The 57,671-nt window shown below is 60.7% G+C and carries 50 protein-coding genes and 2 pseudogenes (2 of these 52 cut by a window edge); 37 read left to right on the top strand and 15 right to left on the bottom strand.

The annotated features are described in order from the left end of the window. The 3 genes from CAF87_RS04430 to CAF87_RS04420 form a co-directional block, all read left to right on the top strand. Positions 1–128, top strand: partial view of a phosphoethanolamine transferase CptA gene (locus tag CAF87_RS04430; protein WP_085731091.1) — the end only. Its footprint begins 1,621 nt before the window's first position; only the last 128 of its 1,749 coding nucleotides appear in the window; its start codon lies off the left edge, out of view; it ends in the stop codon at positions 126–128. 145 nt (positions 129–273) lie between these two features. After that, a complete protein-coding gene (locus CAF87_RS04425; protein WP_085731092.1) occupies positions 274–2,520 on the top strand; it encodes a TonB-dependent siderophore receptor in 2,247 nt (748 codons plus the stop codon). Between the two features lie 179 nt (positions 2,521–2,699). After that, a complete protein-coding gene (locus tag CAF87_RS04420; RefSeq protein WP_085731093.1) occupies positions 2,700–2,906 on the top strand; it encodes a hypothetical protein in 207 nt (68 codons plus the stop codon). Positions 2,907–2,990: 84 nt separating this feature from the next. On the opposite strand, the gene CAF87_RS04415 is transcribed toward CAF87_RS04420, so the two are convergent. The 7 genes from CAF87_RS04415 to CAF87_RS04385 form a co-directional block, all read right to left on the bottom strand. Next, entirely contained in the window at positions 2,991–3,488 is a 498-nt protein-coding gene (locus CAF87_RS04415) for a GNAT family N-acetyltransferase (RefSeq protein ID WP_085731094.1), read from the bottom strand. A 98-nt stretch (positions 3,489–3,586) separates the two neighbouring features. Continuing rightward, positions 3,587–4,168: a DinB family protein gene (locus CAF87_RS04410; RefSeq protein WP_085731095.1), complete on the bottom strand. Its 582-nt coding sequence runs from the start codon at positions 4,166–4,168 to the stop codon at positions 3,587–3,589. A 16-nt stretch (positions 4,169–4,184) separates the two neighbouring features. Then, complete coding sequence (zapE, locus tag CAF87_RS04405; protein WP_085731096.1) at positions 4,185–5,303, bottom strand: cell division protein ZapE; 1,119 nt, start codon at positions 5,301–5,303, stop codon at positions 4,185–4,187. Positions 5,304–5,325: 22 nt separating this feature from the next. Then, complete coding sequence (locus CAF87_RS04400) at positions 5,326–5,667, bottom strand: nuclear transport factor 2 family protein (RefSeq protein WP_085731097.1); 342 nt, start codon at positions 5,665–5,667, stop codon at positions 5,326–5,328. Between the two features lie 52 nt (positions 5,668–5,719). Then, positions 5,720–6,436 carry a YafY family protein gene (locus CAF87_RS04395; protein WP_085731098.1) on the bottom strand — a complete coding sequence of 239 codons (717 nt, stop codon included), beginning with the start codon at positions 6,434–6,436 and terminating at the stop codon, positions 5,720–5,722. Between the two features lie 97 nt (positions 6,437–6,533). After that, on the bottom strand, positions 6,534–7,493 hold the full coding sequence (gene speB, locus CAF87_RS04390; RefSeq protein WP_085731099.1) for an agmatinase: 960 nt from the start codon (positions 7,491–7,493) through the stop codon (positions 6,534–6,536). A 29-nt stretch (positions 7,494–7,522) separates the two neighbouring features. Then, positions 7,523–8,614 (bottom strand): polyamine ABC transporter substrate-binding protein, encoded by a 1,092-nt coding sequence (locus CAF87_RS04385; RefSeq protein WP_085731100.1) that lies wholly within the window; start codon positions 8,612–8,614, stop codon positions 7,523–7,525. Between the two features lie 99 nt (positions 8,615–8,713). Between CAF87_RS04385 and CAF87_RS04380 the strand changes: the two genes are divergently transcribed. The 4 genes from CAF87_RS04380 (at position 8,714) to CAF87_RS04365 (ending at position 12,330) form a co-directional block, all read left to right on the top strand. After that, positions 8,714–9,613: a LysR family transcriptional regulator gene (locus tag CAF87_RS04380; protein ID WP_085731101.1), complete on the top strand. Its 900-nt coding sequence runs from the start codon at positions 8,714–8,716 to the stop codon at positions 9,611–9,613. A gap of 99 nt (positions 9,614–9,712) precedes the next feature. After that, the gene (locus tag CAF87_RS04375) at positions 9,713–11,179 is read left to right on the top strand and encodes a nucleobase:cation symporter-2 family protein (RefSeq protein WP_085731102.1); all 1,467 of its coding nucleotides are present in this window, start codon (positions 9,713–9,715) and stop codon (positions 11,177–11,179) included. Between the two features lie 70 nt (positions 11,180–11,249). Continuing rightward, positions 11,250–11,723, top strand: coding sequence for an LEA type 2 family protein (locus CAF87_RS04370; protein ID WP_085731103.1), 474 nt, complete (start codon positions 11,250–11,252; stop codon positions 11,721–11,723). Positions 11,724–11,775: 52 nt separating this feature from the next. Next, positions 11,776–12,330, top strand: coding sequence for a GNAT family N-acetyltransferase (locus tag CAF87_RS04365; protein WP_085731104.1), 555 nt, complete (start codon positions 11,776–11,778; stop codon positions 12,328–12,330). On the opposite strand, the gene CAF87_RS04360 is transcribed toward CAF87_RS04365, so the two are convergent. Next, positions 12,320–13,243, bottom strand: a complete 924-nt coding sequence (locus tag CAF87_RS04360) for a carbon-nitrogen hydrolase family protein (protein ID WP_085731105.1) — start codon at positions 13,241–13,243, stop codon at positions 12,320–12,322. The two genes, CAF87_RS04365 and CAF87_RS04360, sit on opposite strands and share 11 nt — an antisense overlap. An 84-nt stretch (positions 13,244–13,327) precedes the next feature. On the opposite strand from CAF87_RS04360, the gene CAF87_RS04355 reads away from it, so the two are divergent. Continuing rightward, entirely contained in the window at positions 13,328–14,242 is a 915-nt protein-coding gene (locus tag CAF87_RS04355; RefSeq protein WP_085731106.1) for a LysR family transcriptional regulator, read from the top strand. Here the strand turns inward: CAF87_RS04355 and CAF87_RS04350 are convergent, their stop codons facing one another. Continuing rightward, positions 14,243–14,497, bottom strand: coding sequence for a hypothetical protein (locus CAF87_RS04350; RefSeq protein WP_007957535.1), 255 nt, complete (start codon positions 14,495–14,497; stop codon positions 14,243–14,245). A gap of 153 nt (positions 14,498–14,650) precedes the next feature. On the opposite strand from CAF87_RS04350, the gene CAF87_RS04345 reads away from it, so the two are divergent. Further along, positions 14,651–14,968, top strand: a complete 318-nt coding sequence (locus CAF87_RS04345) for a YqjD family protein (protein WP_085731107.1) — start codon at positions 14,651–14,653, stop codon at positions 14,966–14,968. Between the two features lie 52 nt (positions 14,969–15,020). Here CAF87_RS04345 and CAF87_RS04340 read toward each other — a convergent pair whose 3' ends face one another. Further along, complete coding sequence (locus CAF87_RS04340; RefSeq protein ID WP_085731108.1) at positions 15,021–16,052, bottom strand: Ldh family oxidoreductase; 1,032 nt, start codon at positions 16,050–16,052, stop codon at positions 15,021–15,023. Between the two features lie 211 nt (positions 16,053–16,263). Between CAF87_RS04340 and CAF87_RS04335 the strand changes: the two genes are divergently transcribed. After that, a complete protein-coding gene (locus CAF87_RS04335) occupies positions 16,264–21,045 on the top strand; it encodes a dermonecrotic toxin domain-containing protein (protein ID WP_085731109.1) in 4,782 nt (1,593 codons plus the stop codon). A 64-nt stretch (positions 21,046–21,109) separates the two neighbouring features. Here CAF87_RS04335 and CAF87_RS04330 read toward each other — a convergent pair whose 3' ends face one another. Further along, positions 21,110–21,379: a PepSY domain-containing protein gene (locus tag CAF87_RS04330; RefSeq protein ID WP_085731110.1), complete on the bottom strand. Its 270-nt coding sequence runs from the start codon at positions 21,377–21,379 to the stop codon at positions 21,110–21,112. Between the two features lie 154 nt (positions 21,380–21,533). On the opposite strand from CAF87_RS04330, the gene CAF87_RS04325 reads away from it, so the two are divergent. Then, on the top strand, positions 21,534–22,538 hold the full coding sequence (locus CAF87_RS04325; protein WP_085731111.1) for a FecR family protein: 1,005 nt from the start codon (positions 21,534–21,536) through the stop codon (positions 22,536–22,538). Positions 22,539–22,601: 63 nt separating this feature from the next. Here the strand turns inward: CAF87_RS04325 and CAF87_RS04320 are convergent, their stop codons facing one another. After that, positions 22,602–24,944, bottom strand: a complete 2,343-nt coding sequence (locus CAF87_RS04320) for an acylase (RefSeq protein ID WP_085731112.1) — start codon at positions 24,942–24,944, stop codon at positions 22,602–22,604. 296 nt (positions 24,945–25,240) lie between these two features. Here CAF87_RS04320 and CAF87_RS04315 point away from each other — a divergent pair, with 296 nt between their 5' ends. After that, positions 25,241–25,618: a fe2+ zn2+ uptake regulation protein gene (locus CAF87_RS04315; protein ID WP_085731113.1), complete on the top strand. Its 378-nt coding sequence runs from the start codon at positions 25,241–25,243 to the stop codon at positions 25,616–25,618. Between the two features lie 18 nt (positions 25,619–25,636). On the opposite strand, the gene CAF87_RS04310 is transcribed toward CAF87_RS04315, so the two are convergent. After that, positions 25,637–25,825, bottom strand: a complete 189-nt coding sequence (locus CAF87_RS04310) for a hypothetical protein (protein ID WP_085731114.1) — start codon at positions 25,823–25,825, stop codon at positions 25,637–25,639. A gap of 157 nt (positions 25,826–25,982) precedes the next feature. On the opposite strand from CAF87_RS04310, the gene CAF87_RS29210 reads away from it, so the two are divergent. From CAF87_RS29210 to CAF87_RS04285, 6 genes are all read left to right on the top strand, one after another. Continuing rightward, complete coding sequence (locus CAF87_RS29210; RefSeq protein WP_170929569.1) at positions 25,983–26,123, top strand: hypothetical protein; 141 nt, start codon at positions 25,983–25,985, stop codon at positions 26,121–26,123. 263 nt (positions 26,124–26,386) lie between these two features. Then, entirely contained in the window at positions 26,387–27,640 is a 1,254-nt protein-coding gene (locus CAF87_RS04305) for an MdfA family multidrug efflux MFS transporter (protein WP_085731115.1), read from the top strand. Positions 27,641–27,649: 9 nt separating this feature from the next. Beyond that, positions 27,650–28,780, top strand: coding sequence for an acyl-protein synthase (locus CAF87_RS04300; RefSeq protein ID WP_085731116.1), 1,131 nt, complete (start codon positions 27,650–27,652; stop codon positions 28,778–28,780). A 1-nt stretch (position 28,781) separates the two neighbouring features. Further along, positions 28,782–31,232, top strand: a complete 2,451-nt coding sequence (locus CAF87_RS04295) for an aldehyde dehydrogenase family protein (protein ID WP_085731117.1) — start codon at positions 28,782–28,784, stop codon at positions 31,230–31,232. Continuing rightward, the gene (locus tag CAF87_RS04290; protein WP_085731118.1) at positions 31,216–32,505 is read left to right on the top strand and encodes a phenylacetate--CoA ligase family protein; all 1,290 of its coding nucleotides are present in this window, start codon (positions 31,216–31,218) and stop codon (positions 32,503–32,505) included. The genes CAF87_RS04295 and CAF87_RS04290 overlap by 17 nt, the downstream gene beginning before the upstream one ends. Next, a complete protein-coding gene (locus tag CAF87_RS04285) occupies positions 32,505–33,425 on the top strand; it encodes a GNAT family N-acetyltransferase (protein WP_085731119.1) in 921 nt (306 codons plus the stop codon). The genes CAF87_RS04290 and CAF87_RS04285 overlap by 1 nt, the downstream gene beginning before the upstream one ends. A 37-nt stretch (positions 33,426–33,462) precedes the next feature. Here CAF87_RS04285 and CAF87_RS04280 read toward each other — a convergent pair whose 3' ends face one another. Continuing rightward, the gene (locus CAF87_RS04280) at positions 33,463–33,996 is read right to left on the bottom strand and encodes a hypothetical protein (RefSeq protein WP_085731120.1); all 534 of its coding nucleotides are present in this window, start codon (positions 33,994–33,996) and stop codon (positions 33,463–33,465) included. Positions 33,997–34,377: 381 nt separating this feature from the next. Between CAF87_RS04280 and CAF87_RS29670 the strand changes: the two are divergent. The 19 genes and pseudogenes from CAF87_RS29670 to CAF87_RS04190 form a co-directional block, all read left to right on the top strand. Then, positions 34,378–35,508: pseudogene (locus CAF87_RS29670) on the top strand (cache and HAMP domain-containing protein); the annotation flags it as partial. 333 nt (positions 35,509–35,841) lie between these two features. Then, positions 35,842–36,369, top strand: a pseudogene (locus tag CAF87_RS29665) (methyl-accepting chemotaxis protein); the annotation flags it as partial. A gap of 156 nt (positions 36,370–36,525) precedes the next feature. Next, the gene (locus CAF87_RS04270) at positions 36,526–36,972 is read left to right on the top strand and encodes a DUF411 domain-containing protein (protein ID WP_085731272.1); all 447 of its coding nucleotides are present in this window, start codon (positions 36,526–36,528) and stop codon (positions 36,970–36,972) included. Further along, the gene (locus CAF87_RS04265) at positions 36,972–37,406 is read left to right on the top strand and encodes a YqaA family protein (RefSeq protein WP_085731122.1); all 435 of its coding nucleotides are present in this window, start codon (positions 36,972–36,974) and stop codon (positions 37,404–37,406) included. The genes CAF87_RS04270 and CAF87_RS04265 overlap by 1 nt, the downstream gene beginning before the upstream one ends. Before the next feature lie 85 nt (positions 37,407–37,491). Continuing rightward, complete coding sequence (locus CAF87_RS04260) at positions 37,492–38,517, top strand: alpha/beta fold hydrolase (RefSeq protein WP_085731123.1); 1,026 nt, start codon at positions 37,492–37,494, stop codon at positions 38,515–38,517. A gap of 13 nt (positions 38,518–38,530) precedes the next feature. Further along, positions 38,531–39,484 (top strand): D-2-hydroxyacid dehydrogenase family protein, encoded by a 954-nt coding sequence (locus tag CAF87_RS04255; protein ID WP_085731124.1) that lies wholly within the window; start codon positions 38,531–38,533, stop codon positions 39,482–39,484. A 528-nt stretch (positions 39,485–40,012) separates the two neighbouring features. Beyond that, complete coding sequence (gene glgA, locus CAF87_RS04250; RefSeq protein WP_085731125.1) at positions 40,013–41,599, top strand: glycogen synthase GlgA; 1,587 nt, start codon at positions 40,013–40,015, stop codon at positions 41,597–41,599. An 18-nt stretch (positions 41,600–41,617) separates the two neighbouring features. Continuing rightward, positions 41,618–43,420: a malto-oligosyltrehalose trehalohydrolase gene (gene treZ / locus CAF87_RS04245; RefSeq protein ID WP_085731126.1), complete on the top strand. Its 1,803-nt coding sequence runs from the start codon at positions 41,618–41,620 to the stop codon at positions 43,418–43,420. Then, positions 43,417–45,495 (top strand): 4-alpha-glucanotransferase, encoded by a 2,079-nt coding sequence (gene malQ, locus CAF87_RS04240; RefSeq protein ID WP_085731127.1) that lies wholly within the window; start codon positions 43,417–43,419, stop codon positions 45,493–45,495. Before treZ ends, malQ begins: the two co-directional genes overlap by 4 nt. Beyond that, on the top strand, positions 45,492–48,266 hold the full coding sequence (locus tag CAF87_RS04235) for a malto-oligosyltrehalose synthase (RefSeq protein ID WP_085731128.1): 2,775 nt from the start codon (positions 45,492–45,494) through the stop codon (positions 48,264–48,266). Before malQ ends, CAF87_RS04235 begins: the two co-directional genes overlap by 4 nt. Before the next feature lie 29 nt (positions 48,267–48,295). After that, on the top strand, positions 48,296–48,616 hold the full coding sequence (locus CAF87_RS04230) for a DUF2934 domain-containing protein (RefSeq protein ID WP_085731129.1): 321 nt from the start codon (positions 48,296–48,298) through the stop codon (positions 48,614–48,616). 103 nt (positions 48,617–48,719) lie between these two features. Further along, positions 48,720–50,879 carry a glycogen debranching protein GlgX gene (gene glgX, locus CAF87_RS04225; protein ID WP_085731130.1) on the top strand — a complete coding sequence of 720 codons (2,160 nt, stop codon included), beginning with the start codon at positions 48,720–48,722 and terminating at the stop codon, positions 50,877–50,879. Position 50,880: 1 nt separating this feature from the next. Next, positions 50,881–51,879 (top strand): acyl-CoA dehydrogenase, encoded by a 999-nt coding sequence (locus CAF87_RS04220; RefSeq protein WP_085731131.1) that lies wholly within the window; start codon positions 50,881–50,883, stop codon positions 51,877–51,879. Further along, positions 51,876–52,634, top strand: coding sequence for a PIG-L deacetylase family protein (locus CAF87_RS04215; protein WP_085731132.1), 759 nt, complete (start codon positions 51,876–51,878; stop codon positions 52,632–52,634). Before CAF87_RS04220 ends, CAF87_RS04215 begins: the two co-directional genes overlap by 4 nt. Continuing rightward, positions 52,631–53,230 (top strand): class I SAM-dependent methyltransferase, encoded by a 600-nt coding sequence (locus CAF87_RS04210; RefSeq protein ID WP_085731133.1) that lies wholly within the window; start codon positions 52,631–52,633, stop codon positions 53,228–53,230. Before CAF87_RS04215 ends, CAF87_RS04210 begins: the two co-directional genes overlap by 4 nt. After that, on the top strand, positions 53,227–53,886 hold the full coding sequence (locus CAF87_RS04205) for a glycosyltransferase family 2 protein (protein WP_085731134.1): 660 nt from the start codon (positions 53,227–53,229) through the stop codon (positions 53,884–53,886). The genes CAF87_RS04210 and CAF87_RS04205 overlap by 4 nt, the downstream gene beginning before the upstream one ends. A gap of 174 nt (positions 53,887–54,060) precedes the next feature. Further along, positions 54,061–54,822, top strand: coding sequence for a PIG-L deacetylase family protein (locus CAF87_RS04200; RefSeq protein ID WP_085731135.1), 762 nt, complete (start codon positions 54,061–54,063; stop codon positions 54,820–54,822). 88 nt (positions 54,823–54,910) lie between these two features. Then, on the top strand, positions 54,911–55,708 hold the full coding sequence (locus tag CAF87_RS04195; RefSeq protein WP_085731136.1) for an endonuclease/exonuclease/phosphatase family protein: 798 nt from the start codon (positions 54,911–54,913) through the stop codon (positions 55,706–55,708). A gap of 431 nt (positions 55,709–56,139) precedes the next feature. Then, positions 56,140–57,210: an autotransporter outer membrane beta-barrel domain-containing protein gene (locus CAF87_RS04190; RefSeq protein WP_085731137.1), complete on the top strand. Its 1,071-nt coding sequence runs from the start codon at positions 56,140–56,142 to the stop codon at positions 57,208–57,210. A gap of 52 nt (positions 57,211–57,262) precedes the next feature. On the opposite strand, the gene glgB is transcribed toward CAF87_RS04190, so the two are convergent. Then, positions 57,263–57,671, bottom strand: partial view of a 1,4-alpha-glucan branching protein GlgB gene (glgB, locus tag CAF87_RS04185; protein ID WP_085731138.1) — the 3' end only. The gene runs 1,823 nt beyond the window's last position; only the last 409 of its 2,232 coding nucleotides appear in the window; its start codon lies off the right edge, out of view — the gene reads right to left on this strand; the stop codon is at positions 57,263–57,265.

Below are 57,671 nucleotides of genomic sequence, written 5' to 3'. Positions count from 1 at the left end.
ACAGCTTCAAACAGCGTCCACTGTTGATCGGCAACCCTTACGAACGTGAACAGCGAGCCTTGATCGACTTCAGCCTGATGAAGCCGAAAAAGCCCGAAGAAGCGCCGAAGGAAGTCGTCAAGCAATAACCAGAAAGGGCCGGAAACGGCCCTTTTTTCATGCCGTCGCAACACCTGGAAATGACAATACTTCTCGCTTGATACTAAATCGCACTCCCCCTCTTCGTCTTTGAACCAAAGGAAATTTTCTCTCGAAGACAAGGAGTCGGCTGCGATGTTCGCGCCCATCACCCGTTCCATGACCCTCACCCTGGGCTTGTGCAGTGCTGCATTGAGCCCGGATCTGCTGGCTGAAACCGACGCCGAAAAACAGCCTGAGGCCGTCGCTCCGGCCCTCGAACTGGCCTCCACCAACGTAACCGCCCAAAGCTTGGGCAGTACGACTGAAGACACCGCGTCTTACACCACCGGCGCCATGAGCACGGCGACTCGGTTGAACCTGTCGATCAAGGAAACCCCGCAATCGGTGTCCGTGGTGACCCGCCAGCAAATGGATGACTTCAAGCTCGGCACATTGTCCGAAGCCATGAGCCAGACCACAGGTGTTGTGGTCCAGCATTACGACTCGGACCGGGTCAACTATTCGTCTCGCGGCTACTCGATCAACAACTTCCAGATCGACGGGATGCTCAACACCTTCAGCCGGATGAAGTCCGATTCCGACACGATCATCTACGACCGGATCGAAGTGGTACGCGGCGCCACTGGCCTGACCACCGGCGCAGGTGATCCTTCGGCCACCATCAACATGGTACGCAAGCGCCCCACTGCGCAATTGCAGGCACTGGCCGGGGTCAGCGGCGGCAGTTATGACGATTACTACAGCTACGTGGACGTGGGTGGTCCGCTTGCCTTCGACGGCCGTTTGCGCGGACGCAGTGTGCTGGCGTATCGCGACAGCCAGTCGTTTCGCGACCATTACGCGCTGCAACGGGAAGTCGGTTACGGCATCCTCGAAGGCGACCTGACGGAATCGACCGTGCTCGCGGTCGGCTATGACTATCAGGACAAGCAAGTGCAAGGCAGTTCCTGGGGCACCGTGCCGTACTGGAACGCCGACGGTGGCAAGGCCGGTCTGGGCCGCTCGACCAACATGGCGACGTCGTGGAGCTCGTGGCCTATCAAGGACAAGACGGCCTTCGCCACCCTCGATCAGGCGCTGGCAGGTGGCTGGCACTTGAAAGCGGCGTACACCCATCGCCAGAGCGATACCGACGGCAAGGTCTACTACGGCGGAACCGGTTTTCCCGCGGACGACCGCAGCGGCATGGCGGCCTACATGTCACATATGATCGGCACGCAAAAGATGAAGACTTACGACTTCAACCTGTCGGGGCCCTACGCGCTGTTCGGTCGCGAACACGAAATGATGTTCGGTTATGGCGAAGCCGAGCGCAGCGAGCGCTCCCCGTATACGATTGACGGCCCGGTGCCACCGGGTTACGGACGGATTCGCGACTGGAAATACATGGGCGATATCGCCAAATTCCCCGACACAGTCACAGGCTTGACCGGCTCCACTTCCAGCACCCGCCAGAAAGCCGGATACCTCGCCACTCGCCTGAGCTTCACCGACGACTTGCATGCCGTACTCGGCAGCCGTTACGGCAGTTGGAAGGCGTCGAAAGCCGACAATACATATGACGACAATCGGCAGGTGAGCGCGGTCGATGCCAGCCGCCAGCAACACAACGACATGTGGACGCCGTACGCGGGACTACTCTACGACTTGACGCCTGAGTACACCGTGTATGCAAGCTACACCGACATCTTCAATCCTCAAGATAACCGCGATGGCAATCGCAAATTCCTTGAGCCGGTGGTCGGCAGTAACTATGAAATAGGCCTCAAGGGCAGCCTGCTCGACGAGCGCCTGAACCTGGCCACGGCGGTGTTCTGGAGCAAGCAGGACAACGTCGCCGAGCTCGACGATTCAGTACCACCTGATCCGGTTACCGGTGAGGAGTTCTACAAGAGCGGCGGCAAAGGCAACAAGGTCAACGGTTTCGAAGCCGAAGTCTCGGGCGAAATCCATGACGGCTGGAACATGACCGCCGGGTACACTTACACCCACGCGCTCAACGGCGAGAAAAACCGCACCAATACCAACCAGCCATTGAACATGCTCCGCCTCTCCACCGCTTACCGCTTGCCGGGCGCCTGGAGCGCCCTGACCGTGGGCGGCGCGGTGAACTGGCAGAGTGACGTCTATGGCAACTCCAACCGCCCGGTCGGACGCGGTGCGAATGGCCGGGTCATCACCGAACGGACACGGATCAGTCAGGGCGCTTACTCCGTGGTCAAGCTGATGTCACGCTATGAGTTCGACAAACATCTGTCGGCATCGCTGAACGTCGACAACCTGTTCGACAAGAAGTATTACGACAACGTCGGCTTCTACAACGGCGTGTTCTGGGGCGATCCACGCACGGTGACGCTGAGCCTAGACTGGAAACTCTGACGCCCTTCCCTGCGATCTGCACGCGTAAGCGGCGCGTGCAGCCTTCGTCCCGCCTGGAAACATTCGGTAAACCCTGCACAAAACGCGCGTTAACCCTTGGTTAATGCCCTCGGCGGACACTGCGCCTCGAGGTTCTGATTCATGGATGAACGGCTCCGACTTTTTTCGTAGGAGGCACCATGAAAACCACGACTGCAATCCTTGCCGGTCTACTCGCCATTGCATCCGCCAGCGCTTTCGCCGAGGGCGGTGCCGAGCGGATGCGATATCACTGGGAAAACTTCCCGGTCCACACCGAACAAAGCCAACAGACAGACACGAAAGCCAACGAGCTTCGCGTCCCGGACGACCAGACCGCGCAGGTCACCGAACATTACCGTCCTTGATGTAGACAGGTTTACCGATGGACCTGCGATGGCTCCGCTCTGGCTTCGCAGATGACAGTTGGGCGCCCTTTCGGGCGCCCTTTTTTATGCCTGCAGTTCCTTGATCCAGAACAGCATGCGCCCGTGATTCGGGTCGAACATGCCCGGCGCAAAACCGAATTTGGCGTAGGAACCCTGGGCGACGACGTTGCCCTCGAGTACTTCCAGGGTGATCTTGCAGCAACCGCGCTGAAGGGCGATGTCCTCGACCTTGCGCAGCATTTTCTGGCTCAGCCCCAGGCCTCGGAACTTCGTCACCACCGAAACATCGTGGACGTTGACCAACGGTTTACAGGCAAAGGTCGAAAACCCTTCAAAGCAGTTCACCAGCCCTGCCGGTTCGCCGCCGACAAAGGCCAGAACGCTGAACGCGTGAGGTCGCTTGGCCAGTTCTGCGGGCAGTTGCTGCAACAGTTCAGGGGCAATCGGATGGCCGCCACCCATCGGGTCTTCGGCGTAATGATTGAGCACCACACCAATGGCCTCGGCATGCACCGGATTGGTATAGCTGGCTTGAAGCACAAGAATTTCTGCGGAATCCATTTCCTTCCTCGATCGCACGGGGCCCCGGCACGTTTAATACGCACTGAAAGGCTGACCGACCTTAGCGCGAGGCAGCCCCCAGCCACAACCCGGCCGTTTCAGTGGCCCCAGATCAGTTCTTCCGTCCAGCCCAGTTCAGCGAAATCCTCGGCCCGCAAGCCGGACTCGCCAACGCAGAAGAACTCATCCAGTTGCGGCGGCTTCACCGGCGTGCCGCTGAGCATGGCGTGGACCTGCCCACGATGGTGGATCTGATGTTCGAACAGATGCGAGATCATCCGCAAACGGCTGTCATGCTGCGGCGTGTCGCGGGCGATGGTGACGATGCGTCCCAGATCGGCATCGCGCAGTTGTTCGCAATAGGCGATCAAGCGGCGATCGACATGGGCCTGTTCGCGGCGCAAGGCCTGCGCCTCGGTGAAGGGTTCGTCTGCATTGAAGAACACGTAGCAATCGGGATGCGGCTCATCACCACGCAACTCGCGCTCCAGCGCATCGACGTAGAACCAGTCGCAGGTGAGGATGTGATTGAGGGTCAGGCGAATGCTCGGGAAGAAACTCACCCTGGGCGCCGCCAGTTGCGCATCGTCGAGTTGCAGCCAGGCCTTGGCCAGTCGATGGTTGGCCCAGGCGTTCTGATAGGCCATGGTCAGCAAGTGATGGGAAAGTGGCTGAGTCATGTCGCGCCTCCATGTTTCAGGTCTCGGCGAAGCGTTGCAGCTGCATCTCCTGCAAGCGGCTGAGGGTCCGGCGGAACGGGAATTCCAGATAACCCTCGGTGTACAGCGCGTCCATCGGCACATCGGCCTCGATGTACAGCGGCACCTTGCGGTCGTAGCACTCGTCGACCAGCGCGATGAAGCGCCGTACGCCGTCATCGTGCACCGACAGTTGCGGCAACTCGCGATCCCCGGCAACGACACGCTCGGCGCCGTCCTCGGTACCACGGGCGATCCGCCCTTCACGCTTTTGCGCGCTCAGGTTCGGCACCTCGCTCAACAGAATAGCCCGGTAGGTGTCGCACAGCGCGATGAAGTCCATGGCCGCGAACGGTTGCTCGCACAGATCCGCGTAACGGCACCACAACACCGACTCGCTGGCCTTCACCACATTCAAGGCGCGATAACCGACCGGCACCGGTTCGGCGCTGACGCTCTGCCCGGCCGCCAACGCGTCGAACACCCCGGCCAGCGCGCTATCCTGCTCCGGCACAACCACCCAGTAGCGTTGCTCGAGGGCACCCGGATGCAAACGATGATCCTCGGCGCCGTTCACCGCGACCACCTGCATATGCTGCTTGATCGCCGTGATCGCCGGCAGAAAGCGGTCGCGGTTGAAGCCGTCGGCATACAACTGATCTGGCGGCAGGTTGGAGGTGCAGACCACCACCACGCCTTCATCGAACATCACCTGAAACAACCGGCCGAGGATGATTGCATCACCGATGTCATTGACGAACAACTCGTCGAAACACAGCACCCGCACTTCGGCCGCCAGTTCCCGGGCCAATGCCCGCAATGGATCGGCGATCCCGGTCAACTGAAAGGAACGCTGGTGCACCCAGCCCATGAAGTGATGAAAGTGCTGACGTCGGGCCGGCACCCGCAGGCTTTGATGGAACTGGTCCATCAGCCAGGTCTTGCCGCGCCCGACCGGGCCCCACAGGTAAACGCCGGTGACCGAACGGACACCGGCGTGCAGGGCTTCATGGCATTTTTGCAACGCCCAGACCGCGTGCTCCTGGGCTTCATCCTGGATGAAGCCCTTGTGCTCGACGGCATGTTGCCAGGCGCTTAGGGGAGAGTCGAAAGTCATGCGCGGCAGTATGCCACGATGGCTACACGGAAATATCCAGCCGTGCGATTTTGCCCTGCTCGTTGAGGCGAAAGGTGTAGCGCAGCTCCAGCGGGCTGCCGGGGAACGTCCCGGAGATCAGCCCTTGCACCAGCACTTTGCCGGTGCGCTGCTGGACGCCCAGCACCTCGACCCGCGGCTGATAGCGTCGGGCGGTGTCTTGCATCCAGTCGGCGATGGCTTGCGGGCCGACCTGATGATTGCCTTCATCGAACACGTGGGCATCCTCGGCAAAAAAACTGCCGACCCGGGACGTATCGCGAGCGTTGGCGGCGTTGATGTACTCAACGATGGCCGGGGCGAGTATCGAGGTGGGATGGAACATGGTTGCAGCTCCTTGTTTTCGGGTTCTGCCGCCATCCTAGAACAGCCCTGCGTCAGTTTTTGTCAGGAGTGAAACGCCCGCTTTCGTCCAGTTGCATTTGCTGCTGCCAGGTGCGCAGCAGGTCACTGCGACGTCCCGGATAACGCTCGCCCTGCAGACTGGCAGCGGAAATCCGGTCGGTTCTGAACGTGCGATACGCGCTGCGCAATTCGCACCACGCGACAATGATCCGCACCTCGTTGAGAAACCCCAGCGCCAAGGGCCAGATCAACCGCTGGCTCGGCACTTGTTGTGCATCGGCATAATCGATGTGCAGCTTGGCCTGATCGCGGATCGCCTGACGGAAAACGTTCAATGGCACCGCGTTCTGCGGAAAGCCGTAACCGGGCGGCCCGGGCATGACCGTCGGATTGCGCATTGCCTCCTGGGCCTGTGGATCCAGCACCGCCGCGATTTTCGCCAAGGCGTCGGCTGCGGCCTTGCTCAGGACCTCGTCGCCACGCTGATCGACATAGCGCAGGCCCAGCACGATGGCTTCGGTCTCGTCGGCGTTGAGCATCAAGGGCGGCAGAAAAAGCCCGCTGCGCAACACATAACCAATGCCCGCCTCACCATGAATCGGCGCGCCGAGCGCGGTCAGTTCGGCGATGTCGCGATAGAGGGTGCGTTCGGAGATTTCCAGCTCGGACGCCAGCGTCGCCGCGGTGACCGGGCGTTTCTTGCCGCGCAGCACTTGCAGCAAGGTCAGTAGACGAGTGGTGCGCGACACAGTGTGAAGCTCCGGGCAGAAATTTGCCGGAGCTTAGCAGAGCCTGGTGTCAGAATTTGTCAGGAGCCTTCGACGACCGAAAGCTCCCGATGAAGTCTCAAACGTCGACTTTGTGCCGGGCCGCGTACAGACACAGCATCTCCATCGCCAGGGTCGCCGCCGCCAGCGACGTGACGTCTGCATGGTCATAGGCCGGGGCCACTTCCACCACGTCCATGCCCACCAGATTGATCCCGCGCAATCCGCCGAGAATCTCCAGCACCTGCACCGTACTCAACCCGCCGCAGACCGGCGTGCCAGTGCCCGGTGCGAAAGCCGGATCGAGACAGTCGATGTCGAACGTCAGGTACACCGGGTTGTCCCCGACCCGCGCACGAATGGCCTCGACAATCGCCTCGCAGCCACGACGATGCACCTGCCGCGCGTCCAGCACCTGAAAGCCCTGATGATCGTCGTTGGTGGTGCGCAAACCGATCTGCACCGAACGCGCCGGATCCACCAGCCCTTCCCGCGCCGCGTGCCAGAACATGGTGCCGTGGTCGACCCGTTTGCCGCCCTCGTCCGGCCAAGTGTCGCTGTGGGCGTCGAAGTGGATCAGCGACAGTGTGCCGTGCTTGCGTGCATGAGCCTTGAGCAGCGGGTAGCTGATGAAGTGGTCGCCGCCAAACGTCAGCATGGCGCTGCCGGAACTCAGAATGTGCTCGGCGTGGGCTTCGATGCTCTCTGGAATCGTGTGCGGCGAGCCGTAATCGAAGTCGCAATCGCCGTAATCGATCACCGCCAGATGATCGAACGGGTCGAACGCCCAGGGCCAGTGACGCTCCCAGGCAATCCCGGTGGACGCCGCTCGAATCCCGCGCGGCCCGAAACGTGCGCCCGGACGGTTGCTGGTGGCGGTGTCGAACGGCACGCCGCTGACGGCCACGTCGACACCGCGCAAATCTCGGCTGTAGCGGCGGCGCATGAAACTGGTGATCCCGGCGTAGGTGCTTTCGGCAGCGGTGCCGTAGAGGCTGTCACGGGTCAGGGCCTGATCGTTCTGCATTGGCACGTCCATCGATGTGCTCCTTTGGTTTTTATCCAGCGTTATTGATGGCTACGGAAGGTGGTCCACAAGCGCGTGCGCTGACGCATGTCCTTGAGGCTCATGCTGCGGTCGGCGTACAAGCGCTCGCGCACCTCGGGTTTCGGGTAAATGTCCGGGTCGTTGCGCACCGCTTCGTCCACCAGCGGCGTCGCAGCCTGGTTGGCGGTAGCGAAGAACAGTGTGTTGGTCAGCGCCGCCACGGATTCAGGGCGCAACATGAATTCGATGAAGGCCCGCGCGGCCTCCGGGTGCGGCGCGTCCTTGGGGATGGCCAGGTTGTCCTGCCACACCAGCGTGCCTTCTTTCGGGATCCGGTAGGCCACCTCGAACGGCTTGTTGGCCTTGTGCGCCTGATCGGCAGCCATGCTCGCGTCACCGTTGTAGGTCAGCGCCAGGCACACGCTGCCGTTGGCCAGATCGTTGATCTGCCGGCCGGTGGCGACGTACAGCACATAGGGCTGCAATTTCTGCAACAAGGCTTCGGCGGCGGCCAGATCGGTCTTGTCGGTGCTGTAGGGATCCTTGCCGAGGTAGTGCAGCGCCAGACCGATCACTTCCTGCGGCGAATCGAGAATCGCGATCCCGCAGTCCTTGAGCTTGCTGGCGTATTCGGGCTTGAACAGCAGATCGAGGCTGTTGAGCGGCACGTCCGGCAGGCGCTGCTTGACTGCCTCGACATTCATGCCCAGACCGAGCGTGCCCCAGGTGTACGGCACACCGTAGCGATTGCCGGGATCGACGGCCGCCAGTTTTTCCAGCAGGTCCGGATCGAGATTGGCGTAGCCCTTGAGCCCGTCGTGAGGAATTTCCTTCAACGCGCCGGCGGCCAACCCGCGGGCCAGCACGCTGGACGACGGCACCACCACGTCGTAGCCGCTGCCGCCGGTAAGCAACTTGGTCTCCAGCACCTCGGAGGTATCGAAGGTGTCGTAGCGCACATGAATGCCGGTTTCCTTTTCGAAGCGCTGCAGGGTTTCCGGCGCCACGTAATCGGCCCAGCTGTAAAGGTTGAGCGTCTTGTCCTCGGCCTGGGCGGCGATGGAGACAGAGAGCAACAGCGCGGGTAAACACAGCTTGAACAAGGGAGCCATGACGAACACCTGACCAGAGGAAGTGGTTGCAGGATGCGCCGTCGGATACATTGGAAAAATATCAAGTTTGTTAACCTGACTTTATGCCGGAGTAATGTGATGCTCGGTCAGCTCCACGATGTCGATTTGCAGCTCCTGCGCCTGTTTCTCGGGGTGGTCGAGTCCAACGGGTTCAGTGCCGCCCAAGGCGAACTGGGACTGAGCCAGTCGAGCATCAGCCAGCAAATGGCCAAGCTTGAAACCCGTCTCGGCTATCGAGTGTGCAACCGTGGCAAGGGTGGTTTCAGCCTCACTCCCAAAGGCGAACAACTGCTGATTGCTGCGCGCAGCCTGTTCGATTCGATCGAAACCTTCCGCCATCAATCCAACGGCGTCGCCGGACGCCTGATCGGTGAAGTTCGCCTGGGCCTCTCGGAAGCGGTCGATCAATCGGTGCTGCAACGGGTGGCCGAGGCGATCCGGCGCTTTCGCGAACGGGACGAATCGGTGCGCATCGAGCTGATCAGCGCCATGCCCGGTGAAATGGAGCGCCTGTTGCTGCAACAACGGCTGGACCTTGCCATCGGTTACTTCTCCCAGGTGCAGAGCGCCTTTGATTACCGCGAACTGTTCAGCGAAACCCAGCATCTGTATTGCGCGCCCGGCCATCCGCTGTTTACCGACGATGCCCCCGATGACTCAGCGTTGCTGGCGTGTGACCGGGTCGATCACCCGTATCGGTTCCTGCGCAGTGACGAGCCGTTTCAGGGCAAGGTCTGCTCGGCGCGCTCGGAGCAAGTCGAGGGTACCCTCGCCTTCATTCTGTCCGGCAAACACGTCGGCTATCTGCCCAACCATTACGCCCGCCAATGGCAGGACAAAGGCTTGCTGCGCCCGGTGCGCGAAGCTGAGTTGAGCTTTGAAGTGGCGTTCCATCTGGCCCGCCATCGGGCGCAGGTGCCGGGGGATGCGCAGAAGGCATTTGAAGAAGATCTGCTGTCAGCCTTTGGTCGAACCTGACCTTTTGGGCAGTTTTAATGCGTTGCCCTCGCTCCCCGCTTGCGGCATCCTGCGCACCCATTTTCCGACCCGGCCCCGCATTGCGGCAAGCAAACCACCATGACCGTCTCTGAAAAAGCCCCGCGCAACAACGATTTGATCTACGGCCTCAACGACCGTCCGCACTTCACCGCGACGGTGTTTGCCGCGCTGCAACACGTGTTGGCAAGCTTCGTCGGCATCATCACTCCGACCCTGATCATGGGCGGCGCCCTCGGTCTGCAAAGCGAAATTCCGTACCTGATCAGCATGGCGCTGTTCGTTTCCGGCCTCGGCACCTTCGTTCAAGCCAAGCGCTTCGGCCCGGTCGGTTCGGGTCTGCTGTGCCTGCAAGGCACGAGTTTTTCCTTTATCAGCGTGATCCTCAGCGCAGGCTTCATGGTCAAGGCCCGGGGCGGCGGCACCGATGAGATCCTCTCGACGATTTTCGGCGTGTGCTTCTTTGCAGCGTTCATCGAGGTGGTGCTGAGCCAATTCATCGGCAAGTTGCGCATGCTGATCACCCCAGTGGTGACCGGCACCATCATCACGTTGATGGGTCTGTCGCTGATCAAAGTGGCGATGACCGACATTGCCGGCGGTTTCGGTGCGGCGGATCTGGGCGCGGCCAGCCATGTGTTCCTCGCGGCGCTGGTGCTGGGCACCATCGTGGTGTTGAACCGGGTCGACGTGCCGTTCCTGCGGCTGGGCGCGATCGTCATCGGCCTGACCCTCGGCTACGTGGTGGCGTGGCTGATGGGCACCGTGGACTTCGCCAACCTGCCCGAAGTGCCGGTGGTCAGTGTGCCGGTGCCGTTCAAGTACGGCTTCAACTTCGACTGGGTGGCGTTCGTGCCGGTGGCGGTGATTTTCCTGGTGTCACCGCTGGAAGCCGCTGGAGACCTGACCGCCAACTCGATGATTTCCCGGCAACCGGTCAAAGGCCCGCTGTATATCCGCCGGATCAAGTCCGGGTTGCTGGCCGACGGCCTCAACTCGGCGATGGCTGCGGTGTTCAACAGCATGCCGATGGTGACGTTCGCCCAGAACAACGGAGTGATTCAGCTCACCGGCGTCGCCAGCCGCTACGTGGCGTTCTTCATTGCCGGCCTGCTGGTGTTGCTGGGGCTGTTCCCGATGATCGGCGCGGTGCTGCAATTGATGCCGAAACCGGTGCTCGGCGGCGCAGAGCTGGTGATGTTCGGCACCGTGGCGGTGGCCGGAATCAAGATCCTCGCCGAAGCCGGCCTGCATCGGCGCAACATGCTGATCGTGGCGATTTCCGTCGGCATGGGCCTGGGCATCGCCGCCGTGCCGGAAGTGCTGCGCGAACTGCCGCAGGCGCTGCGCAATATTTTCGAGTCGCCGATCACTGTCGGTGCGCTGTGTGCGATCGTGCTGAACATCTTCCTCCCGGAAGAGTTCATCGAACTGGAAGAGGATGACTTCGACCCGGAAGCCTCTATCCTTCAGGTCATGGAAAACCCGGACGTGCCGGCCAAAGGTGAACCTGCCTCCCCGGCCGCTGTCGCACAGTTGAACCGTTGATCCTGTCCGCTCAATGAAAAAAGGGCTGATACCGGCAACGGTTCAGCCCTTTTTCAATGAGAGAGCATCAATGCGTCGTATCCAAGCCATCATCCTGTCCCTGCTTCTGCTCTCCCTCAGCGCTTGTGCGCTATTTCCCAACCGCGACCCGGTGAACATCAACGTGGTCGGCGTCGAACCGCTGCCGAGCCAGGACCTGGAAGTACGCTTCGCCATCAAGCTGCGGGTGCAGAACCCCAACGAAACCGCCATCGACTACAACGGCATTGCGCTGGATCTTGACGTGAACGGGCATTCGTTCGCGTCCGGTGTCAGCGATCAAAGCGGTTCCATTCCACGTTTCTCCGAAGCCATCGTCAGCGTCCCGGTGAGCATTTCGGCATTCTCGGTGTTGCGCCAGACCCTGGGCCTGAGCCAGACGCAATCCCTCGACAACCTGCCTTACGTGCTGCGCGGCAAACTGGCGGGCGGTGTGTTTGGCACCATGCGTTTTGTCGACAGCGGCAAACTCAGCCTGCCACGAGCCAGTGCCGCAACCTGGTGAAGATGCGGTAGCCTGCAGCGCTCACTGGCAGAAAAATGGAAGTCGCAGGTTTATGGAAGACACGCCCATGCTGTACACCGAACGGCTGATTCTGCGCCCGCTGGAACTGGCGGACGCCGAGGCCATCCAGCAGCAATTTCCTCATTGGGAAGTGGTGCGTTACCTGAACGCTTTGGTGCCCTGGCCTTATCCGGACGATGGCGCCCTCACCTACCTGCGTGACTTTGCGCTGCCGGCGATTGCGGCGGGCAAAGAGTGGCACTGGACGATTCGTCTCAAGTCGGCCCCGGCGCAATTGATCGGCAACATCAGCCTGATGGACGAACCGGACAACCATCGCGGGTTCTGGCTCGCCCCGGCCTGGCAGGGTCAGGGCCTGATGACCGAAGCCAGCGAAGCCGTGACCCGCTATTGGTTCGAAACCCTCAATCAGCCGCTGATGCGCGTGCCGAAAGCCGCGCCGAACCTTGGCTCGCGCAAGCTTTCGGAGCGCACCGGCATGCGCTTGATCCGCACCGACGAGGATGACTTCGTCAGCGGCCGCTTCCCACGGGAAATCTGGGAAATCACCCGCGAGGTGTGGCAACAACAGCGCCTCAAGCGGTGAAGCGCACACCGGGTTTGGCGCGCTCGTCCACGCTCAATTCGAACACATCCGGTCGTGCATAGTGGCCGACCACGTCGTAGTCGTAGCGGGCCCGCACCAGTTCATCGGTGTCGATCTCGGCGGTGAGCAGCCCGACCTCGCCCCGAAGCGGCCCGGCCAGCACATCGCCCATCGGACCAACGATCACACTGCCACCGGCGATCAGCGACCGATCCCCCGGCCAGTTGGCGATCTCCACGCCCAACTCATTCGGCGAGGCCTGCACCTGACAGGCGCTGACCACAAAGCAGCGCCCTTCATGGGCGATGTGGCGCATGCTGACCTGCCACATCTCGCGCTCGTCCACGGTCGGCGCGCACCAAACCTCAATGCCCTTGGCGTACATCGCCGTACGCAGTAGCGGCATCATGTTCTCCCAGCAGATCACTGCGCCGAGTTTGCCGACCTGAGTGTCCAGCACCGGCAACGTCGAACCGTCACCCTTGCCCCAGATCAGCCGCTCGGTGCCGGTGGGCATCAACTTGCGGTGCTTGGCCACGAGGCCTGCCTGCGGGTCGAAATACAGCGCGGTGCAATGCAAGGTGCTGCCGGCCCGTTCGATCACGCCGATCACAAGGTTGGCCCCGGTGCGCGCCGACAGCCAGGCCAGCGCTTCGGTTTCCGCGCCCGGCACATCGATGGCGTTGGCGAAATAACGGGCGAAGGCTACGCGGCCTTCCGGCAAGCGATAACCCAGCTGGGTGCCGAAGCCCTCGCCTTTCGGGTAACCGCCAAGCAACGCTTCGGGCATCACCACCAGCGCGGCACCGGATTCGATGATCGCGCTTTCCCAGCTCAGGATCTGTTCCAGGGTTTCAGCCTTGCCACCGGGCAAGGCGCCGATCTGCAGGGCGGCAACGATTGATTTGGGCATGGCGGTCACTCCGTGATGTTCAGGTGTTGCTCATTCTCCAGCGTCACGGGATCATGAATAAAGCCTGAGCCACTGCTGAATGATATGAGCCAAATGAATATCGCCACCGTCGACCTGAACCTGCTGAAAGTCTTTGAAGCGCTGCATGAAGAGTCCAGTGCCAGCCGTGCGGCATTGCGTCTGGGCGTGACGCAATCAGCGGTCAGCGCCGCGTTGCGCCGATTGCGCGAGGTGTATGGCGATCAATTGTTCGTGCGCACTGGTAGAGGGTTGGCGCCCACGCTCAAGGCCAACCAGCTGAAACCCGTGGTCAGCGATGCGCTGAACAAGTGCCGGCAGAGCCTGGCGATGGTCGACCCGGCGGCGAATCAGTACGACGGGCGCTCGGTCAGTGTCGGGCTGTCGGATGATTTCGAAATCGCCTACGGGCGGCGCCTGATCGAAGAGATCGGGCGACGGGCGCCGAAGCTGCGTCTGATCTTCCGCCAGACTCACAGCCAGATCGTCGCCCGGGCCCTGATGGAGCGCAGCATCGACCTGGCGATCACCGCCGGCGGATTCGCAGAACGGCTGCTCAGCCGTCAGGTATTGGGTGAAGGGGGTTACGCGTGTCTGGTGGACCCGACGAGCCTTGCGCCCGGCCAGCAGCAGATCGGTCTGGAAGAGTTTGTCGCCCGGGAGCACATTCTGGTGTCGTCGGGTGGTTTTATCGGGATCACCGATGAGGGGCTGGCGGCACTCGGCTTGAGTCGTCGGGTCTGCGCCTCGACCACGCATTTCGCGGCGTTGCCGCACCTGCTCAAGGGCAGTACCGCTGTGGCGACCATCCCGACCCACGCGGCGCAGGCCATTGCGTCACTGAGCGGGCTGGCCCTGCTGCCCTGCCCGCTGGCCTTGCCGCGTTATCCGGTCGAACTGGGCTGGCGCACCAATACCCAGATCGATCCGGTGGTGCTGAAGGTTCGCGAAGCGATTGTCGCCAGCTTCAAGACCGAATGATTACTTGTTGGCCGCCATCAGGCGATTGACTTCACTGCGGACCATGTTGGCGAACTCCGGCGGCGACATGCCGTCCAGTTCGGCACGCACGAACTCGGCCCATTTGCCTTTGCGCTTGGAGCGTTCGCCGAACAACCGCGCGGCTTCGCCCTTGGCTTTGCCCAGATTGTTCTGCCAGAGTTCGAACAGTCGTGATTTTTCATCTTCCAGCGCGGCGCGCTCTGCGAGGGATTTGTCGGCAAGATTGAAACTCATCGGGAATTACCTGCTGCATGAAATGGCGACATCTTACACGCTGCACGGAAACCTCTGACGCTGGTTTTTGATCCTGATGGAAAATCGCTGCAACTTTTCAAGTCGCTCCACACTCCATTGTTCACTGTCCATTCACCAGCAAGGAGTCAACCAATGGCCCGTAAAACCGCCGTGCAAGCCGCCGAAGACCAAATCAAGGATCAAGCGTTCAGCGAACTTCAGGCGCTGATCGAAGAGTCAGACAAACTATTGAAAAGCAGTGCCTCACTGGTCGGCGAGGAAGCGGAAACCCTGCGCGGGCAAATCGCCCTGAAGTTGCAGCAGGCACTGGACTCGGTGTCCAGCGTGCGCGATCGCACCAAACCGGCAGTCGATGCCACCGAAAGCTACATTGGCGGTCACCCGTGGCAGACCGTGGCGATCTCCGCCGGTTTTGGTCTGGTGGTGGGGTTGTTGCTCGGTCGGCGTTAAGCACGTGCAAAAAAGGCGAGCCGACGGCTCGCCTTTTTCATGTCTGTGAAAATCACTGTCCGGCCAATTCTCGCAACTGCGCCAGGGTCTGTTCGTCCAGCGTGATGCCTTCGACCGAAGACTTGGCCCGCTGCAAATGCCGACGATCTCCCGGCAGACGCTTGAGTCCGACACTGTGCATCTGCCGCACCAGCTCCTGACTGCGTTCGGCAAAACCCTGTCCGGCAGATTTGCTCGGGTCGATGACGATCAGCAACTGACCGGTCCAGGGAGTTTTCGCGCCTGGATGGTTCTTCCAGTCAAACTCAAACGAAAAATTGCCGCCCGTCAGAGCGGCCGCCAGCAGCTCGACCATCATCGACAGCGCGGAGCCCTTGTGCCCGCCAAACGGCAGTAATGCACCGCCTTCAAGAATCGCCTTCGGATCGCAGGTCGGCTGACCGAGGCTGTCCACGCCCATGCCCGGCGGCAGTTTCTCACCCTTGCGCGCAGCTATCTGCACATCGCCATGGGCGATGGCACTGGTCGCCAGGTCGAACACGATGGGCGCACCGTCGGCCCTTGGCGCGGCAAACGCGATCGGGTTGGTGCCGAACAGTGGCCGATCGGCACCGTGAGGTACCACACAGGTCATGCTGTTGACCACACTCAATGCCACCAGTCCCTCTTCGGCGAAGGGTTCTACGTCCGGCCACAAGGCTGCGAAGTGATGGGAATTGCGGATCGCCAACACCGCAATACCGGCGCTGCGTGCCTTTTCCACCAGCAACGCACGCGCCGCTGCGAGCGCCGGCTGGGCAAACCCATTACCTGCATCGACCCTTACAAACCCTGAGGCGACGTCTTCGACCTGCGGTACAGCGTGGCCGTTTACCCATCCGCTTTTGAGCGTCGAGACATAACCGGGAATCCGGAACACCCCGTGACTGTGAGCGCCATCGCGTTCGGCACCGGCGCAGTTGGCGGCCAGTGTACGGGCGACATCGGGCGAAGTGCCGTGGCGCTGAAAAATCGTTTCCAGAAGTCGTGTCAGGTCATCGAGGGACAGCGTGGACGAAAGAGCATGATCGTGTGGCGCAGACATCTGAAGCTCCAGAATAATTATTGGAGGGAACAACAGCGTACAAACAACTTGCGAGCCGATTAATCACGCCAGACCCGCCGTGTGTCAACCCTGCCTTGCCATGCATGCATACGCCTGTCTTTAACGTGCGGTATCTATGCGAGACCCGCCGACCCACCGCCCTTCCTAATCTCGAATCTTCTCCAATAACCTTTTGAGTCGAGATCCTCTGATGCCCACGTCCTCTACACCCCTGCTATTCCCCGAAGTGTTCGATACGCCCGGTTTGTGGCCCGCACTGGGTAAAAGCCATGGCCTGACGGAAAGGGATTTTCGATGGCTAGCCCATGCAAAACTGACCTTGGCCACCTTGCGCAAGGAGCAGATACCTTCGATGACGGCCGAGCGTATCCTGCTCAACGTCGCCGGACTGCCGGCCATGCCCCTGCCCGGCAGTTTCATCCTCGGCACCACTTCCGACGAAGATGGGCTGATTCTCTATACCCCGTATCACGGCCTGAAAAAGCATGAGAGTCGCGCCTCATTGAAAGCCGAGCTCGAGGACCGTCTCAACGACGAGGGAGAACAGGAGGATCTGCTGGCGTTTCTCGCATTGCCCCAGCGCAAGTCATTACTGGAGGGTGGAAGGATTTCGTTGTCGCTCGCATTCATCGAAGGCGACATATTCGACGAACTGGGCGAGGCGATCGCACGCACGAACTTCTTCAACGCACGGCTTCTGCATGAAGAACTCAGGCGATTGCCAACCCTTGGCGAAATGCTCCAGACCATTGTGAATGACCTTCTCAAAGCGCATTTCGGAACGCTGCAGCAGGGCCGAACACGCGTTGCCATCTACACGTCGACCGACAGTGCCGAGTCTGCGGGCGAAGTCGACGGGGACTGGGTCGGGTCCATGACCTTGACTGAAGCCGTTTTGCACCACTATCGCTATCAATGCTGGCCCGGCGGCCAATTACAAAAATATTCCAATCCCGACAGAACCCCCGAAGCCGGCGACCAGGAGCGCTGGGCAACCGCAGTCACGACGGCCTCAAGCAAACTGAAAACCTTGTTGTTTCAACAACTGGAGCTCTATTGGCAAGGCCCCTCGGCCGAGGGCCCGACACGCCGCACACTTTTCAGTCAGGTGATGAAGGAGCAAGCACGTGCCGAGCTGATGCTCAAACGCGAAGCCGCCATCATTGATGCGAAGCAATTCGAAACACTGCATCAGTTGATACGGCCGGCCACCACTGCCGTGCGCCTTCCCGTCTATGAGTGCGTGCGGCTGTGGGAGCACCCGGCCAACTATGTGGAATTGGCGGGTTCTCTGATGATCAGCGAGACCCGAGCTTTTCTTTACACCCCGGCTCAAGGTCTTCAGGTGCTGGAGAACGACGAAGATCTCAAACTCACTTTGCGCAGCAAATTCCTGGCGCGCGGGCATGAAGATGAACTGTACGCACTGCTGAGCCTGGAGGAGCGCAGCCGGTTTCTCGGGTTCAATGAGCCCCAGGTATCGGGAGACCGCATTGCTGGCGAGATCTTCGTCAGCCTGTTCGAAGCAATCATTACCAAACAGCGACAGAACATCGAATATGCCTTGCAGGTGTTCCGTCACAGTGATGGTGCGGTAAATCTGTCGGCGCTGTTCGACAAGGCCCTGGATATCCGCTCGATGGTTCATTCCCGGTTGGCGAATCTTGATGTCGAAGGACGCTGGAGTACCCGTCCGGTGATTACCGGCAACCAGAGCCCTTCGATGGTGCTGGCCGACAAGGCCAGCGCTGCAATCAAGACTTTTGCTGCAATCCAGGCGCCTCTGGTCGATGCCCTCGCCTCACAACCCCTGACGACCCCGGCCTTGCAGCGAACGTACCTGGAAGCATTGAAGCCAAACCTCGCCCATGCCTGGCTGGTCGGCGTGAACGCTGAAGCAAAACTGCGCGTAATGAACCGGTCGATGGATCACTCGCAACAGGCAATCGTCAACACCGTACTCGACGCCGACCGCTCGACCCGCAGTACACGTGCGCCTCTCAACGGATTTCGCCCCGACGCCTATACCCTCAGCGTGGAGTGCCCCGGACAGACCACACTGTTGCCGCTGGCCCATTGCATACTCATGACCGAACGCGGTGGCATCGATCCTCGACATTCCGGGCGCGCCATCTTGTGGACGCCCGCCTCAGGCCTGGAGGTGTTCGATAACGTCACCGTCGCCAGACGAGAGCTGACAGCGCGGCTGGGTGACAAAAACCGGCGCCTCGCGCTGCTGGAAAACCTTGGCCCCGGCCAATACCAGTTTCATCAGCGCTATGAGCCGGGCCCGCTCAGGCTGATCCAGGGCAACGTTCTGCATCATCTGATGCAATCGGGTATCGAGCACTTCCTGAACCGCTGCGAGCAGGTTCGTTCGCGAGTCGAAGACCCGATCGCCCGGCAAAAGAGCCTTTGCGCCGTGGATCCCTCCCCGCTTTTCAGCCAGTTGCGATTGGCGACCGAACACGCGCAGGCCATTCGCCAACAGCAAGCGCTACCCGCCTGGCTGGGCAAGGCGCCACTCAGCGAGCAGCAGTTGCAGATCGAACTGCTGGAGCAGTGGCGCCATAGTGTCGGCGACGCAGCAGATTACCTCAGTGGCGTGCCCTCGCTCGCCGGTTATGTCGCACAAACACTGAAATCGCTGATCTCAAGCCGATACCCAGACAACCCTCTCGACCCTCATGAGATCGAAATCACGCCGAATCTGACACTGGCAGGCAAGGCTTGCAGCCTGGTGGACTTCGCAATGAACCATATCAACATTGCCCAGGATACCGGGTTCAGGGTCACGTCCAGATCGGTTGCCGCACTGCCCGATGGATTGGGCCAAAAGCTTGTCACCCAACTTCTGACGTCGCTGGATATGCCGGTGTACATTCAAAAAGTGATCGATGCCCTCACCCGCCGCCCGGTAACGGCCCCCTCACCCAAAGAGTTGTTTGTGCGTCAGGTTCCCTGGCAATTGCTGCAACATGCTCACGCGATGAAACTGCAACAGCACCTCAGCGAAACGGCTTTCGGTTACATTCGACAGATTCTCGACATGCCGGACGCCATTGCCCGTGCCGCGACCCGAGGCGCACACGCAATGGTCTGTCCTCTATCGCTGATCAAGACCGTCGGGACTGCCGCGGTGAGTGCGCTCGGCCTTTACGTCATGGGTCCAGGCCCTGGCAACAAAGGGCCACGGGTACTCTACTCGCCCTACTCAACTCAGGTTTTCCACGAGTTCGAGGACAACAAGGAGTTGATTTCGGCGCTCAATACCCCTGGAACTCTGCAGGAACTGCTGATTCGGCGTTTGCCACAAGATCAACAGGCACTGTTTCGCAATTTGCTGCTGAGCACCGTCGGCGAAACGAGCGAATTGACCCTCGAGACGCGAGCTATCAACAGCAACTTTCTCGAGTACATGTTTACAGACAACCTCGAGTTGCTGAAGCAATTGCTCAATGCCAGAACGCAAATCGACGGGCAGTCGGATTGGGAGACTGCCAAACATCTGTTCAGTCCACATTTCGAGCCGGTAACCGGGCTGTTTCAGGGAAAGGCCGGCTTCTTGCCTTTTCTCTGGCAGGCCTACGAAGACTTCAAGGACTCAGCTGAAACGCTACAAAACCATCACTGGACCCGCGCTCTGAAATCCTTTATCGAAGGCGCCGCACAGATGGTCGAAACAGCACTGCTACCTGAATTGGCCGTCGAGACCCGCGTGGAGGAAGAAGTGGCGCAGGAAACACTGATTGCCCCTGCACTGGAAGATATCGACCTGACGTCACCCCGACGTACCACTTTGCAGGCGTTTGAGGGAGCGAACGTATCGCTCTCGGAACTTGAATACAGTTCCGTGAGCGCTACTTACACGCAGCCATCGACTAACCGGTGCTATGCAGCCATTGCCGGTAAGGTCTACACGGTTGCCCAAAAGGAGCACGGGTGGAGGCTGCAACGAGATGAGACCCTTGGCCCGGCGCTATTGAAGAAGGACTCCACGCTGACATTGGCTCCGAGCCAGATCGTCCATTACGGCATGACCCAGTCGAGGATGAATACGCGCCCTACTTTCTCACGCATACGCCAGACGATGATCAATATCGAAGCCCAGGGCATGAACGACATTCGCCGCAAGTACCCTGAACGCGCTCGCGTGCTGGTACACGCAATCGATCTCGCCCGTTTTTACGCGTTCAACTGCCTGCACAACCTTGCGTTGATCAACGGTGGTGCGGCACGAGGACGTGTTCATCTGTTCCTGGAAGACTTCTTTGACGTGAGTTCGATTACTGCCGACATTCTGAAAAAGATCGGAAAAACGATCATCCCGCTCTGCAATGCGCTGGTGGATGCGGATGATGACCTGATGCATACAGACCGTTTTGTGGTAGGTGCCAATCGCTTTTATGGCGATGTAATCGCGTTCGTGCTGAACGGCGACAATGAACGCAAAGTGCACTTCACCGAACACTTCTTCGATCAAAAACTGAGCGGATTCGAATCTTGTATGTCCCGACCGTTCGACATCAACGGCCACGCGCAGGCATCAACAATCATTCACGAATTCGCCCATCAATTCAGTAAAGCACTGGATATCGCAACGGTTCGTGCGCGGGAGCCTTTTTCGGACCTGGTATCCATTGACACGCCTCAGGGCGCACTTTTGCACGATGAGCTCGAAAGTGACCAGCGCAAGGCCCTTTCGCTTCAAACACCTTACGCCCAGTTGTTTTCAACGTGGAGTGCAACCAAAGGAAGGTGGCTGAGTTTTGAGCTCGATCCCGAAAGGGCATTGGTGTCCGACGAAATCATGAAAGCCACAGGGACCGGAAATCTGCACGAAGCGCGTAATGCCTTTCGTGACCGGATTTCTCCCGAGACCCGCATTGATGTCATTTTGCTAAACGCCGACTCTATCGCGCGCCTGATCTGTGAAATCGGGCGACAGCTGGATCCCGTGCCGACTGTTTGAAACCGCAATGCGCAGGTTTCGACCTGCGCATTGCCTGAATAATCAGCCGGACTGCCTGAAACACTCAATCTTTCTGATCACGCAGCACATTGCCCGATGTCCCATCGATGCGGAATTCATAGACGACACCATCGGCCTTGCGCCCTTCCCCCTTCCAATAGCCGTTGTTATCGGCCTCGATTTCATACACCTCGACGTAACCTGCCTTGGTCTTGACGATTTCAATGGCCTTTTCGATCGTGATCCAGCCGGCGCCCGGCCGGTCAGCCATTGCAGCACCAGCGCTGAGCAGGCCAACAGTGGCAATCAGGGCAGCACAGGTTTTCTTGATCATTTTTTCACTCCATTTGTGGATAGTGTTCAGCGCACGGTGTGCTTTTTAGGGCGCCGGCGTGAAAAATAAGTTCCACTTTGATGGGCAATTGCCATGACGGATGTTCTCGGCGCCTCGCCCTCAAGGTTAGAATGCAGTAAATCAGGACGAGTCAATGACCCAGCCCCCCCTTTCGGAAGCCGAATACGATGCAATCACCGATGCCGCCGCGCACTGGTGCATGCGTCTGCACGCCGTCGACTGCACCCCCCAAGAGCGCCTGGCGTTCGAACAATGGCGCGATGCTCATCCGCTTCACGCATTCGAATATGAGGCCATGCTGGAGATCTGGGACGTTGCCGAGCATTTGCCACGCCCCGAACCTGCCGCCGTAGCGCCAATAATCCGCCCACCCGTCAAATCATGGCGCCAGTACGCCGTAGCTGCTTCTGTCTGCGCGCTGGCATTGCCACTGGCGGCCTGGACCGGATGGAATCTGGGCTGGTTGCCCAACAGCTATCAGCATTTCGCCGCCACCGACAACGTGCACCATGTCACCCTGGGCGACGGCAGTCAGGTCGAACTGAACCTCAACACTGAGCTGACCTACAGCAACTACAAGGACGAGCGTCGCGTCACCCTGAAAAAGGGTGAAGCGTTCTTCGAAGTCACCCATGACGCGAGCCATCCGTTCGTTGTCAGGGCCGCCGAAGGCAAGATTCGCGTCACAGGCACTCGCTTCAATGTCTGGATGTACGAAGACCAGGTGAAAGTGAACCTGATCGAAGGTTCGGTACTGGTCACCAGCAATACCCGGCTGCCCGGAGACGGATTGCGTCTGGGACCTTCAATGCAAGCCCGCTACAAGCATGGCGATTACATCCCGCAAATCAGCCAGACCTACGCCAATGACACCTCTCTGGCCTGGCGCAGCGGCAAACTGGTGCTCGACAATCTGTCGTTGAACGAGGCCTTGCCGCAGATCAACCGATACCTGGACAAACCCCTGATGCTCGCCGACAACTCGACCGGCGCGATCCGGGTGGGTGGCATCTACAACATCAGGGAGCTGAACAGCTTCGCCAGCTCGCTGCCCAAAGTCCTGCCGGTATTTCTGACGCGCAACAAGGAAGGCAACCCGGTGATCAATCCGATGCCGCAACAACCGGCCAAAAACTGAAGGCCGTTCCCGTGAGGGAGCGGCCTTCGTCTGTTGCGATCATTGCGGTGCTACGACAACAGGTTAGTGCGCCGCTACTTTCCCCGCTTTTTCAAGATCATCACGCACGCTCTGAACCTGATACTGCGGATCGGCCTTGATCTGCTCCTCGGTGAACGGCATCACGCTCCACTGTTTCTTCGAGAAGGCTTCGGTCTGATCCCGGGAATACTTCGACGCTGGATCACTGGACAGCGAGAACGCGAGCAAACCCTGAGCATGCGGTCCTTTCTCGTCGAACGTCACGACTTGCAGATAGCTGGTGCCGCTGACCACTTCCAGTCTGCCGTCTTCACGCGGGACGCTCTGAATGGCGTTGTAAATACCCAACGTCCCCGGCCCGCCATGAATCGGCGTTTGTTGGCCACCGCTGCTGACCACCTGCACATCACCCCAACGGGTTTTGTCGGTCAGCCCCATTTTCGCGGCTGTCTCGGCCGACGCCAGCATGGCCTCACGCAAGGCCTTGGCGACCTCGGTTTTTTCAACGGCCAGCCCGTGTGGCGTGTGCTGCGCATCCTTTGGATCGAAGGTCACACGCCAAACATCCGGAGATTCCTGCAAGGCTTGCATGATGTTCTGGAAATGCACCAGGCCCATTCCCGAATCCAGGTTCGCCCGACCGTCCCAGGCCTTGAGGCTGGAGCACACCGATTTCAAAGCGACCTCGGCGGCGGTTTGCGATGCACAGAATTTCAACAGATCCGGCAGCACCTGAGCGGCGAGAAACACCTGATCATCCATCACCATGTGCTGCAGATCCTGCACCGACACCGAACCTTTTTTGTTCAGGGTCGCCAGGCGATCCAGCGCAAAACGCGAGCGCAGCCCCAGTGGCTGGCCTTCCTGACTGATCAGCGGCGAGAAACCGGTCAGCGGTTGCGCCGGGTTGGCCAGCCAGGCCGAATCGTTGGAGTGCTGGACGAAATCCTTGCGCAGCAATTGCGGCAACTGGTTCGACGCGTAGATGCCCTGCTGTGCCGCCTGCGGATCGATGTCCCACGCGCAGGCGCTGTTGGAACCGTCGAGGACAATCATTTGCAGGCCGACACGCGGGTCGCTGCACTTGGCCAGTTTGTCGGCGCTGACGTTCGGCACCACTGACAGGTTCATGTACAGCGTCTGGCCCTTGTCATCCACCGCCAGGGTGTTGACCCACGGAATGCCCTGGATCTTGTGCACCGAATCCTGCAGATCCTTGAGGTTGGCGGCGCGGTTCATCGCGTACCACTGCGTCAGCACACGATCATTGTCGAGGTTGGCATCGCGCAGGCTGTAGGCGTACTGATTGTCCCAGTCGAGCTTGCCCGGCCACTGCACGATCGGGCCGAACTGCGAACTATAGATATCACGCGACACCGGCGTCACCTGCCCGTCCGCCTGTTTGACCTGCACCGTTACCGTTTGCTTGTTCAACGGCAGCGACTTGCCATCGAGCAGGTAGCGGGTCGGGTTCTTCGGATCGAGTTGCAGGCGATACAAGGTGAAGTGCTTGGACGAGTCAACGGTGTGGGTCCAGGCCAGGTGTTGGTTGAAACCGATGTTGATCATCGGCAGGCCCGGCAGCGCCGCGCCCATCACATCCAGTTTGCCGGGAATGGTCAGGTGCATCTGATAGAAACGCATGCCACCCACCCACGGGAAGTGCGGGTTCGCCAGTAGCATTCCTCGGCCGTTGAAGGAACGCTCACTGCCCACGGCCACTGCGTTGCTGCCACGGTCCAGGGCGAAACGTTGCAGGCGCGTGGCGGCCAGGTCATAGGCACGAGAGTGGCTTGGGTTCTGCGCAGTGGCTTGTGGCGGTGTGGCGCCGGCCAGTGCCTCGGCGAACTGACCGACGCCGCCCTCGACCAGCAACCGACGCGTCAGCTTCACCAGGTCTTCGGCTGCAATATCACGCACCCATTCACCCTGGCACTGCTGCGGCAGCCCTTGCTGGCGACGCTCGGCCAGATACCGGTTGTAGCCGGCGGCATAACCCTCCACCAAATCACGCACTTCGACCGGCTGCGCCTGCCAGAAGGCATTCACCGCTTGCGGGGTATTGAGCCACTGGAAGAACACGTCACTGATGCGGTTCTCGCGCTCTTCGACGGTGAGTTGATCCGGCCCGAAGTAACGCGACCGCTCGCCATTGACCGTGACGATTTCGTTGGCCAGCAGGCACAGATTGTCCTGCGCATAGGCATAACCGATGCCGAATCCGAGGCCGCGTTCGTTTTCCGCGCGGATATGCGGCACGCCAAACCCCGTGCGACGGATGTCGGCCCCTGCCTGGGTCGAAGGACTGAACGCCTGCGCCGACAGACTCAGCCCGAGAAACATGCCGGCAAGGGTCAGTCCGGTTAACTGCCTGGAAATAATCACGCTCGCTCCTGATCGAAATGCCTGAGAGCGGAGCGCGCCGTGATCGAAAAGCCATGCGCAGCAGCTCCGCCCTGAAATCACCCACGCGTCCACGCGCAATGAGCCTGACCGGGAAACGAAACCGATGAAAAAAAATTTAGGCGATTACCAGACCGTTTAGAGCCCGGATCACGGAGAAAAGACGAATCAACGACAAATTTTCTACATATTTCGCTTCATGATTTGTCGGGCTGATACGTCTTGTTTAGAGAGAGCAAAAAACCTTTCCTGATCAGGCTCTGAAAAGGAGTAATCGCATGTACAACCCGCAACTACCATCGGACGGTAGCCAGGCACCACAAGGAGCTTCCATGGGTTCGCACGCCAGCGTATTCGGACAAAGGGCCGAGCGCCACGGCAATGAACGTATTCGTCTGCTGCTCAAGAGTTTCGGCCTGCGCACCAGCCTGATTCGCCTGAAAGTCATCGATGCCCTGCTGGTCGCCGCCCAGAGCGAACGCAGCCTGGGTGTGCGCGGTGTCCACAGCCAATTGCTGGAGCTGGGCATTCCGCTGTCTTTTCTCAGCGTGCGCGAAGTGTTGAAGCGCCTGTGCGCCGAAGGCGTGATCACCTTCAACGCCGACAAGAGCTACAGCCTGCATCCACAAGCTGCCGCTGTCCTCAATAGCGATTGATTCCCTTCTGGAGCGCCGTCAGGGTTTGACCTTGCGGCGCATCACTCCGTTGATCACCACCACGACCACCGCCACGCCAATGGCGATGTACTGGAACACTTTTTCGCTGATCATCCCGGCGTTCTGCAGCCAGGACAGGCCGAACATGATCGCCAGTACGGTAAGGGCGATCAGAATCGAGTATTTCAAACGTTGCGACTGAGTCATTGCGAATTCCTGAAACTTTCAAATGTATCGGGTTTGTATCGGCTTTCATGCCATGGGCATACCGTGTCACGGGGATGCGCGGCTGCAAACGGGGTCTCATGTTACAGCCGATGAAGAGCTTTGGCTCCATGCGGCGTTAACCATGAGGACTTTTGAAATGCTGCGTCGAATCACCTGGCTGATTCCTGTATTGGCCCTGCTCACGTTGAGCGGCTGCATTATTTTCCCCCACGGCGGCTGGCATGGCGACCATCGCTACTATGGCGCGCCCGGTCCAGGCTATTACCAACATCGGTAACCCCGAGATTTGAACGACACTGATATCCGCTTCTTCAAATGCAACAATTGATTGAACGCCCGTAAAAAATGCCCACGAGGATGTGGGCATTTTCCGTATATCTTGCCCTCAAAATGTCGGACGCTTCGCCAGCAGCAGTCAGTAATCAGCCTTCGGCAATACCCTGCAAAGCTGCGACATACAACGTCGCAGCAACGATGTAGGAACACGCCACGCCACGCCCCTACCCTTTGCGCTCTCCCCTTTGAAGGCCATGGAAGCGCATGCAAAGAACACTCATCGATCTCCCGCCGCTAAAAACGCTTGGCTTCTGTCTGGCCATAACGCTGTTCGAGTGGCTGACCTACATGGCCAGCGACATGATCATGCCGGCCATGTTGACCGTCACCGAAGACCTCGGCGCCGACCCACGGCATATCCCCACTGCTTTCAATCTGTACCTGATCGGAGGCGTCTGCCTGCAATGGCTCATCGGGCCACTGTCCGACCGGTATGGCCGTCGCCTCGTGTTGCTCATCGGTTGCGCACTCTTCGCCATGACCTGCCTGGCTGCAATCGCCACAACCGGCATTGATGTCTTCAATGCATTGCGGCTACTGCAAGGCATGGGGCTGGGGTTCGTGGTGGCTGTCAATTATCCCGCACTTCAGGAAGTATTCTGCGAGGCCGATGCCGTGCGGCTCATGGCGCTGCTTGGCAACGTTGCGCTGCTGTCGCCGCTGCTTGGCCCTTTGCTTGGCAGTCTGCTGCTGGAATGGCTGAGCTGGCGCGAACTGTTCCTGGCCCTGGGCCTGGCCGCCGCCATCACGTGGGCCGGGCTCTACGTCTGCATGCCGGAAACCATCGGGGTGGTTCGCCGTGATGGCGGCCAGCAGGCGCCGATTCCGTTGTCCTGGCGCCAGACGCTTCACCGATACCTGGCCTTGTTGCGCAACCCGAGATTCCTCGGCGCAAGCCTCGCGCTTGGGCTAATGAGCCTGCCGCTGATCGCCTGGATCGGGCTTTCTCCACTGCTGCTGATCCAGCGGCTTGGCTTGTCTACGCGTGAATACGCTTTGTGGCAGATCCCGATTTTCGCAGCGGTCATCGCTGGAAATCTTATTCTTGACCGACTGTTGGTATCACGTGAATTACCGCACCTGATTCGTCTGGCGCTATGGCCGTTTTGCCTTGGGCTGCTGACGCTAATGGCGGGCGCTCTGACCAATCTGTCCCTCGGTTTGCTGATTGCCGGCCTCGCGCTGTACGCGGTGGGGTTGGGCATGAGCAATGCCGCGCTGTATCGGCTGGCGCTGTTTTCCAGCGATGACAGAAAAGGCCTGGTCTCGGCCGCGGTGGGCATGATCTCGATTGCAGTGATGGGCACCGGCGGTTCGCTTATCGCGGCAATCGGTGGCGGCGCCCGTCTCGAATCCTTTGCCCTTTGGGCAGCACTGGGTGGGCTGCTGAGCCTGCCTCTCTTGTACCGGTTTCTGCGAGAACCTCCGACAGAAACCGCCTCTTCGACACATCAATAAGGACGCCTGATGTTCCATTTCCCCCACAGCGACGCGCTCTGTGCGTTGTCGCGACCCTATTGCCCGGATTCTTTGCCATCGGGGCTTTTCGACCAGGCCATGGCCGAAATCAGCCGCTTTCACAGTGAACACACGCCTGGGTATGAACACTGGTTGAACGCCAACGGAATGACCGTGGCGGATCTGGGCAGCCTCGACGACTGGTCGCGCCTGCCGCCGATCTTCGCCAGTTTTTTCAAACAGCAACAGTTGCTCAGCCCGACCGGTACACACGCACTTGAGTTGACGTCGTCAGGCACCAACGGCCAAAAAAGCCGCATGCGTTATGACAAGCGCAGTCTGGCCGCCGCCCAATACATGGTCGAACGGATCTTCCACCACTATGGCTGGGACAGTCCGCAAACGCCGTGCAACTACTTGCTGCTGAGCTACGAGCCTGAAGCCAGCATTACCTTGGGAACGTCGTTCACCGACCAGTTCCTGTGCCGGTTCGCCCCGGTCAACCGCGTGGCTTACGCCTTGCGCCGGACCGGTGGCGGCCATGAGTTCGACGGCTTCGGCGTCATCTCGGCGTTGCAGTCCTTTGCCGAAGAAGGCTTGCCGGTGCGGATCTTCGGGTTTCCTGCATTTCTCTGGCAAACCCTGCAACGCATGCAGACCATCGGCGTGGCCGATCTGCAACTGGCAGCGGATTCACTGACTCTGTTTGGCGGCGGCTGGAAAACCAGCGCCGCACAGGAGATCCCGCGCAGGCAGCTTTACGAGCGTATCCACCAGCAATTGGGAATAGACATCGCCCGCTGCCGGGACGGTTACGGTGCGGTCGAGCATCCGGTGCCTTACCTCGAATGCGCTCACCATCATTTTCATGTTCCGGTCTATTCGAAGGTATTTGTGCGTAGCCCCCCCGATTTCACCGTCCTGCCCTATGGTCGGCCGGGGCTGCTGAGTGCGGTCTCGCCCTACATTTCTTCGAGCCCCGCCCATGCGGTGGTCATGAGCGACCTCGTCACCCTGCACCCCGGCGCAAACTGCGGCTGCGGTCTGGACAGCGACTGGTTCGAACTGCATGGCCGCGCCGCCACCACAGCAGGCAGAAGCTGCGCGATGGCGGCGTCCGAACTCTTGGGGAGGCAGTGATATGTACCTGATCAATGGACAACTTCACGCTGACTTCGGATTCGATAACGCGCTGGATCAGTTGCGTCATGCCCTGCCCCAACGCCTGAACTCGCCTCTGCACAGTGAGACGGTCATCCATGCAGCCGCCGCGTTCGCCCTCCGGTTGGGCGATGTCAGCCTGGCCCTGCCACTGGACGCCGAACAACGTCAGTCACTGATCGAGTTCTGCCAGCCTCAAGGACTGCAGCGCAAAGTTGAACGGGAGCTCGGCGATCAACCCGCGGCGCTGCGGCGCTTCGATTATCGCCAACCACGTTTCGAGCGCTGGAGCCCGCTGGGCCTGGTGGTCCACATCACCCCCGGCAACGCGGCACTTCTGGCGTTCTGCGCAGTGATCGAAAGTCTGTTGGCCGGCAACGTCAACTGGCTGCGCCCCAGCAGCAGCGATCAGGGCCTGACCGCGCAATTGCTCCACGCGCTGACGCAATGTGACCCCAGCGGCCAACTCGCGGGGCATGTCGCTGTCGTTCCGGCAAGCACCGCACAAATCGGCCAGTTGTGCCAATGGGCCAACGGCGTCTCGGCCTGGGGTGGTGAATCGGCCCTGCACGCGATTCGCCAGCAAATCCCTGCCGGATGCCGCTGGATCGCTTGGGGACATCGCATCAGCTTCGTTTATCTGACGCCGGACGCCGCCTCGCCTCAGGCGCTGGATGCGGTGGTGGACGAAGTCTGCCGACTCGATCAGCAAGCGTGCTCGAGCCCGCAATGGTTGTTGGTGGACAGCGACGATGAGACCGTACTGCGCGGTATCGGCGAGGGTCTGGCCGAAGCGTTCAGCCGCCGTGCGGGGCAATGGCCACCATTGCTGCCAACCCTTCAGGAAGCCTCGCAAATCACCACCGACACGGCCATGGCCAGGCTTGCACACAGTTTCGCCAACGTGGCGGGAGCGGTCTGGACGGCACCGGGCTGGCGGGTGATCTGGACCCATGAGCAGCAATTGAGAACTTCGCCGCTGTTTCGCAGCCTGCGGCTCAATCCACTGCCGCGCAGGCTGATCGCCGAGACTTTGCTGTCATGGCGAAACGTGCTGCAAAGCTGCGCTCTGATCTGCCCGGAGCAACAGATCGCAGAACTTTCACAGACGTTGATCGCCGGCGGTGTCACCCGGATTACGCCGATGGAAGCCATTCACGATGGCTACGATGGCGAACCCCATGACGGCGTCTATGCCTTGCAGCGCTTGAGCCGGCGAGTTTCGTTGAGCCTGTCGCCGACAAAGCTTACCACCCACGCCACACTCCATAGCCCGTCGCCACAGCCATGCCTCGCGGGTCTGTCGATCACGAGCAAGGATGACTTCGTCGCACAGCCGATCAACCCTTCGGCCCAGCTGTATTTTCGGTCCGGCGGCAGCAGCGGCATACCGGCGCTGTCGGGCTTCAGCTATCGCGACTTCCACCAGCAGATGCGCGCTACGGCCGATGGCCTGTTTGCGGCCGGTCTCGATCCACGCCGCGACCGGGTGATGAACCTGTTTTTCAGTGGCGGTTTGTATGGCGGTTTTTTCAGTTTCGCCAAAGTGCTGGAACAACTGGACGTCACTCACCTGCCGATGGGCGCCCCGGCCGACGACGATTACCGTGAGATTGCGCAATTGATCGTCGATCAGCGGGTAAACACGCTGATCGGCATGCCTAGTACCTTGCACCGACTGTTTCTTAACGAACAAACGCACCTGCGCGCCTATGGCGGGATTGAAAAAGTATTCCTCGGTGGCGAACACCTCAGCGAACAGTGCCGCCAACTGATGCAGGACTGCGGCGTCACCCTGATCCGTTCGGCGATCTATGGCAGCGTCGACGCCGGCCCGCTCGGTCACGCGTGTGCAGCCACGGCCGATGGTGTGTTTCATCTGATGAGTGATATCCAGCACCTGGAGATTGTCGAGTTCGAGGCTGATCGACCCGTCCGTGACAACGAAACCGGGCGACTGGTGTTCACCTCACTCGCACGGGAAGGTCAGGACGTTCAACGTTATGACGTCGGCGATAGCGGTCGCTGGCTTTCCGGTCGATGTGAATGTGGTCTGGCGTCGCCCCGTTTCGAGCTGCTTCAGCGCCATGGCCGACTGGTGCGCATCGGGACCGATTTCATCTGCCTGTCGACGCTCACGCAGCACCTGCAAACCGAGTTCCAGGTGATCCTCGAACATGCCCCCGATGGGTTGGAGCGCATGAGATTTCGAAGCACACGCGAGCCACAAGACGTCCAGCAACGACTACTGAACTACCCGACGCTGGCGACGCTTGTTCGGACCGGTCTGCTGACGGTCGACGCTGAAATGTGCGCCGTCGACAGACTCACCCGAAACAAACACAGCGGTAAGACGTCGCTGCTGATCGATAACCGAGGAGCTTGCGTCTCCTCTGTTCTGCAAGGAGCACACCATGAACCCAAGGAATGAATTGCAGGAGCTGGTAGCTTTTGCGCGTCAGCATTCAAGCTTTTACGCCAGACACTTTGCCGGCGTGCCCGAGCAGATAACGGCGCTGACCGATTTGCCGGTGATTGACCCTGCGCATTACTGGAAAGGCAGCCAGGACCTCGACCGCTGGCCGGTGCTGACCGCGGCTCTCGGCAACGCATTGGTTTTCAAAACCGGAGGGACCACCAGCGATGGCAAATTGTCGGTCTTCGAACGCGGCGAATGGCAAACGCTGGCCGAGGATTTCGGTCGCAGTCTCAACGTGCAATTGAACAAGGGCGACCGGGTCGCCAACCTGTTTTTTTCCGGCGACCTGTATGCCAGTTTCATCTTCACTCACGACACCCTGGCCCACACTCAGCCGGGCGTCGTGGAGTTCCCGTTCACTGGCCATGTTGATTCGGCCGTGCTGGCCGATTCGATTTCCCGGTATCGGATCAATGTACTCGCAGGTTTACCTGCGCATTTGTTGACTTTTGCCGCGTGGCTGGAACATCAGGGACGTCGGCTGGAGCGCGTCGAATGCCTGCTCTACGGCGGTGAAAGCCTGTTCCCGGCGCAGTTGCAACTGCTCGGCCGGGTATTCCCCAACGTGCGCGTCGCCTCCATGGGCTACGCCAGTGTCGATGCCGGCTTCATCGGCGCCAGCCATCCTGACTGTGCCTTGGGCGAACACCGGATGACCCAGGGCCACAGCGTGCTGGAAATCCTCGACGAACAGACCGGAGAAGTCATCGAAGAATGCGATCGCACAGGACGCCTGGTGATGACCAATCTCACCCGGCGGCTGATGCCGCTGATTCGTTACCCGGTTGGCGACCGCGCCTGTTGGCGAGAGCTCGACCGGACGCCTGCACGTAAATTCGCGTTGATGGGCCGCAGCGCCGACAGCCAGCGAGTCAGGGTGGGAATCCTGACACTGCTGCCCGATGAAATCGGCGATACCGTGCAACGCATCACCCGCAGTGACGACTGGCAGCTGGTAATCGAGCAGACCGGGACAAAAGACGTCCTGACCCTGAAATGGGCTCCGGATGCCGTGGGACCCGGGTCGCCGGAGTCAGAGCGGATGCTGCGCAGCGCATTGATCGAGCGCTATCCGTTGATTTCGCAATTGAACGCCGATCATCTGCTGGATTTACGGATTGACTGTTGCACTGTTCAGGACCTGACACGCCACCCACGCTCCGGCAAGCGCCAGCGTGTGCTGGACCTGCGTGTCTACAACACCCCCCGTGCGGATCTTCGCTGATGGAGCGCGTAACACTGCGGAACTACCGCAACAGCGACGCAAAAGCCGTGAGCAGGCTGTTTCGCAAAATCTATGGCGATCTCTATGCCCAGGCCCACGTTTATCTGCCCTGCATGATTGACCGCAACCATGCGCAAGGTCATTGGCACTCGCTGGTGGCGGTAGCCGAAAATAATGTAGTGGGACACGCGACATTGATTCGCGCCAAAGACTCACGTCTCGCAGAATTGGCACTCAGCGTGGTTGACCCGCAAACCCGGGGTCAGAGTATTGCCACCCGTCTGGGCCACCAACTGTTGATCCATGCCCAGGCGCTGGGATGCCGGGGCGTGACGATCAAACAGATGACCTGTCACCCCTACACCCAGCGCATGGCAGCCTGCCTCGGCTTTCACAATACGGGATGGCTGCCCGACGGTGTCCCGTCTCCGCATGACGCCTCGGCACGGGAGTCGCTCGTCATCGGGTACCTGCCCATCGATGGAAACCGGCGGCCGCTTCCAGCCCTGGCATGGCCCGACAGCTGTCGAGACTTCATGCAGCAGATGTGCAGTGTGTTCGGGACGCAGGAAAGGGTCGCGCCATGGGTGGGCGAACCGGTGCATCTTGAACAGCGGTGGGATCGATATGAAGGGACTTTCAAGGCACTTGATAGCTGTTTGCTCAAGCAGTTGCAGGAACTGCCGGTGCATTGGCTCATTTCAATCCGGCTGAGGCTGACGCAGGGGTTTGATAGCGCTTGCCACGCGCTGACAACGGCGGGTTTCGTGTTCACCGGACTGGCGCCGGATGAACGAGGTGCAGGATGGCTGGCGTTGTTTCATCGCGGCGCAAAACCACCCTCGCTGACGTTGATTTGCCCGCAGATGCAGCGGCTGCACGATGACCTGCAAGGGAAAAAGGCGAGCGTGGCGCAATAACAACAAGCCCCCTTGTCGGGGGCTTGTCGTTGCAGGGTCATGCCTTGGCGCTGACACCTTTGTCGGTCGGAGGCGCACGTTCACCGCCCTGTCCGTAGGTTTTCAGGCTCTGCAGCACATAAATGGCTTTCTTGTACTCCGGGATCAATGTATTGGCGTACTTGTTGCCCTTGAGGCTGTTGTTGTTGATGGTGTCCAGTTGCGTGGCGAAATATTCCAGCGCATTGAACTTGGCATCCGGGTCTTTCTGAATGCCGAAGCGATCGAACTTGTCACCGGCATTGAGCAGTGTCATCGAGGTCACTTCGGAAATAAGGCCCCGACTGCGCAGGAAATCCGCCAGTTTGCCCAACTGCTTGGGAGAGACGTTTTCCGGATCGAATCCCTTGATGTTCTTGTGCAAACGCTGCTTGTCCATTTCCGCCGTATTGAGAACGGTGGGGTCGTTGCCGACCAGGGCCAGCATCTGCTTGACCTTTACGCTTTGAGAAACCGGTTTGCCCGAGCTCCCTGCATCTCGAACCAGCAAACCTGCCTTGGGCTGCCACGCGCCGGTATAACCAACGGTCATGAGCGTGCTCCTTGCGAAAAGAACATGAAAATATCCTTGTGGAACGTCTTGAGTTGTCCGGAGTATCGGCCGGCAAACTGAAGGCACCAATCTGTTTTTCATTTTTTTACAAATTTTGTACATTCTCGATACAAAGCACTGCAAGGCCCGCAGATGTTGAGCCAGAGCCGTCTGGCCAGGTCGGCTAAAATCGGCTTTTTGCTCTAACGAACGGGCTGGTTAGTTTGCATGTGTCGGGTTTGTTACTTGCCTGTCAGCGTTTCAAAGTTTTTTAGCACGTGAGTACCTAAAGCTTCGTCGCAGCGCGACGATACGTAAGGGATACCCCTACTGTTTTACTCCTCGCCCCTAATAAGAAACGCTGCTCAAGGACCGGTCTCCATGCCCGCATTCCGTACCATTCAGGCTCGCTACACGTTGTTTCTGGTTCTTTTCATTCTGTTGCTGTCGGTGTTGACGGTGGTCGGCATCAGCCAACTGGTCGCGCCCAAACTGCGACATACCGAAGAGCAGGTTGTACTTAATCGTATCGCTGAGGTCGCCGAGCAGATCCAGGGCGAACTGAACAAGGTTCAGTCGCAGCAGCGCAGCATCACCCAGACCATCCCGCTGCTCGACAGCGCGGCCATCGATACCGTGCTGCCGGGGCTGGTGGATCAGTACGGCGAACTGAAAGTGTTCGGCGGTGGTATCTGGCCATTGCCCGGCCAGCGTGAGGCGGGACGTAACAAGTTCAGCACCTTCTGGCACCGCGACAGCTCCGGCAAACTCGCTGTGAACACTTTCTGGAACAGCGACGCAGCCCCCAACTATTACGACCAGAGCTGGTACAAGGGCGGCCTGCAAACCCCGCGCGGCCAGTGCGCCTGGGCCGCTGCCTATAAAGATGATGCCAGCGCCGAGCCGCGCACCAACTGCGCCATGGCCATTCAGAAAAACGGTACGACCTGGGGCGTGTCGACCATCGACGTGACGCTGGGCTTCTTCAACGACCTGGTAGCGCGCAAGGAAAAAGACCTCAGCGCCGAAATGCTGATCGTCGAGGCCGACGGCAAGATCATCAGTAACAGCTCGCGCATCAATGGCCCGATCGTGTTGAAAAATATCAGCGAGCTTGCCAGCAGTTCACCGTTCGCCAGCCAGGTAAAAGCTGGCCTGCAACAACGTGATCAGGCCCAGCGCGTCGAGTTCGACAACAACGGTGAAGCCAGCACTTTTTTCATGCGCCCGATCGAAGGCACGCCGTGGTTCCTCGCCACTGCACTGCCGACCAAAATGCTCACCGCGCAACGTGACGACGTACTCAGCAGCCTCAGCCTGTTGCAGATTCCGCTGGTGTTCCTGCTGGTGCTGCTGCAGGTCTACGCGATTCGCCAACTGGTTGCGCGCATGAAAGCGCTCAAGGCCAACATTGATTCGCTGTCCAGCGGCGATGCCGACCTGACCCGCCGTATCACCATCCGCGCCGAAGACGAACTCGGCGCGATCGGTCACTCGGTCAACACCTTCATCGCCTATCTGCAGAACATGATCGGCGAAGTCACCCAGGCCACCGGCGCCATGGCTTCGAGCCTCGACAACCTGCAACGCACCTCGGCACACACCAGCCAGATCCTGTTGCGCCACGCCTCGGAAACCGACCAGACCGTCACCGCCATCAACGAGATGAGTTCCACCGCAGAAAGCGTTGCGCAGAACGCTGCCGAAACCGCTGCGTTTACCCAGCGTGCCAACGAAAATGCCGACCGCTCACGGGTCGTGGTGGGTGAAGCGACCAGCAGTGTCGTGGCGCTGATCGATGAAGTGGCCAGTGCCACTCACAAAGTCGAAAACATGCAACAGGACGCCCAGCGCATTACCGAAATCCTCGGTGTGATCGGCGCCATCGCCGGCCAGACCAACCTGCTTGCGCTGAACGCCGCCATCGAAGCCGCCCGCGCCGGTGAACAGGGCCGCGGTTTCGCCGTGGTCGCCGATGAGGTACGCGCCCTCGCCGCCCGCACCCAGGCCAGTACCTCGGAAATCAACGAAATGCTGGCCCGCCTGACCCAGGGTGTGAGCTCTTCGGTCAGCGCCATGGAAAACACCCAGGCCAGTTGCCAGTCCGCTGCCGATGCCACCGCCCGGGTTACCACAGGTCTCGATGACATGGCCGGTTCCGTCAGCCACATCAACAGCCTCAGCGCCCAGATCGCCACCGCCGCCGAACAGCAGAGCGCCGTCACCGAAGAGATCAACCGCAGCATGGTGCAGATCCGCCACATGGTGGATGATCTGGTACAAAGCGGCCAGGCCAGCGAAACCAACACCCGCCAGTTGCTGGAAGCCAACAGCCGGGTGAGTGCGATCATGGGGCGGTTCAAGGTCATCTGACGGATTTGTCATCTCGCACTCAGGAGGCTGTCAGCTTTGATCTACGATCATGCTGACAGCCTGCCTTGTATCAACTGGAAACACTCCGTTGATGCCCGGTCGGAAAAACCGGTCAAAATGCGTCTTTTTGACCGTCACCCGAGTCGAGAACCCTGCATGAAAAACCCTCTGCGTCTGGCCGCCCTGAGCGCCCTGCTCCTTTCCTCCCTGGCGCAAGCCGCCGACCTCATTCCGATCGAAGTCCACCGCGACGCCAACTGCGGCTGCTGCAAAAAATGGATCAGCCATCTGCAAGCCAACGGCTTCAAGGTCGAAGATCATGTCGAAGCGGACATGAGCAGCTTCAAGCAACAACACGGTGTGCCCCCACGCCTCGCCTCCTGCCACACGGCAATCATCAACGGCAAATTCGTCGAAGGCCATGTCCCGGCGGAACAGGTGCTGGCACTGAGCAAGCGTGACGACCTGCTCGGAGTCGCAGCGCCGGGCATGCCGATGGGCTCGCCGGGGATGGAAATGGACGGCATGAGCGATGCCTATCAGGTGATCGGCCTGAAGAAGGACGGTTCCGATGTAGTGGTGGCGGATTACCCGGCCCATTGATGACGGCGGGTTATCTCGGACTGTTTTTCGCTGCATTTGGCGCGGCGACGCTGTTGCCGCTGCAATCGGAAGCCGTGCTGGTCGGGTTGCTGGTCAGCGACCGCTATTGGCTGTGGGGGCTGCTGGCCTTGGCGACGCTGGGCAATGTCCTCGGTTCGCTGGTCAACTGGTGGCTGGGACGCGGGCTGGAGCGGTTTCAGGATCGGCGCTGGTTTCCGGTCAGCCCGAAACACCTGGACCGCGCCCGCGATCACTATCAGCGTTATGGGCACTGGTCGCTGTTGCTCAGTTGGCTGCCGGTCATCGGTGATCCCCTGACGCTGGTCGCCGGGGTCATGCGCGAACCCCTCGGGCGATTCCTGTTGATCGTCACCCTGGCCAAAGGTGCCCGTTATGGAGTGCTGGCCATGCTCACCCTGGGCTGGCTCGGTTGAACGTTCAGGCCCGGGCATTGCCTGTGTTTAACGTCGCCCTAATCCGGCCGTTCCAGCATCGGCCGATTTCCTGTGGAGTTGTCCCATGTCTGTGTCGCTGACCCGCTGGCTGCCCGGCCTGCTGTTGACCGCTGCCCTGCCCCTGTTCGCCCATGCCGAAGGCGCGCAATACGGCCCGGAACTGCAAGGTTTCGATTATCCCTACACTCTCAAGCACTTTGCCTTTCAGTCCCAGGGCCAGTCTCTGCAAATGGGTTACATGGACGTCGCCGCCCACGGCAAGGCCAACGGGCGCACCGTGGTGCTGATGCATGGCAAGAATTTTTGCGGCGCGACCTGGGACAGTTCGATCCAGGCCCTGAGCGAGGCCGGTTACCGGGTGGTTGCCCCGGATCAGATCGGTTTCTGTACCTCCAGCAAACCCGATCATTACCAGTACACGTTCCAGCAACTGGCGGCCAACACCCAGCAATTGCTCAAGGCGCTGGGCATCCAGAAAGCCACCCTGCTCGGCCACTCCACCGGCGGCATGCTCGCCACCCGCTACGCCCTGCAATACCCGGATCAGGTCGAGCAACTGGCACTGGTCAACCCGATCGGCCTGGAAGACTGGAAAGCCCTCGGAGTACCGTATCGCAGCGTTGACCAGTGGTATCAGCGCGAACTGAAAGTCTCCGCCCAGGGCATCCGTGACTATGAACGCAGCACCTATTACGACGGTCGCTGGAAACCTGAATTCGACCGCTGGGTGGACATGCTCGCCGGCCTGAGCAATGGCCCGGGCAAGACTCAGGTTGCATGGAACTCTGCGCTGATCTACGACATGATCTTCACCCAGCCGGTGTACTACGAGTTCAAGGACCTGAAGATGCCGACCCTGTTGCTGATCGGGACCTCCGACACCACAGCCATCGGCAAGGACATTGCGCCACCCGAGGTGAAAGCGAAAATCGGCCACTACGAGGTGCTGGGCAAGCAGGTCGCCAAGCTGATTCCGCAGTCCACGCTGGTGGAGTTCCCCGGCCTGGGCCATGCCCCGCAGATGGAAGAACCGGCGCAGTTCCACAAGGCGCTGCTCGGCTGGCTGAACAAAACCAATCCCGTTCGTTGAGGAGTCAAGGCTGATGGCGGTGCAGATTGCAGTGATCGATGACTGGCAGGACGTGGCGCGTGACGTGGTCGACTGGTCGGTGCTGAACAGTCTCGGCGAAGTGACCTTCGTCCATGAGTACCCGGCGGACAACCCCACGCTGGCCGAGCGCTTGGGCCGGTTCGAGGTGATTTGCGTGATGCGCGAACGCACGCGCTTCGATGAAGACCTGCTCAAGCGTTTGCCGAACCTGAAGTTGCTGGTCACCGGCGGCATGCGCAACGCAGCGCTGGACATGCCGGCCGCCGCCCGGCTAGGAGTCAAGGTCTGCGGCACCGACAGTTACAAGCATGCCGCACCGGAGCTGACCTGGGCGCTGATCATGGCCGCCACCCGTAATCTGGTTAATGAAGCCAATGCCCTGCGTGCCGGCCAATGGCAGCAAGGTCTGGGCGGCGACCTGCATGGCAAGACCCTCGGCATTCTCGGGCTCGGCAGTATCGGCCAACGGGTGGCGCAGTTCGGTCAGGTGTTCGGCATGCGTGTCATTGCGTGGAGCGAAAACCTCACCGCCGAGCGCGCCGAACAGGCCGGGGTCACCTATGTCAGCAAGCAGCAATTGTTCGAACAGGCCGACGTGCTGTCGGTGCATCTGGTACTCAGCGACCGCAGCCGTGGTCTGGTCGATGCCCAGGCGCTGGACTGGATGAAGCCGACCGCCCTGCTGGTCAACACCGCGCGCGGGCCGATTGTCGACGAAACGGCGCTGATCAAGGCGTTGCAGAAACAGCGCATCGGTGGTGCAGCCCTGGATGTGTTTGATGTAGAACCGCTGCCGGCGCTGCATCCGTTCCGCACGCTGGACAATGTACTGGCCACGCCTCATGTCGGATATGTCAGTCGCCAGAACTATGAACAATTTTTTTCGCAGATGATCGAGGACATTCGGGCCTGGTCGGCGGGAGAACCGATCCGCCTGCTGAATTGACCCACGCCTGCTTCGCGGGCAGTCCATGCCCGCGAAGCAGCATCCACTGACCGCCTGCCAACACAACTGCCCGCACCGCAACAGTGCATTCGCACTTTCCCTGCGCCCGAAAACGTGACCGGCCGGTCACCGTTTTGCATCGTCCGCCCCTCCAAACATGCACTTCGTCGGTGCGATGCCCCTCTCAAAGCCACGGTTTCCGTGGCCCTGCAACACATTGTCGAACAATTCATCCGATTGCCCTGGCCCGCTCTAGGATCTGGCCTAGACTGGTTTTCGCGAGGCGAAACCGACCGGTCACAACGCGGAAATTTTGTCGAAACTTTTGCTGATCGCCACGGGTCATCTGAAAGACAGGGCCAAAGCGACTGGTTCATTCCTTGCAACGGCCTCTTCACCCATTCTGCTTGCGCGTGTTGGGTAGCGTTTGCTCACCGATGCGTGGCGCGTTTGCGCCCGGCCACAGGATTTGGCCATGGACATCGCTTGTTCAAGACAAGAATCAGATCAACAAAACGGGAGATTCATATGATCAGTGCGGCATTGGATATTCAGGGAGAGCGTGCTCACCAGCCCGTCGGCGAATCGAGCACCATGAGCGTTCCCGGCAGCCGGTCGATCAACGTCCCGGGTACAAAAACCCTGGCACCGGTAGCCAGTCAGAATCCCAACAAGAAGAAAGTGTTGTTCGTGACCTCGGAAATCGCCGATCTGGTGAAGACCGGCGGTCTTGGTGACGTTTCTGCCGCCCTGCCCCGCGCAATGGCGCATCTGCATGATGTCCGGGTGCTGATCCCCGGTTACCCGCAAGTAATGAACAGTGAAAATCCGATCCATATCATCGGTGAACTGGGTGGCCACGCCGCGCTGCCGCCCTGCAAGATCGGGCGCATGGACATGCCTGACGGCCTGGTCATTTATGTGCTGATCTGCCCTGAACTCTATGCCCGCGACGGCGGCCCTTATGGCGCCAACAACGGTCGCGACTGGCCGGACAACCACATCCGTTTCGCCCGCCTGGGCCTGGCCGCCGCCGATATCGCCGCCAACCTCGCACAAATCCACTGGTGCCCGGATCTGGTGCACGCCCACGACTGGCCGGCCGGGCTGGCACCTGCCTATATGCACTGGCGCGGGCAGCGCACGCCAACCCTGTTCACCATTCACAATCTCGCCTATCAAGGCGTGACCAGCCTCGGCTCGTGCCCGGAACTCGGGATTCCCGCCCATGCCCTGCAACAGGAAGGTATGGAGTTCTACGGCAAGATGTCGTTCCTCAAGGCCGGCATGGCCTATTCGAGCCACATCACCACGGTCAGCGCCACTTACGCGCAGGAAATCACCACCCCTGATTTCGGCTGCGGTCTCGACGGTTTTCTCGCCGCCAAGACCCAGCAAGGCTTGCTCAGCGGGATCCCCAACGGCATCGACGAGAGCTGGGACGCCGCCACCGATCCGCACCTGTTCGCGCCATTCGCCATCGGCGACTGGGAAGGCAAGGCCGTCAACGCCGCCCACGTGCGCGAACTGTTCGGTCTGCAGGACTCCGAAGGCCCGCTGTTTGCCGTGGTCTCGCGTCTGGTCTATCAAAAAGGCCTGGACCTGACCGAAGCCGTCTCCGAGTACATCGTGCAGAACGGTGGCCAGATCGCGATCATCGGTCGCGGCGAGCCGGAAGAAGAACAGGCCATGCGCGACCTGGCCCTGCGTTTCCCCGGCCAGATCGGCGTGCGCATCGGCTTCAATGAAACCGATGCCCGGCGGATGTTCGCCGGCAGCGACTTCCTGCTGATGCCGTCGCGTTACGAACCTTGCGGCTTGAGCCAGATGTACGCCCAGCGTTTCGGCTCGTTGCCGGTGGCGCGCAATACCGGCGGGCTGGCCGACACCATTGAAAACGGCGTCACCGGATTCCTGTTCAACGAATCGACGGCGGACAGCTACCGCGAAGCCCTGAGCCGCGCGTTCAAGGTTTTCGCCTTCCCGGACCTGCTCCACGCCATGCGCTGCCGGGCGATGGCGGCACCGTTCAACTGGTGCAAGGCCGTCGAACCCTACGCCGAACTCTACGAACAACTGGTGGCCAAGGCCTTGGGTAAAACGCACCACAAATAACCAGGGAGGTTTTCAACGATGCCGTTACGGACACCTGAAAGCTGGCCCCACGGCGCGATCATGCTGGATGCCGACCACACGCAATTCGCGTTGTGGGCGCCGGATGCGTTTTATGTCAGCGTCGAGCTGGACAATGGCCAGTCCTTGCCGATGCTACCGCAGGGCGATGGCTGGTTCGTGATCAAAAGTCACTGCCCCGCCGGTCGTCGCTACCGCTATAACATCGACGGCGAACTGGAGGTGCCCGACCCGGCCTCCAGGGCGCAGGACGGCGACCTCGACCGCCACAGCGTGGTGGTCGATCCGCACGCCTATCACTGGCGGCACAGTACATGGCAAGGCCGGCCATGGAACGAAGCGGTGATCTACGAACTGCACGTCGGCGCCCTCGGCGGTTTTGCCGAAGTCGAGCAGCATCTGGCGCGACTGGCCGGGCTGGGCGTCACCGCCATAGAGCTGATGCCGATCGCGCAATTTCCCGGCGCTCGCAACTGGGGCTATGACGGCGTGCTGCACTTCGCGCCGCAGGCTTCCTATGGCACGCCGGAACAGCTCAAACACCTGATCGACAGCGCCCACGGCTATGGTTTGGCGGTGATTCTTGACGTGGTCTACAACCACTTCGGCCCGGACGGCAATTATCTGCATCGCTACGCCAAGGGCTTTTTTCGCGAAGACAAACACACCCCGTGGGGCGCGGCCATTGATTTCCGTCGCCGCGAAGTGCGGGACTTCTTCGTCGAAAATGCGCTGATGTGGCTGTTGGAATACCGTTTCGACGGCCTGCGCCTGGACGCGGTGCATGCCATCGAAGACCCGGATTTCCTGCAAGAACTGGCGCAGCGCATCAGGCAGCAGATCGACCCGGCGCGGCACGTCTGGCTGACCGTGGAGAACGAGCACAATCAGGCCAGCCTGCTGGAAGACGCCTACGATGCCCAGTGGAACGACGACGGCCACAATGCCGTGCACGTACTGCTGACCAGTGAAACCGATGCCTATTACGCCGACTACGCCGAACATCCCACCGAACAACTGGCTCGCTGTCTGAGTCAGGGTTTTGTCTTTCAGGGTCACCTGACCCGCCACGGCACGCCCCGTGGCGAGCCGAGCGAACATCTGCCGTCCACCGCGTTCGTGCTGTTCCTGCAGAACCACGACCAGATCGGCAACCGCGCCTTCGGCGAACGCCTGCATCAACTGGCCGATCCACGTGCCCTGCAGGCCGCCACCGTATTGTTGCTGTTGTCACCGATGATTCCGTTGATGTTCATGGGCGACGAGTACGCCGCCGAGCAACCGTTCCAGTTTTTCACCAGCCACCACGGCGAACTCGCCAAATTGGTGCGCGAAGGCCGGCGCAACGAATTCGCCGCGTTCAGCGCATTTGCCGATCCACAGCGCCGCGAGCAGATTCCCGATCCCAACGCCGAGCAGACGTTCCACGCCTCGCAACCGCGGCTGATCGGCAGCGGCACACCGAAACAGCAGGCCAGCCTGGCGCTGTATCGACAGCTGCTGCAGTTGCGCCACCGACACATCATTCCGCACTTGTCGGGTACCCGGGCGCTCAGCGCTCAAGTGCTGGGGCCTGGCGCTGTCAGCGCGCGCTGGCGTCTGGGAAATGGCAGCGAGCTGCGAATCGACCTGAACCTCGGCGACAGCCCAGTGGTCAACCCACCACAGGCCGAATCGGTGTGGCTGTTCCGTCAGCCACCTGCTGCCGGCCTGACGGATGAAGGGCAACTGCCCCCCTATTGCGCGCTCGTCAGCCTCACGGCCGCAACCCCTTTGCCACCCCTGGATGGAGAGCGCCTATGAGCGATGCGCAACTGGAAATTCTCGCCAGCCGAGCCGGCCTGGCGGTCGACTGGATCGACGCCAATGGCCGTCAGCAAAAAGTCGCCCCGGCGGTGCTGCGCAATGTCCTCACCGGGCTCGGTCACCCGGCCGGCTCGGCCCAGGAAATCGACGCCAGCCTGCTGGAACTGCAACAAATGCAACAGGATCGCCAATTGCCGCCGCTGCTGACCGCCGATGTCGGCGTGGGCCTGGACCTGGCGCGTTACTTCGAACCGGAAAGCCCCTGTGAGATTCATCTGGAGGACGGCTCGCGGCTGTCACTCATGCTCGATGCCGATGCGGTGTTGCCCGGCGAGATCCCCGTCGGTTATCAGCAAGTCCATATCGCCGATCAACATTTCATCCTGGCCGTGGCCCCCGAACGCTGCTACAGCGTGGGCGATGCCGTGGACAACCCGATCCCCCGTGCCTGGGGCTTGAGCGTGCAGCTTTACAGCCTGCGCCGCCCCGGCGACGGCGGTTTCGGTGACACCCAGGCCCTTGAGGAACTCGCCCGCAGCGCCGGCGAACGCGGTGCCGACGCCCTGGCGATCAGCCCGCTGCACGCGATGTTCAGCGCCGACACCGGGCGCTACAGCCCTTATTCACCGTCCAGCCGACTGTTCCTCAATTCCTTGTATGCCGCACCCGGGACCATTCTTGGCGAGCGCGCCCTGCGCGATGCCATCGACGCCGCAGGTCTCAATGATCAGTTCGAGCAACTGGAAAACCTGAAACTGATCGACTGGCCCAGCGCCGCCGACGCCAAGCAAAAACTCCTGCAAGCGCTGTACGAAGGTTTCATCCGTGGCGAGCATCCGTTGCAGGCGGATCTCTCCAGCTACCGCGATGCGGGTGGTGAAGCGCTGGAGAATCACTGCCGCTTCGAAGCCATCCAGGAAATGCGCGCCGCCCGTGGCGAAAACCTCGACTGGCGCGAATGGCCCGAACATTGGCACGACCCGCGCGGTGCTGCTCTCAGTGCGTTTGCCGAGGAATACGCCGAACGCATCGACTACTTTGCGTTTTGCCAGTGGTTGATTCACCGCTGTCTGGAGCGCGCGCAAAACGCCGCCCGCAGCGCCGGCATGGGTATCGGCCTGATCGCCGACCTGGCGGTGGGTGCCGACGGCGCCGGCAGCCAGGCCTGGAGTTTTCAGGACGAGTTGCTGTCGTCACTGACGGTCGGTGCGCCACCGGACATTCTCAATCGCTCCGGCCAGGGGTGGGGCATCTCTGCGTTCTCCCCGGAAGGTCTGGTGCGCAATGGCTTTCGGGCGTTTATCGACATGCTGCGCGCCAACTTCGCCCACGCCGGCGGCCTGCGCATCGACCATGTCATGGGCCTGCAACGGCTGTGGGTGATTCCCAACGGTGCGGCCCCGGCGGAAGGCGCGTATCTGTATTACCCGGTGGACGACCTGCTGCGTCTGCTGACCCTCGAATCCCACCGCCATCAAGCCATCGTGCTGGGCGAAGACCTCGGCACCGTGCCCGATGGCCTGCGGGAAAAACTGGTCGCCCGGGCCATGCTCGGCATGCGCGTGCTGTTGTTCGAACAGGACAACACCTGGTTCAAGCCGATCCTCGACTGGCCGGACAACGCTTTGGCCACCACCAGCACCCACGATCTGCCGACGCTCAATGGCTGGTGGCATGGCCGGGACATCGACTGGAATGCGCGACTCGGGCTGATCGACGCCAACGGAGAAATCGACTGGCGCCGCTATCGCGAGCGCGAACGCGACGGTTTGCGCAATGCCCTGAGCCAGGACCCGCAAAACTTTCGCGAGGAATCCCACGAGGCTGATCAGGTGGTCGACGCCAGTATCCGTTTCCTTGGCCACACCCGCGCGCCACTGGTGCTGCTGCCGCTGGAAGACGCGCTGGGCCTGGACGAGCAGGCCAACCTGCCCGGTACCATCGACACTCATCCGAACTGGTCGCGGCGCCTGCCGGGTACCAGTGACACTTTGCTCGATGGCGTCGATGCCGCGCGGCGTCTGGAACTGCTCGCCTGCGCCCGCCTTCAGGCCGCCGAGCGTGACCAATGAATACAGTGCAAAACCTGACCTTGCGCGCCACGGTGCGTCTGCAGTTTCACAAGGGCTTCACCCTCGATGAGGCCGTGCCGCTGGTGGCGTACTTTTCCCGGCTCGGCATCAGCCATGTTTATGCTTCGCCACTGCTCGCGGCCCGTGCAGGCTCCATGCACGGCTACGACGTGGTCGACCCGACCCGGGTCAACCCGGAACTTGGCGGCGAACCGGCATTGCGCCGGCTGGTCGCGGCTCTGCGTGAGCACGGCATGGGACTGATCCTCGACATCGTCTCCAATCACATGGCGGTCGGTGGCGGTGATAATCCGTGGTGGCTCGACTTGCTGGAATGGGGCCGGCTCAGCCCCTACGGCGAGTTCTTCGACATTCAATGGCACTCGCCGGACCCGTTGATGGAAGGCCAGCTGTTGCTGCCCTTCCTCGGCAGCGATTACGGCATTGCATTGCAGGACGGCACGCTGCCGCTGGTGTTCAACGCCGACTCCGGCACTTTTCACATCGAGCATTACGAACATCACTTCCCGATCTGCCCCGGCGATTATGGCGAACTGCTCAAAGCCGACGAGCCGGCGAACGAAGTGCTCAAGTCGCTGGCCGATCGTTTCAGCAGCCTCAGCTACCAGACCGACGCCCGCTCGCTGGCGATCCCGCTGAAGGAAGAACTGCAGAAACTGGCGAGCGCCCCGCACATCCTGCAAACGATCCAGCGCAACTTGACGCATTACGACTCGAAAACCGACGAGGGCTTCCAGCGTCTGCATCAACTGCTGGAGCGGCAAAGCTATCGTCTGGCCAGTTGGCGCACCGCAGCGGACGACATCAACTGGCGGCGCTTCTTCGACATCAACGAACTCGGCGGCTTGCGGGTCGAGCGGCCCGCCGTGTTCGAAGCGACCCACGGCAAGATCTTCCAGTTGATCGAAGAAGGCCTGATCGACGGCCTGCGCATCGACCACATCGACGGACTCGCCGATCCTCGGGGTTATTGCCGCAAGTTGCGCCGACGCCTCGACTTTCTGGCGCCGGGGCGGCACTTGCCGATCTACGTCGAGAAGATTCTCGGCGACGGAGAAACCCTACACGCCGACTGGGCGGTGGATGGCAGCACCGGTTACGAATTCATGAATCAGCTGTCGCTGCTGCAACACGACCCGGCCGGTGAACATGTGCTCGGCGACTTGTGGCAGCGGCGCACCGAGCGCCCCGCCGCGTTTATCGAAGAGGCACGGCTGGCGCGTCAGCAGATTCTCAATGGTTCGCTGGCCAGCGATTGCGAAAGCGTTGCCCAGGCGCTGCTGCAAGTGGCGCGGGACGACCTGATGACCCGCGATCTCACGCTCGGCTCGATTCGCCGGGTATTACAGGCATTGATCGTGCACTTTCCGGTGTATCGCACCTACATCAGCGCGATGGGCCGCTCAGCCCAGGACGAAGTGTTTTTCCAGCAGGCCATGGAAGGTGCGCGGCAGACCTTGAGCGAAAGCGACTGGCCGGTGCTTGATTCTGTAGCCGGCTGGCTCGGCGGCCAGCCTTGGCGGCGCAAACCCCGTGGGCGTTCGCGCAAGATCCTGCGCCATGCCTGCGTACGCTTTCAGCAACTCACCTCGCCTGCTGCCGCCAAAGCCGTGGAAGACACCGCGCTGTATCGCTCGGCAGTGCTGCTGTCGCGCAATGACGTGGGCTACAACACCGAACAGTTCAGCGCCCCGGTCAGCGATTTTCATGCGACAAACCTGCAACGTCTGGCGACATTCCCCGACAACCTGCTGGCCACCGCCACCCACGACCACAAACGCGGCGAAGACACTCGCGCGCGCCTGGCCGTGCTCAGCGAGCGCAGCCACTGGTACACCGAGCAGGTCGAGCTGTGGCGCGCCCTCGCCCGGCCGCTGCGCAATGACGATCAGGTGCCGTCGTCGGCCGACGAGCTGATTCTCTATCAAGCGTTGCTCGGCAGTTGGCCGCTGGAGCTGCACAACGACGATCAGGCGGGTTTCGCCGACTACGCCAGACGCATCTGGCAGTGGCAACAGAAAGCCCTGCGCGAAGCCAAGTTGCAAAGCAGCTGGAGTGCGCCGAACGAGGCCTATGAAAATGCCGCGCAATCATTCACCGAGCAGTTGTTGTTGGCGCCGGAAGGTGAACTGCTGCGTGGGGCATTGGCCAAGTCAGTCAACAGCATCGCCGCTGCCGGCGCCCTCAACAGTCTGGCGCAAACCTTGCTGCATATGACGGTGCCGGGGGTGCCGGATCTGTATCAGGGCAACGAGTTCTGGGATTTCAGTCTGGTGGATCCGGACAACCGCCGGCCGGTTGACTACGACTTGCGAGAACAATCCGTGAAACCCGCATCGGCATCGGAACTGCTGTCGAACTGGCGTAACGGGCGCATCAAGCAAGCGTTGATCGCTCAGGTACTGAACTTGCGCGCCGAATACACCGATTTGTTTCGCCGAGGCTCGTACCAGGCCCTGGAGGTGCTGGGCAGCCAGGCGCACAACGTACTCGCGTTTGCCCGCGAGCACGGGGATCAACGGGCAATCGTCATCGTGCCGATCCGTTGCGCGACACTGCTGGAAAACGGTGCTGTACCTCAGGTCGATGCGCTGCGCTGGGGCGATACGCGGGTGGAATTACCGTTCGCCGCCTCCGACGAAAATCTGAAGGGACTTTTTTCGAGCACCGCAGTCACAAAAAACAGGGAGCTGGAAGTCAGCTCTGCGCTGGGGGATTTCCCGGTCAATCTGTTTATCCAACACTTCTAGAAGCATGAGTTCAGTTCAGGAGCATTGCGATGAGTACCGACGATAAACGCATCCGCGAATTCGCCTATCAGATCTGGGAATCGGAAGGTAAGCCAGAAGGTCATGAAGCCCGCCACTGGGAGATGGCGCGCAAACTGGCCGAGGCCGAGGCTCTGGCACCGAAGAAATCGCCGAAGTCTGGCGCTGGTAAAACGGCGACCACCAAGGCTTCTGACACCAAGACGTCTGCGGCCAAGCCCAAAACCACGACCACCAAAGCCAAACCGGCGAGCGCCGCGAAAGTGATTCCACCGGGCGAAAAAACCGCCGAGAAAAAGCCCCGCGCACCCCGCAAGCCCCCGGCAGCCTGAAGCTTCTCGAACCGTTGAACCGAATGGCCGTGTGGCGGGTTCGCTCGCCACCGAGGGTTCACTCGTCCTTTAAAAATGCCCACCCCGATTTGCAGGAGCAATCATGACCCGTCCAAAGAAAGCCGAGCCCGCCGCACACGTCGAGCCTTCGCGAATCCGTGAAGGTCTGCCCTTCCCGCTCGGCGCGACCTGGGATGGCCTGGGGGTGAACTTTGCGCTGTTTTCCGCCAACGCTACCCGTGTCGAACTATGTATTTTCGACGATGCCGGCGAAGTCGAACTCGAACGCATCGAATTGCCGGAATATACCGACGAAATCTTCCACGGCTATCTGCCCGACGCGCACCCGGGCCTGATTTACGGCTACCGGGTCTACGGCCCCTACGATCCGGCCAACGGGCACCGCTTCAACCACAACAAATTGCTGATCGATCCCTACGCCAAGCAACTGGTCGGCCAATTGAAGTGGTCTGAAGCACTGTTCGGCTACACCATCGGCCACCCGGATGCCGACCTCAGTTTCGACGAGCGCGACAGTGCGCCCTTCGTGCCCAAATGCAAAGTCATCGACCCGGCGCACACCTGGGGCAACGACCACCGCGTCAGCGTGCCGTGGGACAAGACCATCATTTACGAAACCCATGTGCGCGGCATCAGCATGCGCCACCCCGCCGTGCCGGATAACGTGCGCGGTACGTTTGCCGGGCTGATGGTCGACGATGTGCTGGAGCACATCCGCAAACTCGGTGTGTCGACCGTGGAGTTGTTGCCGATCCACGCCTTCGTCAACGACCAGCACCTGCTGCACAAAGGCATGACCAATTACTGGGGCTACAACAGCATCGCGTTCTTCGCCCCGGACCCGCGTTACCTGGCCAGCGGCAAGATTGCCGAATTCAAGGAAATGGTCGCACACCTGCACGATGCCAATCTCGAAGTGATTCTCGACGTGGTCTACAACCACACCGCCGAGGGCAACGAGCAAGGCCCGACCCTGTCGATGCGCGGGATCGACAACGCCTCCTACTACCGCTTGATGCCGGATGACAAGCGTTTCTACATCAACGATTCCGGCACCGGCAACACTCTCGACCTGAGCCACCCGTGCGTGCTGCAGATGGTCACCGATTCGTTGCGCTACTGGGCCAGCGAAATGCACGTCGATGGTTTCCGCTTCGATCTGGCGACCATCCTCGGGCGCTATCACGACGGTTTCGACGAACGCCACAGCTTCCTCGTTGCCTGCCGTCAGGACCCGGTGCTGCGTCAGGTAAAACTGATCGCCGAACCCTGGGACTGCGGCCCCGGCGGCTATCAGGTCGGCAACTTCCCGCCGGGCTGGGTCGAATGGAACGACAAGTTCCGCGACACCGTGCGTGCGTTCTGGAAAGGCGATGACGGGCAGCTCGCCGACTTCGCCAGCCGCATGACCGCTTCCGGCGAGATGTTCAACCAGCGTGGCCGTCGTCCTTATTCGTCGGTGAATTTCGTCACCGCTCACGACGGTTTTACCCTCAACGATCTGGTGTCCTATAACGACAAGCACAACGAGGCCAACGACGAAAACAATCAGGACGGCAGCAACAACAACCTGTCGTGGAACCACGGCGTCGAAGGCCCCACCGACGACCCGGAAATCAATACGCTGCGTCACCGGCAGATGCGCAATTTCTTCGCCACCCTGTTGCTGGCCCAAGGCACGCCGATGATCGTTGCCGGCGACGAATTCGCCCGCACTCAGGACGGCAACAACAACGCCTATTGCCAGGACAGCGAGATCGGCTGGGTCAACTGGGACCTGAGCGAGGACGGCAAGGCGCTGCTGAAATTCGTCAAACGCCTGATAAAGCTACGCCTGGCGTACCCGATCCTGCGCCGCGGACGCTTTCTGGTCGGCGAATACAACGAAGACATCGGGGTCAAGGACGTAACCTGGCTGGCACCGGACGCCACGGAAATGACCACCGAACACTGGCACGATGCGCACAATCGCTGCCTGGGCATGTTGCTCGATGGTCGTGCCCAGGAAACCGGCATCCGCCGCAAGGGCGCCGACGCGACGTTGCTGCTGGTAGTCAACGCCCACCACGACATCGTCAACTTCACTTTGCCGGAAGTGCCTGAAGGCAGTTTCTGGACCTGCATGGTCGACACCAATCAACCGTCGATCCGGGGTCAGGAACGCTTCGATTTCGGGCATCAATACTCGGTCACCGGGCGCTCGCTGTTGTTGTTCGAGCTGCAACGCGACGAGGAAGAATGACATGGACCTGAGCGACTATTTCTCGCGTCACACGCCGGACTACCGGGATAGCGCAGCGCTGGGGCGGTGCCTGCGGGAAATGGTCGAGGCCGGACTGGACCGACTGCCGTTGCCCGGCAGCGGTCGCACGCTGGAGCGCTGGCAACGACTGTCCGAAGTCGGCGGGCATGATCTGGGTTTGTGCAAACTCTACGAAGGTCATACCGATGCCTTGGCGATCATCGAACAGCTCGGCGGCACACCGACACCCGGCAGTACGTGGGGCATGTGGGCGGCCGAGCCACCGCAGGCGCGGGTCAGGGTCAGCCGTTTGGGGCAACTGGTGCGACTGAACGGGCGCAAGGCCTGGTGCTCCGGGGCGGCGGTACTCAGTCATGCCCTCCTTACGGCGTGGGATGAGGACGATCGTCAGCAACTGGTGGCCGTGGCCCTAGATCAACCGGGTGTGACCGTGACCGATCAAGGCTGGCAAGCGGTCGGCATGGCGGCCACCGGCAGCGTCGAGGTGCTGTTCGACGAGGTCGAGGCTCAGGCGATTGGCGCCCCCGGCGACTACCTGCAACGTCCGGGTTTCTGGCACGGCGGGATCGGGATCGCCGCGTGCTGGTACGGCGCCGCGAGGGAGATCGGCGAACGCTTGCGCCAGCAGTGTGCACGACATGAAGAACCTCAAGCGCTGGCCAGTCTTGGCGCCGTCGACAGTGCCTTGCACGCCGCGTCTCAAGTGCTGCGTGTCAGTGCTCTGGACATCGACAGCGATCCCCACGCCTGCGCAGAACTGCTGGCCCGCCGCGTTCGCGCCGTGGTCGAAGCTACCGCCGAGCAGGTCATCCGCGAGACCGGACGGGCACTCGGGGCCGGGCCGTTCTGCAAGGATCCGCACTTTGCCCGCCTGGCGGCCGACCTGCCGGTTTACCTGCGCCAGAGCCACGCCGAACGAGATCTGGCGGCACTTGGCCAATTGACTGCGCAACAACCACGCGGGTGCTGGGCGTTATGAAGCGCAACCCGATCGTCGGCGAGGGAACCTCCCTGCATGAATGGCAGGGCTCACGTCATCTTGCGGCGTTGGACAGTATCGATATTCTCGACCTGGTGCCGCCGGGATCGAGGGCCGTTGTGATTGCTCCACACCCGGACGACGAGATCCTGGGATGCGGCGGACTGCTGCAGTTGCTTGCTGCGGCGGGGCGAACACTTCAACTGATTTCGGTCACGGATGGCAGCGCCAGTCATCCCGGCTCGGATCGCTGGCCGGTGGAGCGCCTGAGCGTGGTGCGCCCGCAGGAATCCGCAGAAGCCCTGCGCCGCCTCGGCCTGCCCATGCACCAGTTGCAATGGTTGCGTGGTGGCTTCCCCGACACGCAAGTCGCCGCGCGCGAGTCGATGCTGTGCGAATACCTGACTCACTACCTGCAACCCGACGACGTGATCTTCACCACCTGGCGCGAGGACGGCCACAGCGACCACGAAGCCGTCGGCCGCGCCAGCATCAAAGCGGCGCAACACGTGGGCGCGATTTGCCACGAGCTGCCGGTCTGGACCTGGCACTGGGCAACACCGGAAGACGCCATCGTGCCGTGGGAACGGGCGCGCAAAATCCTGCTCAGTCCGGCACAGGTCGCGCGCAAGCGTCACGCGGTGCACGCGTTTGCCAGCCAGCTGGAAGGCGATCCCGAAGCCGGCCTGCCACCAGTGCTCGCGCCCTATGTCATCGATCGACTGCTGCAACCGTTCGAGGTGGTCTTCCTGTGAGTGTCGAGGATCGCTACTTCGAAGGCCTGTTCGCGGGCAACAACGACCCCTGGGGATTCCGCCAGCGCTGGTACGAGCAGCGCAAACGCCTCGTGACCCTGGCGGCCCTGCCCCGCCCGCACTACCGGGCAATCTTTGAACCGGGGTGCGCCAACGGTGAACTGGGTGCGGTGCTGGCCGAACGCTGCGATCGGCTGTTGTGCTGCGACACGAGTGCTGCCGCAGTCAATCTGGCGCGTACCCGGCTGAGCTTGTTCGACCACGCCGAGGTGCGTCACGGTCGTCTGCCTGACGACTGGCCCGAGGAAAAATTTGACCTGATCGTCTTCAGCGAAATCGGCTACTACCTGGACCGGCAGGATCTGACAGAGGTCATCCGTCACATCAGCGATTCGTTGACGGCGGACGGACAATTACTGGCCTGTCACTGGCGCCCCCCCATTGAAGGATGCCCGCTCAATGCCCGACAGGTTCACGACCTGATTCACGAACAGTTGCACCTGCCGCGACTTGTCCTGCATCAGGAAGCGGATTTCCTGCTTGAAGTCTGGAGCCGAGAACCCCGTTCGGTGGCCGCGCTTGAGGGGTTGCGATGATTGGCATCCTGATTCCCGCCCACAACGAAGAAGACTGGCTCGATGACTGCCTGTGCGCCGCCCTGCGCGCGGGTGACCATCCTTTGCTGGCGGGTGAACCGGTGGAAATCCTGGTGGTGCTCGATAGTTGCACCGATCGTTCGGCGCACATCGTCAGTCAGTACCCGGTGCTAGCGCTGAGCATCGACGCACGCAACGTCGGGCAGGCTCGCGCCATAGGCGCCCAACAACTGCTTGAACGCGGTGCGCGCTGGATTGCCTGTTCGGACGCCGACAGCCGTGTCGCCGAAGACTGGTTGGTGGCACAACTGGGGCTGGGCATGGATGCCGTGTGTGGCACGGTGACGGTCGAGCATTGGCATGAGTCGTTCGATGAAGCGGCGCAGATTCGCTATCACGGTGATTACCAGGCTTGTGAAGGTCATCGGCACATCCATGGCGCCAATCTGGGTGTCAGCGCGCAAGCCTACGTCCGCGCCGGCGGATTCGAACCGTTGCCCTGTGATGAGGACGTGCAACTGGTCCGACAACTGGAGCGTAGCGGGGCCAGCATCGCCTGGAGCCACCGCCCGCAGGTCGTTACCAGCACCCGTCTGGACAGTCGGGCACGCGGTGGTTTTGGCGACTATCTGCGACACTTGGCACAGACTGAATAAAAAAAACCGGAGCAGATTGATCTGCGACGCGACGAACCGTGCGTCTTGAGCAATACTCAGCATCGCGGCAATCCAGGGTTCGGAGCGCTGCAGAGTTATCAACCAGCCTTCACGGGTCAGACACGCGTTGCCGTGGGTGACTGAAGGCCAGACTCAACAAGGACGTCCTGCCCCATGAAACCGTTATCTCTCAGCGACAGCGGCCTGCCGGCGCAAATCTGGAACAGCGCCGCGCAACTCGACAACATCCCTGTCATCAACACCCATAGCCTCGTACCACCCGGCGCTCGCGCGGTGGTCATTGCGCCACATCCTGGTGACGAAGTGGTGACCTGCGGCGGCCTGCTGCAACTGTTGTCCTCTCTGGGCCATCCGCTGCAATTGCTCTCGATCACTGACGGCAGCGCCAGCCATCCCGGCTCGCGCCAGTGGTCGGAAAAACGCCTGAGCGTGTTCCGCCCCCAGGAAAGCGTCGAAGCCCTGCGTCGCCTGGGGCTGCCGATGCACAGCCTGAAATGGGTGCGCGGCGGTTTCACCGACAATGCCCTGTTTGAACAGGAAACCCAACTGACCGAATTCATCTCGCGTTACCTGCGACCCGGCGACGTGGTGTTCAGTACCTGGTGCGAGGACGGTACCGCCGATCATGAAGTGGTCGGTCGGGCCAGCGCAAAAGCCGCACGACTGGCCGGTGCCAGCTACCACGATGTGCCGGTCTGGGCCTGGCACTGGCCAGAACGTGATCAGGCACAGATCCCCTGGCACCGCGCGCGCAAGCTGCGCCTCGATACCTGGACCGTCGCGCGCAAGAGCCACGCCACCCACGCCTATGCCAGCCAGTTGAACGGCGAACCGGCCATCGGTATTGCACCGTTGTTGCCCAAGGCTATTCTGGAGCGCATGCGCCTGCCTTATGAAATTGTCTTCGTGGATTGAAGGCCGGGGCGCGTGCAGTCACTCAATGTGAACTGCCCGCGCCCGGATCAGTCGCATGAAAAGACACTCATGATTCAGAGGAGCGACCGTGTCCAGCGACCCCAAGCGTCATGTCATCGACGCACAGCCCTCGAACCCGTCGACCATCCACCGACTGCGGGTATTGACGGTCAACACGCACAAGGGTTTTACCGCACTCAACCGGCGTTTCATTCTTCCGGAGCTGCGTGAGGCCGTGCGCAGCACCAGCGCCGATCTGGTGTTTCTTCAGGAAGTGGTGGGCGAACACGAACGGCATTCGAACCGCTACAACGAGTGGCCGCAAACCTCGCAATACGAATTTCTCGCCGACAGCATGTGGAGCGATTTCGCCTACGGGCGCAATGCCGTCTACCCCGACGGCCACCACGGCAATGCACTGCTGTCCAAGTACCCGATCCGCGAATACCGCAACCTCGATGTCTCGATCACCGGACCGGAACGCCGTGGTCTGCTGCACTGCGTGCTGGATGTGCCGGGGCATGCTGAAGTTCATGCGATATGCGTGCACTTGAGCCTGCTCGAAAGCCATCGTCAATTGCAGCTGCAACTGCTCTGTCAGTTGCTCGAATCCTTGCCCGAGGATGCGCCGGTGATCATCGCCGGCGACTTCAATGACTGGCAGATGCAGGGCAACCTCACCCTCTCCCGCCGCGACTACCTGCACGAAGCGTTCGAGCGTCATCACGGACGGCCGGCCAAGACCTACCCGGCGCGCTTCCCGCTACTGCGACTGGACCGGGTCTACTTGCGCAACGCCAGCAGCCACGACCCGCAGATTCTGGGCAACAAGCCCTGGACGCATTTGTCGGACCACCTGCCGCTGGCGGTCGAGGTGCATCTGTAGTTCGACCGCGCCACGAGTGTCTGCGCCAACATCGACTACAGTCGCAATATTGACAGTAATGACTAGCGTGGCCCGGCAGGAAATCTGGGCGTTTGCATCAGTTGGAAAGCCGATAGCAGGCTAAGAAAATGCTCTGTTTCGCGGTTCCGGGTGTGTTTTACCCTGCAAACAACAACTTAGATATGTGCAGAAAAACAAACACTTGTGACCTATGATTTAGCCATACCGCTTATCGTCCAATTTCTTGACGCAGGAACATCAGTCTTCTTAGCTCTACCTTACTACCCCCGGAAACACTACTCGGGGCGGGCCTTCGGACACTCGTTAAAACGGGTGGCTGCGGGTTCGCCTCGCTCCATTCGGTCGCCCCTCGTTCGGGGTAGGAGAGACGCCAAGGCGAGATACCACATGCGCTAGCAAGGTAGATCTTCATGAAAACCTCACTCACCCCACACGAGATCAAAATCACCTTTTGCACTGTTTCAAGCTCTATCCTGCTGTGCTCATCCATGGAGGCGCAGGCGGGTCCTGTGGCGGATGAGACTACGCCCTGGTATCGCCAAGACGTGCCGATCCTGACTCTGCCCGCGACCGTCATCACCCCCGATCCGCAACGCTTGAGCCCGCGCCCCGACTTGCGCAGCAACTACCTGATCACCGAAGACCTTGCCCCCTCGGTCTGGGATCAACTCTACGGACAGGCCTCTCGCCAGGCACAGACCGACATCCTCAACCCCGGGTTCGCGACGCCAGGTGGTGGAGAGTTCAAAGGACCGCCGGTACTGACCCTGCAAGGCAGCAGCGGCCAGACCCAACGGATCGGCCTGATCGGCGGCCTGAATCAGATCCAGGGCAACGGCAGCCGCCTGATCGTCAACCGCGCCCTCGCCGATCCGACCACCGACACCCTCAACCTGCAAGGCCAGAGCCTCGGCGCCTACTACAGCCTGATCGGGTCCGAAGGCTGGCACGTCGACCTGTCGGCCAGCGGTGGCCGGGTCAGCGGCTTCAGCCGCAATGAACAGGGTGCGCGACTGGCTACTGAGGGCAGCGCGATGACGTTCTCGGTGGAGGGCGGCTTCCCGATCGGCCTGAGCGAAAACTGGGTAGTCGAGCCACAGGCGCAGTTGATCAATCAGCGAATCACCCTCGACACGCCTTACGCGGGCTCGGGCAACGCTTCATCGACTGATATTTCGTCCTGGAGCGGCCGGGTCGGCGCCCGCCTCAAAGGCAGTTACGATCTAAGCGGCCTGCCCGTGGAACCTTACGTGCGCACCAACCTCTGGCACACGGTTTACACCGGTAACGCGGTGACCCTCGATCAGGTGGACAAAATCAGCAGCAGCCGCAAGTCCTCGACGGTGGAACTCGGTCTGGGTCTGGTGGCGAAGGTCACGCCGTCAGTAAGTCTGTACGTCAGCGCCGACTACAGCAGTGATGTGGATGACAACGATCTGAACGGGTTGATCGGCAGTCTGGGGGTGCGGATGCGCTGGTAAGGACGCCCCGCTTCCCTGCGGGAGCAAACCATTTGCTCCCGCAGGTTTATCATCAACCCTCGGGCTTGAGAATCAACACCGCCAGCGGCGGCAGGTTCAGCTCCAGCGACAACGCCTGACCATGGCTCGGCACATCTTCGGTGAACGCCCCGCCACCGTTGCCATAGTTGGAGCCGGCATACGTATCGGCGTCACTGTTGAGCAGCTCCTTCCAGCGCCCGGCAAACGGCACGCCCACCCGGTACGACTGACGCGGCACCGGCGTGAAGTTGGCCACCACCAGCACCGGCGTCCCCTCCTTGCTCCAGCGCAGCCAGGCGTAGACGCTGTTGATCGCATCGTCACCGATCAGCCACTGAAACCCTTGCGGCGCATCGTCCTGCTCATGCAGGGCCGGCTCTTCGCGGTACAACCGGTTCAGATCGCCAACCAGTTTCTGCACGCCTTTGTGCTCGGAGTAC

It is taken from the genome of Pseudomonas sp. R38(2017) (genome assembly GCF_002112395.1).
GTDB lineage: Bacteria > Pseudomonadota > Gammaproteobacteria > Pseudomonadales > Pseudomonadaceae > Aquipseudomonas.
The sequence above is the reverse complement of the archived record's forward strand: the minus strand, read 5'-3'. Positions and strand labels throughout refer to the sequence as shown.

Bases quoted from the DNA above. Each gene is read 5' to 3' on its own strand.
- CAF87_RS04330 (WP_085731110.1), bottom strand. From the start codon at position 21,379: ATGATCAAGAAAACCTGTGCTGCCCTGATTGCCACTGTTGGCCTGCTC.
- CAF87_RS04265 (WP_085731122.1), top strand. From the start codon at position 36,972: ATGACGGCGGGTTATCTCGGACTGTTTTTCGCTGCATTTGGCGCGGCG.
- CAF87_RS04260 (WP_085731123.1), top strand. From the start codon at position 37,492: ATGTCTGTGTCGCTGACCCGCTGGCTGCCCGGCCTGCTGTTGACCGCT.
- CAF87_RS04200 (WP_085731135.1), top strand. From the start codon at position 54,061: ATGAAACCGTTATCTCTCAGCGACAGCGGCCTGCCGGCGCAAATCTGG.
- glgX (WP_085731130.1), top strand. From the start codon at position 48,720: ATGACCCGTCCAAAGAAAGCCGAGCCCGCCGCACACGTCGAGCCTTCG.
- CAF87_RS29210 (WP_170929569.1), top strand. From the start codon at position 25,983: ATGCTGCGTCGAATCACCTGGCTGATTCCTGTATTGGCCCTGCTCACG.
- CAF87_RS04300 (WP_085731116.1), top strand. From the start codon at position 27,650: ATGTTCCATTTCCCCCACAGCGACGCGCTCTGTGCGTTGTCGCGACCC.
- malQ (WP_085731127.1), top strand. From the start codon at position 43,417: ATGAGCGATGCGCAACTGGAAATTCTCGCCAGCCGAGCCGGCCTGGCG.
- CAF87_RS04380 (WP_085731101.1), top strand. From the start codon at position 8,714: ATGCTCGGTCAGCTCCACGATGTCGATTTGCAGCTCCTGCGCCTGTTT.
- CAF87_RS04425 (WP_085731092.1), top strand. From the start codon at position 274: ATGTTCGCGCCCATCACCCGTTCCATGACCCTCACCCTGGGCTTGTGC.
- zapE (WP_085731096.1), bottom strand. From the start codon at position 5,303: ATGACTTTCGACTCTCCCCTAAGCGCCTGGCAACATGCCGTCGAGCAC.
- CAF87_RS04370 (WP_085731103.1), top strand. From the start codon at position 11,250: ATGCGTCGTATCCAAGCCATCATCCTGTCCCTGCTTCTGCTCTCCCTC.
- CAF87_RS04345 (WP_085731107.1), top strand. From the start codon at position 14,651: ATGGCCCGTAAAACCGCCGTGCAAGCCGCCGAAGACCAAATCAAGGAT.
- treZ (WP_085731126.1), top strand. From the start codon at position 41,618: ATGCCGTTACGGACACCTGAAAGCTGGCCCCACGGCGCGATCATGCTG.
- CAF87_RS04360 (WP_085731105.1), bottom strand. From the start codon at position 13,243: ATGCCCAAATCAATCGTTGCCGCCCTGCAGATCGGCGCCTTGCCCGGT.
- CAF87_RS04415 (WP_085731094.1), bottom strand. From the start codon at position 3,488: ATGGATTCCGCAGAAATTCTTGTGCTTCAAGCCAGCTATACCAATCCG.
- CAF87_RS04310 (WP_085731114.1), bottom strand. From the start codon at position 25,825: ATGACTCAGTCGCAACGTTTGAAATACTCGATTCTGATCGCCCTTACC.
- speB (WP_085731099.1), bottom strand. From the start codon at position 7,493: ATGGACGTGCCAATGCAGAACGATCAGGCCCTGACCCGTGACAGCCTC.
- CAF87_RS04215 (WP_085731132.1), top strand. From the start codon at position 51,876: ATGAAGCGCAACCCGATCGTCGGCGAGGGAACCTCCCTGCATGAATGG.
- CAF87_RS04315 (WP_085731113.1), top strand. From the start codon at position 25,241: ATGTACAACCCGCAACTACCATCGGACGGTAGCCAGGCACCACAAGGA.
- CAF87_RS04355 (WP_085731106.1), top strand. From the start codon at position 13,328: ATGAGCCAAATGAATATCGCCACCGTCGACCTGAACCTGCTGAAAGTC.
- CAF87_RS04400 (WP_085731097.1), bottom strand. From the start codon at position 5,667: ATGTTCCATCCCACCTCGATACTCGCCCCGGCCATCGTTGAGTACATC.
- CAF87_RS04270 (WP_085731272.1), top strand. From the start codon at position 36,526: ATGAAAAACCCTCTGCGTCTGGCCGCCCTGAGCGCCCTGCTCCTTTCC.
- CAF87_RS04340 (WP_085731108.1), bottom strand. From the start codon at position 16,052: ATGTCTGCGCCACACGATCATGCTCTTTCGTCCACGCTGTCCCTCGAT.
- CAF87_RS04280 (WP_085731120.1), bottom strand. From the start codon at position 33,996: ATGACCGTTGGTTATACCGGCGCGTGGCAGCCCAAGGCAGGTTTGCTG.
- CAF87_RS04285 (WP_085731119.1), top strand. From the start codon at position 32,505: ATGGAGCGCGTAACACTGCGGAACTACCGCAACAGCGACGCAAAAGCC.
- CAF87_RS04230 (WP_085731129.1), top strand. From the start codon at position 48,296: ATGAGTACCGACGATAAACGCATCCGCGAATTCGCCTATCAGATCTGG.
- CAF87_RS04290 (WP_085731118.1), top strand. From the start codon at position 31,216: ATGAACCCAAGGAATGAATTGCAGGAGCTGGTAGCTTTTGCGCGTCAG.
- CAF87_RS04220 (WP_085731131.1), top strand. From the start codon at position 50,881: ATGGACCTGAGCGACTATTTCTCGCGTCACACGCCGGACTACCGGGAT.
- CAF87_RS04365 (WP_085731104.1), top strand. From the start codon at position 11,776: ATGGAAGACACGCCCATGCTGTACACCGAACGGCTGATTCTGCGCCCG.
- CAF87_RS04385 (WP_085731100.1), bottom strand. From the start codon at position 8,614: ATGGCTCCCTTGTTCAAGCTGTGTTTACCCGCGCTGTTGCTCTCTGTC.
- CAF87_RS04235 (WP_085731128.1), top strand. From the start codon at position 45,492: ATGAATACAGTGCAAAACCTGACCTTGCGCGCCACGGTGCGTCTGCAG.
- glgA (WP_085731125.1), top strand. From the start codon at position 40,013: ATGATCAGTGCGGCATTGGATATTCAGGGAGAGCGTGCTCACCAGCCC.
- CAF87_RS04295 (WP_085731117.1), top strand. From the start codon at position 28,782: ATGTACCTGATCAATGGACAACTTCACGCTGACTTCGGATTCGATAAC.
- CAF87_RS04375 (WP_085731102.1), top strand. From the start codon at position 9,713: ATGACCGTCTCTGAAAAAGCCCCGCGCAACAACGATTTGATCTACGGC.
- CAF87_RS04305 (WP_085731115.1), top strand. From the start codon at position 26,387: ATGCAAAGAACACTCATCGATCTCCCGCCGCTAAAAACGCTTGGCTTC.
- CAF87_RS04325 (WP_085731111.1), top strand. From the start codon at position 21,534: ATGACCCAGCCCCCCCTTTCGGAAGCCGAATACGATGCAATCACCGAT.
- CAF87_RS04190 (WP_085731137.1), top strand. From the start codon at position 56,140: ATGAAAACCTCACTCACCCCACACGAGATCAAAATCACCTTTTGCACT.
- CAF87_RS04255 (WP_085731124.1), top strand. From the start codon at position 38,531: ATGGCGGTGCAGATTGCAGTGATCGATGACTGGCAGGACGTGGCGCGT.
- CAF87_RS04350 (WP_007957535.1), bottom strand. From the start codon at position 14,497: ATGAGTTTCAATCTTGCCGACAAATCCCTCGCAGAGCGCGCCGCGCTG.
- CAF87_RS04205 (WP_085731134.1), top strand. From the start codon at position 53,227: ATGATTGGCATCCTGATTCCCGCCCACAACGAAGAAGACTGGCTCGAT.
- CAF87_RS04410 (WP_085731095.1), bottom strand. From the start codon at position 4,168: ATGACTCAGCCACTTTCCCATCACTTGCTGACCATGGCCTATCAGAAC.
- CAF87_RS04335 (WP_085731109.1), top strand. From the start codon at position 16,264: ATGCCCACGTCCTCTACACCCCTGCTATTCCCCGAAGTGTTCGATACG.
- CAF87_RS04420 (WP_085731093.1), top strand. From the start codon at position 2,700: ATGAAAACCACGACTGCAATCCTTGCCGGTCTACTCGCCATTGCATCC.